45 protein-coding genes (1 of these 45 only partly in view) are annotated in these 43,453 nt (G+C 58.0%); 32 read left to right on the forward strand and 13 right to left on the reverse strand.

The genetic code is table 11. The features are described from left to right. Nucleotides 1-611 carry the 3' portion of a DUF2950 domain-containing protein gene (locus E8E68_RS09080; protein ID WP_266029752.1) on the forward strand. Its footprint begins 283 nt before the window's first position, so 611 of the gene's 894 nt are visible here — the last part of the coding sequence; its start codon lies beyond the left edge, outside the window; its stop codon occupies nucleotides 609-611. Nucleotides 612-817: 206 nt separating this feature from the next. Here the strand turns inward: E8E68_RS09080 and E8E68_RS09085 are convergent, their stop codons facing one another. The 3 genes from E8E68_RS09085 to E8E68_RS09095 form a co-directional block, all read right to left on the reverse strand. Beyond that, nucleotides 818-1,054, reverse strand: a complete 237-nt coding sequence (locus tag E8E68_RS09085) for a transcriptional regulator (RefSeq protein WP_266029753.1) — start codon at nucleotides 1,052-1,054, stop codon at nucleotides 818-820. Between the two features lie 24 nt (nucleotides 1,055-1,078). After that, nucleotides 1,079-2,497 carry an amino acid permease gene (locus E8E68_RS09090; protein WP_266029754.1) on the reverse strand — a complete coding sequence of 473 codons (1,419 nt, stop codon included), beginning with the start codon at nucleotides 2,495-2,497 and terminating at the stop codon, nucleotides 1,079-1,081. A 321-nt stretch (nucleotides 2,498-2,818) separates the two neighbouring features. Further along, on the reverse strand, nucleotides 2,819-3,241 hold the full coding sequence (locus tag E8E68_RS09095; RefSeq protein ID WP_266029755.1) for an Lrp/AsnC family transcriptional regulator: 423 nt from the start codon (nucleotides 3,239-3,241) through the stop codon (nucleotides 2,819-2,821). A 184-nt stretch (nucleotides 3,242-3,425) separates the two neighbouring features. Here E8E68_RS09095 and E8E68_RS09100 point away from each other — a divergent pair, with 184 nt between their 5' ends. Further along, complete coding sequence (locus E8E68_RS09100) at nucleotides 3,426-4,478, forward strand: ornithine cyclodeaminase (protein WP_266029756.1); 1,053 nt, start codon at nucleotides 3,426-3,428, stop codon at nucleotides 4,476-4,478. 36 nt (nucleotides 4,479-4,514) lie between these two features. After that, nucleotides 4,515-5,450, forward strand: a complete 936-nt coding sequence (locus E8E68_RS09105; protein WP_266029758.1) for an arginine deiminase-related protein — start codon at nucleotides 4,515-4,517, stop codon at nucleotides 5,448-5,450. Nucleotides 5,451-5,881: 431 nt separating this feature from the next. On the opposite strand, the gene E8E68_RS09110 is transcribed toward E8E68_RS09105, so the two are convergent. From E8E68_RS09110 to E8E68_RS09120, 3 genes are read right to left on the reverse strand one after another with little or no spacing between them, the layout of a single operon-like run. Continuing rightward, on the reverse strand, nucleotides 5,882-6,466 hold the full coding sequence (locus tag E8E68_RS09110) for an isochorismatase family protein (RefSeq protein ID WP_266029760.1): 585 nt from the start codon (nucleotides 6,464-6,466) through the stop codon (nucleotides 5,882-5,884). 36 nt (nucleotides 6,467-6,502) lie between these two features. Next, the gene (locus tag E8E68_RS09115) at nucleotides 6,503-7,339 is read right to left on the reverse strand and encodes a pirin family protein (RefSeq protein ID WP_266029762.1); all 837 of its coding nucleotides are present in this window, start codon (nucleotides 7,337-7,339) and stop codon (nucleotides 6,503-6,505) included. Between the two features lie 11 nt (nucleotides 7,340-7,350). Beyond that, nucleotides 7,351-8,412, reverse strand: coding sequence for an alkene reductase (locus E8E68_RS09120; protein WP_266029764.1), 1,062 nt, complete (start codon nucleotides 8,410-8,412; stop codon nucleotides 7,351-7,353). A gap of 99 nt (nucleotides 8,413-8,511) precedes the next feature. On the opposite strand from E8E68_RS09120, the gene E8E68_RS09125 reads away from it, so the two are divergent. Continuing rightward, the gene (locus E8E68_RS09125) at nucleotides 8,512-9,393 is read left to right on the forward strand and encodes a LysR family transcriptional regulator (protein ID WP_266029766.1); all 882 of its coding nucleotides are present in this window, start codon (nucleotides 8,512-8,514) and stop codon (nucleotides 9,391-9,393) included. Between the two features lie 58 nt (nucleotides 9,394-9,451). Here E8E68_RS09125 and E8E68_RS09130 read toward each other — a convergent pair whose 3' ends face one another. The 4 genes from E8E68_RS09130 to araD1 all read right to left on the reverse strand — a co-directional run bounded on the left by E8E68_RS09130 (nucleotide 9,452) and on the right by araD1 (nucleotide 15,037). Continuing rightward, nucleotides 9,452-11,038 carry an aldehyde dehydrogenase (NADP(+)) gene (locus tag E8E68_RS09130; protein ID WP_266029768.1) on the reverse strand — a complete coding sequence of 529 codons (1,587 nt, stop codon included), beginning with the start codon at nucleotides 11,036-11,038 and terminating at the stop codon, nucleotides 9,452-9,454. A 30-nt stretch (nucleotides 11,039-11,068) separates the two neighbouring features. Continuing rightward, nucleotides 11,069-12,622 carry an altronate dehydratase family protein gene (locus E8E68_RS09135; RefSeq protein WP_280340792.1) on the reverse strand — a complete coding sequence of 518 codons (1,554 nt, stop codon included), beginning with the start codon at nucleotides 12,620-12,622 and terminating at the stop codon, nucleotides 11,069-11,071. A gap of 27 nt (nucleotides 12,623-12,649) precedes the next feature. Then, nucleotides 12,650-13,969 (reverse strand): MFS transporter, encoded by a 1,320-nt coding sequence (locus E8E68_RS09140; protein WP_266029772.1) that lies wholly within the window; start codon nucleotides 13,967-13,969, stop codon nucleotides 12,650-12,652. A gap of 69 nt (nucleotides 13,970-14,038) precedes the next feature. Then, nucleotides 14,039-15,037, reverse strand: coding sequence for an AraD1 family protein (gene araD1, locus E8E68_RS09145; RefSeq protein ID WP_280340794.1), 999 nt, complete (start codon nucleotides 15,035-15,037; stop codon nucleotides 14,039-14,041). A 108-nt stretch (nucleotides 15,038-15,145) separates the two neighbouring features. Between araD1 and E8E68_RS09150 the strand changes: the two genes are divergently transcribed. From E8E68_RS09150 to E8E68_RS09245, 20 genes are all read left to right on the forward strand, one after another. After that, nucleotides 15,146-16,063 (forward strand): LysR family transcriptional regulator, encoded by a 918-nt coding sequence (locus tag E8E68_RS09150; protein WP_266029776.1) that lies wholly within the window; start codon nucleotides 15,146-15,148, stop codon nucleotides 16,061-16,063. A gap of 199 nt (nucleotides 16,064-16,262) precedes the next feature. After that, entirely contained in the window at nucleotides 16,263-17,168 is a 906-nt protein-coding gene (locus E8E68_RS09155; RefSeq protein ID WP_266029777.1) for an NAD(P)-dependent oxidoreductase, read from the forward strand. Next, nucleotides 17,162-17,476 (forward strand): NIPSNAP family protein, encoded by a 315-nt coding sequence (locus E8E68_RS09160; protein WP_060545516.1) that lies wholly within the window; start codon nucleotides 17,162-17,164, stop codon nucleotides 17,474-17,476. Before E8E68_RS09155 ends, E8E68_RS09160 begins: the two co-directional genes overlap by 7 nt. A gap of 14 nt (nucleotides 17,477-17,490) precedes the next feature. Beyond that, a complete protein-coding gene (locus E8E68_RS09165; RefSeq protein ID WP_266029780.1) occupies nucleotides 17,491-18,423 on the forward strand; it encodes a VOC family protein in 933 nt (310 codons plus the stop codon). Further along, nucleotides 18,416-18,790 (forward strand): YciI family protein, encoded by a 375-nt coding sequence (locus E8E68_RS09170; RefSeq protein ID WP_026034390.1) that lies wholly within the window; start codon nucleotides 18,416-18,418, stop codon nucleotides 18,788-18,790. Before E8E68_RS09165 ends, E8E68_RS09170 begins: the two co-directional genes overlap by 8 nt. A gap of 10 nt (nucleotides 18,791-18,800) precedes the next feature. Continuing rightward, nucleotides 18,801-19,754 carry a fumarylacetoacetate hydrolase family protein gene (locus E8E68_RS09175; RefSeq protein WP_280340802.1) on the forward strand — a complete coding sequence of 318 codons (954 nt, stop codon included), beginning with the start codon at nucleotides 18,801-18,803 and terminating at the stop codon, nucleotides 19,752-19,754. 211 nt (nucleotides 19,755-19,965) lie between these two features. Next, complete coding sequence (locus E8E68_RS09180) at nucleotides 19,966-20,850, forward strand: transporter (RefSeq protein ID WP_323054377.1); 885 nt, start codon at nucleotides 19,966-19,968, stop codon at nucleotides 20,848-20,850. Nucleotides 20,851-20,936: 86 nt separating this feature from the next. Then, the gene (locus E8E68_RS09185) at nucleotides 20,937-22,172 is read left to right on the forward strand and encodes an MFS transporter (protein ID WP_280340827.1); all 1,236 of its coding nucleotides are present in this window, start codon (nucleotides 20,937-20,939) and stop codon (nucleotides 22,170-22,172) included. A gap of 182 nt (nucleotides 22,173-22,354) precedes the next feature. Next, nucleotides 22,355-23,218, forward strand: a complete 864-nt coding sequence (locus tag E8E68_RS09190; protein WP_266029788.1) for a VOC family protein — start codon at nucleotides 22,355-22,357, stop codon at nucleotides 23,216-23,218. 44 nt (nucleotides 23,219-23,262) lie between these two features. Next, nucleotides 23,263-23,919, forward strand: coding sequence for a class II aldolase/adducin family protein (locus tag E8E68_RS09195; protein ID WP_280340829.1), 657 nt, complete (start codon nucleotides 23,263-23,265; stop codon nucleotides 23,917-23,919). An 18-nt stretch (nucleotides 23,920-23,937) separates the two neighbouring features. Next, nucleotides 23,938-25,398, forward strand: a complete 1,461-nt coding sequence (locus E8E68_RS09200) for a 2-hydroxymuconic semialdehyde dehydrogenase (RefSeq protein ID WP_266029790.1) — start codon at nucleotides 23,938-23,940, stop codon at nucleotides 25,396-25,398. Between the two features lie 9 nt (nucleotides 25,399-25,407). Further along, on the forward strand, nucleotides 25,408-26,190 hold the full coding sequence (dmpE, locus tag E8E68_RS09205) for a 2-oxopent-4-enoate hydratase (RefSeq protein WP_060545506.1): 783 nt from the start codon (nucleotides 25,408-25,410) through the stop codon (nucleotides 26,188-26,190). Between the two features lie 10 nt (nucleotides 26,191-26,200). Continuing rightward, entirely contained in the window at nucleotides 26,201-27,004 is an 804-nt protein-coding gene (gene dmpH, locus E8E68_RS09210) for a 2-oxo-3-hexenedioate decarboxylase (RefSeq protein WP_280340806.1), read from the forward strand. A 13-nt stretch (nucleotides 27,005-27,017) separates the two neighbouring features. Continuing rightward, nucleotides 27,018-27,218, forward strand: coding sequence for a 2-hydroxymuconate tautomerase family protein (locus E8E68_RS09215; protein WP_019470811.1), 201 nt, complete (start codon nucleotides 27,018-27,020; stop codon nucleotides 27,216-27,218). A gap of 32 nt (nucleotides 27,219-27,250) precedes the next feature. Continuing rightward, nucleotides 27,251-28,189: an acetaldehyde dehydrogenase (acetylating) gene (locus E8E68_RS09220; RefSeq protein WP_280340809.1), complete on the forward strand. Its 939-nt coding sequence runs from the start codon at nucleotides 27,251-27,253 to the stop codon at nucleotides 28,187-28,189. A gap of 3 nt (nucleotides 28,190-28,192) precedes the next feature. Next, complete coding sequence (dmpG, locus tag E8E68_RS09225; protein ID WP_280340811.1) at nucleotides 28,193-29,206, forward strand: 4-hydroxy-2-oxovalerate aldolase; 1,014 nt, start codon at nucleotides 28,193-28,195, stop codon at nucleotides 29,204-29,206. Nucleotides 29,207-29,303: 97 nt separating this feature from the next. Then, nucleotides 29,304-30,068 carry an SDR family oxidoreductase gene (locus E8E68_RS09230; protein ID WP_266029800.1) on the forward strand — a complete coding sequence of 255 codons (765 nt, stop codon included), beginning with the start codon at nucleotides 29,304-29,306 and terminating at the stop codon, nucleotides 30,066-30,068. Between the two features lie 117 nt (nucleotides 30,069-30,185). Continuing rightward, a complete protein-coding gene (locus E8E68_RS09235) occupies nucleotides 30,186-30,650 on the forward strand; it encodes an SRPBCC family protein (protein ID WP_266029802.1) in 465 nt (154 codons plus the stop codon). Nucleotides 30,651-30,708: 58 nt separating this feature from the next. Next, entirely contained in the window at nucleotides 30,709-31,104 is a 396-nt protein-coding gene (locus tag E8E68_RS09240; RefSeq protein ID WP_019470806.1) for a nuclear transport factor 2 family protein, read from the forward strand. A gap of 97 nt (nucleotides 31,105-31,201) precedes the next feature. Continuing rightward, entirely contained in the window at nucleotides 31,202-32,110 is a 909-nt protein-coding gene (locus E8E68_RS09245; protein ID WP_280340814.1) for a LysR family transcriptional regulator, read from the forward strand. A 38-nt stretch (nucleotides 32,111-32,148) separates the two neighbouring features. Here E8E68_RS09245 and E8E68_RS09250 read toward each other — a convergent pair whose 3' ends face one another. Both E8E68_RS09250 and E8E68_RS09255 read right to left on the reverse strand, forming a co-directional pair. Next, on the reverse strand, nucleotides 32,149-33,102 hold the full coding sequence (locus tag E8E68_RS09250) for a LysR family transcriptional regulator (protein WP_266029807.1): 954 nt from the start codon (nucleotides 33,100-33,102) through the stop codon (nucleotides 32,149-32,151). 188 nt (nucleotides 33,103-33,290) lie between these two features. After that, the gene (locus E8E68_RS09255; protein WP_280340816.1) at nucleotides 33,291-34,652 is read right to left on the reverse strand and encodes an MFS transporter; all 1,362 of its coding nucleotides are present in this window, start codon (nucleotides 34,650-34,652) and stop codon (nucleotides 33,291-33,293) included. Between the two features lie 107 nt (nucleotides 34,653-34,759). Here E8E68_RS09255 and E8E68_RS09260 point away from each other — a divergent pair, with 107 nt between their 5' ends. The 4 genes from E8E68_RS09260 to E8E68_RS09275 all read left to right on the forward strand — a co-directional run bounded on the left by E8E68_RS09260 (nucleotide 34,760) and on the right by E8E68_RS09275 (nucleotide 38,123). Further along, nucleotides 34,760-35,656, forward strand: coding sequence for a LysR family transcriptional regulator (locus tag E8E68_RS09260; RefSeq protein ID WP_266029811.1), 897 nt, complete (start codon nucleotides 34,760-34,762; stop codon nucleotides 35,654-35,656). A 125-nt stretch (nucleotides 35,657-35,781) separates the two neighbouring features. Beyond that, a complete protein-coding gene (locus E8E68_RS09265; protein ID WP_280340820.1) occupies nucleotides 35,782-36,735 on the forward strand; it encodes an alpha/beta hydrolase in 954 nt (317 codons plus the stop codon). A 23-nt stretch (nucleotides 36,736-36,758) separates the two neighbouring features. Continuing rightward, nucleotides 36,759-37,493: a pirin family protein gene (locus E8E68_RS09270; RefSeq protein ID WP_266029815.1), complete on the forward strand. Its 735-nt coding sequence runs from the start codon at nucleotides 36,759-36,761 to the stop codon at nucleotides 37,491-37,493. Nucleotides 37,494-37,517: 24 nt separating this feature from the next. Next, complete coding sequence (locus E8E68_RS09275) at nucleotides 37,518-38,123, forward strand: isochorismatase family protein (protein WP_266029817.1); 606 nt, start codon at nucleotides 37,518-37,520, stop codon at nucleotides 38,121-38,123. A gap of 80 nt (nucleotides 38,124-38,203) precedes the next feature. On the opposite strand, the gene E8E68_RS09280 is transcribed toward E8E68_RS09275, so the two are convergent. Continuing rightward, the gene (locus tag E8E68_RS09280; RefSeq protein ID WP_266029819.1) at nucleotides 38,204-39,127 is read right to left on the reverse strand and encodes a LysR family transcriptional regulator; all 924 of its coding nucleotides are present in this window, start codon (nucleotides 39,125-39,127) and stop codon (nucleotides 38,204-38,206) included. A 172-nt stretch (nucleotides 39,128-39,299) separates the two neighbouring features. Here E8E68_RS09280 and salA point away from each other — a divergent pair, with 172 nt between their 5' ends. The 4 genes from salA to E8E68_RS09300 all read left to right on the forward strand — a co-directional run. Continuing rightward, nucleotides 39,300-40,586 (forward strand): salicylate 1-monooxygenase, encoded by a 1,287-nt coding sequence (gene salA, locus E8E68_RS09285; protein ID WP_266029821.1) that lies wholly within the window; start codon nucleotides 39,300-39,302, stop codon nucleotides 40,584-40,586. A 208-nt stretch (nucleotides 40,587-40,794) separates the two neighbouring features. Further along, on the forward strand, nucleotides 40,795-41,559 hold the full coding sequence (locus E8E68_RS09290) for an SDR family NAD(P)-dependent oxidoreductase (RefSeq protein ID WP_280340823.1): 765 nt from the start codon (nucleotides 40,795-40,797) through the stop codon (nucleotides 41,557-41,559). Nucleotides 41,560-41,737: 178 nt separating this feature from the next. After that, nucleotides 41,738-42,685, forward strand: a complete 948-nt coding sequence (locus E8E68_RS09295; protein WP_280340824.1) for a transporter — start codon at nucleotides 41,738-41,740, stop codon at nucleotides 42,683-42,685. A gap of 84 nt (nucleotides 42,686-42,769) precedes the next feature. After that, the coding region (locus E8E68_RS09300; protein ID WP_280340825.1) for a thiamine pyrophosphate-binding protein at nucleotides 42,770-43,453 on the forward strand (684 nt) is incomplete at its 3' end.

Below are 43,453 nucleotides of genomic sequence, written 5' to 3' on the forward strand. Positions count from 1 at the left end.
TCCTGGCGGTGGGCAGTGATCACTGGACTTTGCCCATACCGTTGACCAGAAGCAGCCAGGGCTGGCGCTTCGACCTCAAGGCCGGCAGCACCGAAATCCGCGCCCGGCGCATCGGCCGCAACGAACTGGCTGCCATGCAGGCGTTGTTGGCTTACCACGACGCGCAGATGGACTATGCCAGCCAGGACCGCAACGGCAACGGTGCGCTGGAGTACGCGCAGAAAATTTTCAGCGAGCCCGGCAAGCATGACGGGCTGTATTGGGATGACGACGGCGATGGCCAGGTCAGCCCGCTGGGGCCGCTGTTTGGCCAGGATGTGGTGGGTGATGACTGGTATGGCTACCACTTCCGCATCTTGGACGCACAAGGCCCGTCCGCCCCCGGTGGCGCCTACAGCTACCTGATCGGCAACCAAATGAGCCGTGGCTTCGCCATGGTCGCCTGGCCGGCCAGCTACGACGACACCGGGGTGATGAGCTTCATGATCAGCCATGACGGCCAGGTGTTCGAAAAAGACCTCGGGCCGCACGGCGACAGGCTGGCCAAGGCGATGAAGCGCTTCGACCCGGATGACAGCTGGAAGGTGGTGGATGTGGCAGCGGGGGATTGAGCCCGCAAATCACTGCAACCCCGCAGCCTTGTCGCTGCTGATGGCGATGGCGATAGGTTCTGATGGGAAGGCGAGAAATATGTCCTGCTCGGAAGTCTGATCGCTGTGAATCGCCGCTGGTTTGCCAGACACCTTCAAGCCTCATCATGAGCCTTGAAGGTGCCTGGCAAACCAGCGGCGATTTACTTGCTCACAGTCGATTATCTCTAGTCGCTGCTCAAGAGTTTCAGTCGATTGAGGACGCTGTTAAGTCGTTCATCGGCTTCTATGTCCCCATCAATCAGCATCTCGGTAGCGGGTGAGCCTTGCTCGACGCGCTGCAGCCAATAAAGTACCGCCATCTTCATGAACCAATGCGGTGTCCGGTCAAGGGTGGCTGCTGCCTGCTTGATCCTTGCCTTGGTTGAATGATCCAGCTTGATACCTGATGTCGATGAGCTCATGCGCGCCTCCTTTCGATGACGGGTTCAGGGTACTGCTGCCACGACGTGGCGTGAGCTGCGTTGCACCTTACGGTGATAGGCAATCAGCAAGCCGATGTACCAGATTGGCATCACATACAGGGCGGTGCGGGTGTCCGTTTCAAGCGCCAGCACGCACAGGACAAACACCAGGAACACCAGAGACATACCCGCCGTGAACCGGCCGCCGGGGAGCTTGAAGGTCGAGCGTGAGTGGGCTGGGTGGTTATTTCGTCGATAAGCGAAATACGACAGCAGGATCAACGACCAGGTCACGATGACCATGACGGCTGAGATCGTCGAGACCAACGTGAAAATTGCCATCACATCGGGGATCACGAACAGTAGAGTCAGTGCGATGACCATGCAAACCCCTGAGAACATCAGTGCGCGTGTGGGTGTGCCAGAGCCTGACAAACGCCCGAAGGCTTGGGGTGCCTGCTTGTTATGAGACAAGCCGAAGAGCATCCGCGACCCGGAATAGATGCCACTGTTGGCAGAGGATGCGGCAGACGTCATGACCACGAAGTTGATCATGCCTGCAGCAGCAGGCAGGCCGCCAAGCAGGAAAAGCTCAACGAAGGGGCTACGATTTGCCGGCACGTTTGCCCAGGAGATCACGCTGATAATGCAAGCGAGGGCGGTGACGTAGAACAGCAGAATCCGCACTGGAATGGTGTTGATGGCTTTGGGCAGTGTTTTTTCTGGGTTGTGGGCTTCCGCCGCCGCAGTGCCAATCAGCTCGGTGCCGACAAACGAAAAGATTGCAATCTGGAACCCGGCGAGAAACCCGAGGATGCCATGCGGCATCATCACGCCGGGCGCTACCAGATTGCTGAAGGACGCGGTGACTCCGCCCGCGGAGGTGTAAGACGTGGCCACCATCACAAGACCGGTGACGACGAGCGCGACGATGGCGATGATCTTGATCAGGCCGAACCAGAATTCCACCTCACCGAACGCTTTCACGGCCAGCATGTTGAGCGCCAAGAGCAGGAACATGGTACCGAAAGCAGGAATCCACGTGGGTAGGTTCGGGTACCAGTACTGCAGAAACCCAGCGACCACTACAACATCACCGACGGCCACGACCACCCAACTTAGCCAGTAAGACCAGGCGAGGATGAAGCCGGCCCTGGGTCCCAGATAATGGTGGACGAGCTCAGCGAATGAGCCCATTTCAAGGTCGGCGAGCAACATTTCTCCCATCGCCCGCATGATGCAGAAAACGAAGAAGCCGATGATTGCGTAGACCAGGATAATCGACGAGCCCGACAGCGCAATCATCTTCCCTGAACCCATGAACAGGCCAGTACCAATGGCGCCGCTAATGGCAATCAGTTGAATGTGACGATTCTCCAGGCGTCGTTTAAGTGTTCGTTCTTCATCGTGGGATGTCGCTTGCGAGTTGCACGTTTGATGCATGAATAACCTCTTATTCTTTTTTTAAGAAAACCGCTACCAGTCTCGTTGCAGGAGAGGGTGCATGGGGGCATCGATAGCCGCCGCATTGTGGGAGGCCGATAGTTCCTGACTAAACTGTCAGATAAATGAAGTTCCTGATAGGCCTGCGCGTTCGCTACGTGTCACGGCTACCGGGCTCTGGAAAATTGGAAGTGCCCATTTTGCCAGCCACAGTTGTCAACCGGAACACTACAAACTGCCAGCGCCCCGTCTGACTTTGAGCAATTTGTATAGGCGAGTCTGCAGTGTGCCAGGTCGCCTGAGCGGCGTATCGAAGAGCCATTACATCTTGAAGGAAGACAGCAAGATGCTGGTTTCAGTGTTGTCGATGTGCTTGATGGAACGGATGGTGTTGAGCGCCTTATCGAAGGCCTCCAGCGTTTCGGCATGCAGCTCCGCCATCAGGTCCCACCTGCCGTTGGTGGTGTGGATGGCAACCACATTGGGGTGCCCGCGTAGTGCATGCTTGACCTCGGCGGCGTGGTGGCCGCTGATGCCGATGCTGGTGATCGCCCTGACGCCGCGCACCATGGCATCGGTTTGCAAGCGCACGGTATACCCGAGAATGACGCCACTCTCTTCAAGCTTGTTCAGCCGGTTCTGAACAGTGGCCCGAGCGACCTTTAGTTTCTTGGCCAATGTCATGACCGGGGTGCGCGCATTGCTTCGTAATAGTGCGATGAGTTCTTGATCGATGTTGTCCATGATGATGCACACTGCCCACATTGCTATTTCTGGTGAGCAAAGTGTCTAGATTCCTGCGGAATTTGGCAACCTGTAAGCTTCATTTTGTATCGAAGGTGCATCAGAATTTCTTCGTCGGCCACATTCATACTTGGCGCTCCCCGCTCAATGCCGAGCAGAGAGTGCACTCATTAGGTGTATAACAATGACGCATTTCATCGATGTACCCACCATGTCTGACCTGGTGCAGGATATTGGCGTAGTTGAATTTCTAGGTGAGCTTTCGAAAGTTATTCACGACGATTTCAAACGCTGGCCGGAGTTCGACAAATCGGCACGCGTGGCCAGCCACTCTGCAGTAGGGGTGATCGAATTGATGCCAGTGGCCGATGCCAGTCGGTATGCGTTCAAGTATGTAAACGGCCATCCATCCAACACATTCAAAGATCTGCATACCGTGATGGCGTTCGGGGTGCTGGCCGATGTCGATACCGGCTATCCAGTGTTGCTTTCCGAACTGACCATTGCAACGGCCCTGCGCACTGCTGCGACCTCCCTGATGGCCGCCAAAGCGCTTGCGCGACCGAACTGCAAGAGAATGGCCCTGATCGGAAATGGGGCGCAGAGCGAATTTCAGGCACTGGCATTCCACAAACATCTGGGGATCCAAGAAATTGCTGCCTTCGACACCGACCCTCAGGCGACAGCCAAGCTGATCAGGAATCTGCAGGAATACCCAGAACTCAAGATCACGCGTGCCCGCAGCGTGGCAGAAGCTGTACATGGTGCAGACATCGTTACGACCGTTACCGCCGATAAGGCCTACGCGACCATCATCACGCCCGATATGCTCGAACCCGGCATGCATCTGAACGCGGTGGGTGGTGACTGCCCAGGCAAAACAGAGTTGCACGCTGATGTCCTGCGCCAGGCCAGGGTTTTTGTCGAGTACGAGCCTCAGACCCGTATTGAAGGTGACATCCAGCAGCTTGAGGCTGATTCACCTGTTGTTGACCTGTGGCGGGTACTGACAGGCGAGGAAGAGGGGCGTCAGAGCGATGACCAGGTCACTGTATTCGATTCTGTCGGCTTCGCCCTCGAGGATTATTCGGTACTGCGCTACGTGCTCCAGCAGGCCCAGCAGCGTGGGGCTGGTACAAAAATTGACCTGGTCCCGTGGGTGGAGGACGACCCGAAGGATCTGTTCAGCCACACCCGTGGCCGCGCCGCAAAAAAACGCATCCGACGCGTTGCATAACCCCCACGATCAGCTCATTACCTTTGGTATTTCTTGATGGCATTCCCAACGCGTTCAATCCAGGCACCTGCGGCTGTGGTGATGATCAGGCCCCATGCGTTTACCCCCAATCCTGAAACCGCTGCTGACAACTCATTCCAGCGTTCGAGTGCTGAGCTCGCTGCACATACCCTTGCCGAAATTGCCCATGGAGAGGTCACCCAGGCGGCCAGTCGGCTGGAAGCCGAGGGAGTTCGGGTGCATCTTTTCGATGATTTGGGCGAGAGAAACACGCCGGACTCGGTGTTCCCGAACAATTGGTTTTCCACGCACCCTGGTGGGCACATCGCAATCTACTCCATGTATTCGCCCAACCGACGGCGTGAGCGACGCACCGATGTTATCGAGATGCTCAAGCAGGAGTATCGGGTCCAGGATGTAATCGACTACTCGGGCCTCGAACAGGATGAACTGTTCCTTGAGGGCACCGGCGCCATGGTGTTCGACCACATGTCCAGGGTGGCCTACACAGCACGCTCCAATCGCGCCGACCCGATAGCCCTCGAACGGTTCAGCACACACTTCAACTTCGAGCCCATGGTGTTCGACACCGCTGACGAGCAGGGGGCACCGATCTACCATACGAATGTTCTTATGTGCGTGGCGACGGAGTTTGCGCTGGTAGGGTTTGGTACTTTCACCAACAAAGTGAGAGCTGAGCAGGTGCGTATGCGTTTGATGGAGTCAGGTCGCGATGTTATCGACCTGACCAATCAGCAGATCGCGGAATTTGCCGGTAATGCGATCGAGCTGTCTGGTCGAGACGGTCGTATCCTTGCGCTTTCCCGCCGAGCGTTCAACAGCCTGACCGATATTCAGCGTCAACGCATCGAACGTTCGGCCCGACTGGTACCGCTTGACGTGCCCACGATTGAAATGGCGGGTGGTTCTGTTCGCTGCATGATCGCCGGCATCCACCTGTCCCCTCGCTAATTGCGATTGCGCAGCAGCATCCATGCACTTTCCGCTTTGCCAGGCTGGAAAGTGCATGTCGATGACAGTGCGCTCAGCGCGCAACACTTCCGTGTGTTGTTGGGCATAGTCGACTTGCGATTGATGTTGCGCGAAGGCTGCACGGGCTCGTGTCCAGGTAGCTCTTGACTGGTCGAAGTCTTACTGACCTTCGCACTCGCGGCTGCGCTACTAAGCCTTGGATGAAGGGCATACGAGATGCTTCATATCTCGCGAACACGCTACCCATCGGCTCATCGGGCTGGTTTTTTTCGAGCAGCCGGGCCAACCATTACAGCCTCTTGCCAGAGTCCTGGCCAAACGCGCGGCACGGGATCGAGCAAGTTATTCTTGAGTGCTTGGCTGGCTTCAAGACGATGAATGTCTCGCGGGCTCACTGTGACTGGGGGCACTTAGCCGCCGAACGACTCCATGAGCACCTGTACCAACTCTCCGCCTTCAGGCGTTGCCCAGCTGCCAGCCAGTTCGGCAATCAACTGGTTGGTGGTGGTCAGCGTTACACCTGCCTTGTCCATCCGACGGAGCGCTATGTCATCGGCCATCGCGGTTGGCGACGCGCCTGCGTCGGCGACAACCTGTACCTCAAAGCCGTCACGGACCAGCGACAGTGCCGGGTAGACGGTGCAGACATCATTGGTTACGCCGGCAATGATGAGCTTCTTGCGACCAGTTGCTTTGACGGCTGCGGCAAAATGTTCGTCGTCCATTGCGTTGACGATGCCCAAGCGCTTGATGCGCTCCGCGAACTCGACCGGGAGGATTTCTTGCAGTTCACTCAGCAACGGCCCTTGCGCATGCTCCTCCATGCTGGAGGTGAGCACGACTGGCAGCTTGAGAATGCGCGCCGCCTTGGCGAGCATCAGCGCATTGCGTTTGAGCTCATCGAAGGGCATGGATTTGGCCCACCCCATGGTGCCAACCTGATGATCGATCAGCAGCAGGGCAGCGTTGTCAGCATTGAAATTTTCGTAAGTCATGATGATCTTCTCGCTTAGTTGGGGATCGTTGTTGGCTTATCGGGTTTGCAGGCTGCCGAACAGCCCGCGTTGATAGCGCTGCACGGCTTCGCCCAGTGCAGCTGGTGACGCCAGCGCCATTGGGCCTTGCCAGTGAACGGGCTGATTCAGCGGTGTCCCTGAAAAAACCACTGCCTTTGCGGCGCCGTTTTTTGCTTGCAGCATGACAACCCGCTTTGGCCCTTGGGGCAGATTCACGGGGGCCTTTGGATCAAGCAGACTGAACGGCTGGCCATCCACGCTCACCTCCCCATCAATCGGCACGACGAACGCTACATGCCCGACCGGGATTGGAATTTCTACCTCACCGCCCGCTTCCAGCAGGATGTCCAGCAACCGGACATCGGTGGGCAACGAGAGGGGGGAGGCGATCTCGCCGAAGGCCCCGAGGGGCACACGAATCTTCACCCCCGGCAGGCGTACAACGGGTACATCGCGTGCTTCCAGGCTGAAGGCATGAGGAGCCTGCGCCTGTTTGTCCTCGGGCAGATTGATGAAGATTTGCAGCATGTGCACAGTCTTGCCGGGCTCCGCTGGTACTTCTTCATGTACCACGCCGCTACCCGCCGCCGTCCAGTGCAGGCCACCGGGATGAATCACATTGCGATTGCCCAGTGAGTCCCGGTTATCGATCCCCGTTTCTGAATCCAGAAACAGGTATGACACTGCGGAGAAACCCGCATGCGGATGCGGTGGGAAGGTCGGTCCGCTGATCCAGGCATGATCCACGCCCAGAAACGGATCAATTGGTTTCGCAAACTGATCGCCACGAAGGCTGAACGCTCGGAACTGGCTTCCATGATTCATACGCTGCAGGCGTGCGGTGGGTAGCATGGCGGCGCTCCTCAGGCCCCCTGGGTCAGGGATGGGTAATCGATGTAGCCCTCTGCGCCAGGCGCATAGAAGGTGTTTTTATCCGGGGCGTTGAGCTCGGCACCGACGCGCAGACGCTCTGGCAAGTCCGGGTTGGCGAGGAACGCGCCACCAAATACAGCTGCATCCGCTTTGCCGCCGGAAATAAGCGCCTCGGCGCTTTCTTTGTTCAGGCCACTGCCGATCAGGTAGCTGCCATTGAACAGCGGACGCAGTGCACTGTGGTAGTCGAACTCGGCCCCAAACAGGGCGACGTGCAGGTAGGCGAGGTTGAACGGCCGCAGGTGCTTTACCAGGTAGGTGTAAGTCTCTTGCGGATTGGCGTCGACGATATCGTTGAAGTTCATTTCCGGAGATATCTTGATACCCACGCGATCGCCGCCCACTTCCTCGACTATCGCGGCAAGCACTTCGAGAACGAAGCGAACGCGGTTTTCAACTGAGCCACCGTATTCGTCGTCGCGCTGGTTGCTGCCGCTGGAGAGGAACTGTTCCGGCAAATAACCCGATGCTGCATGCAACTCCACACCGTCGAAGCCAGCCTCGATAGCCCGACGAGCAGCCTGGCGGTAACCTTCAACGACGCCAGCGATTTCGACGATGCTCAGTGCATGCGGGATGACGAAGTCCTGCAGGCCGGTAGCGGTATAGGTTTGGCCCGCGGCCTTGATGGCTGATGGTGCCTGTGGCTGGGCGCCGTCGATCAATGACGGGTGAGAAACACGGCCGCAGTGCATCAGTTGCATGAAGATACGGCCGCCACGGGCGTGAACGGATTCAGCGACCTTTTTCCACGCTGCTACCTGCTCATCGGTTTCAATACCCGGGGTCCGTACATAACCCTTGCCAAGCGCCACCGGGAAAACACCTTCCGAGATGATCAGACCAGCACTGGCGCGTTGCTCATAGTAGGTGGTGACGAGATCGGAAGGAACGCCAGCATCGTTTGCACGTGAACGTGTCATGGGGGCCATGACCATGCGGTTGGACAGCGTGTAACGGCCTACTTGGACTTCGGAAAAAAGAGAGTTCATTACAGTGCTCCTTTGCGGTGATGGGGTTATCATCATTCAATCCGTTGTCGGGATAAATCCGGCAAAACTGAAATGACTAATCCATTTTTGGAGCAATGCTTGGAATACCTGAACGACATGGCCCTGTTCGTCGAGGTCGTGAAGATGCGCAGCTTTCGGGGCGCAGCGGAGTCCATGAACATGCCAAGCTCGACGCTTTCAAGGCGTATCACCAGCCTGGAGAAGCAGATAGGGTTGCGCCTGCTTCATCGCACCACGCGCAAGATTGAGCTGACAGAGGCCGGCCAGCTTTACTTTGATCGGTGCAAGCGCATTGTCGACGAAGCGAGGCTGGCGCATGAGCAGCTGGGTGAGTTGCTCGCCAGGCCCAGCGGCCTGTTGCGCGCCTCGTTGCCAGTGGACTTCGCCAACATCTACCTGGCGCCGTTGATTGCGGATTTCGCAAGACTGTATCCAGGCATCACCTTTGACTTCGATCTCACACCACGGCAGGTCGATTTGGTCAGTGACCCCGTGGATGTCGTCATTCGGATGGGCGAGCCGGCCAATTCCAACTTGATTGCGCGGAAACTGGCTACCCTGCAACGCGGCCTGTACGCCTCACCTCACTATCTACGGGTTTCCGGCGAGCCCCGTGATCCAGCGGAGCTTGTGCATCACGAATGCCTGCGGATGTCAGGAGCAAGCGCGGACAAGTGGACCCTGACCAGCCAGGGTGCTGTCGAACAGGTTCAAGTGGGTGGCCGCTTTGAGCTGAACAGTGTGGGGATGTTGCGTCGACTTGCCTCGCTAGACCTTGGCATCGCACTCCTGCCTGCCGGTATCGCTGCGCCAGATGTCAATGCAGGTGCTTTGCAACGGGTGCTGCCGCAGTGGCAAGCGACACCGGTACCCGTGTACGCATTGACAGAAACCCGATTGCTTCCTGCCAAAACCCAGCGGTTTATCGAGTATCTGCGAGATCAGTTGGAGCAGCCTTAGTCACAGAGAATGGGGCGCCCGCTCAGCGAGTGCCCCGATGGTTGCGAGTGGTACCAGATCAATCCGCCAAGGTTGCATGCTGCATCTCACCGTCGACCAAACGGCTGATACCCAGCGGATTGGCGTTTTGCAGCGCCGGGGGCAATAGCGCATCCGGGTAGTTCTGGAAGCATACCGGACGCAGGAAACGGTCGATCGCCAGGGTACCGACGGAGGTTCCTCGAGCATCCGAGGTCGCCGGGTAGGGCCCGCCATGCACCATGGCGTCGCACACCTCGACACCGGTTGGATAACCGTTGAGCAGCACCCGACCGACCTTTTCCTGTAACAGCTCACCCAGCCAGCCCCAGTTCGGCAGCTCGTGCGCTTCACCGATCAGGGTGGCGGTCAGTTGCCCACGCAGCGCCTGGATGGCAGCCGCCAGCTGTTGCGCATCCGCCACTTCGATCAGCACAGTGGCCGGGCCGAACACCTCCTCCTGCAACAACTCGTCACCGCCCAGCAGCAGGCTGATGTCGGCCTGGAACAGTTGCGGTTGCGCCTGATGGTCGCCCTGGGCGCTGCCGGCCAGATGACGAACGCCCGGATAGGTGCGCAGGTGCTCCAGCCCCTTGCGGTAGCTGGCCAGCGTGCCGCGATTGAGCATGGTTTGCGCCTGCTGGTCGGCCATGTGCGCTTTGAATTGCTCGACGAAGGCGCTGAAGGCTGGCGAGCGCAGGCCGAGGATCAGACCTGGGTTGGTGCAGAACTGGCCGCAGCCCATCACCACTGACGCGCTGAGGTCACGGGCGATGTTGTCGCCACGGGCCCGCAGGGCCTCGGGCAGGAGGATCACCGGGTTGATGCTCGACATCTCGGCGAACACCGGGATCGGTTGCGCACGCTCGGCGGCGAGCCGGCTGAGGGCGTTGCCGCCCTTGAGCGAGCCGGTGAAGCCCACCGCCTGGATCGCCGGGTGCTTGACCAGCCATTCACCCACGCCGCCGCCATAGATCATGTTGAACACGCCGGCCGGCATGCCGGTGCGCTCGGCGGCGCGGATGATGGCATCGGCCACCCATTCGGCCGTGGCCATGTGGCCACTGTGGGCCTTGACCACCACCGGGCAGCCAGCAGCCAGCGCCGAGGCGGTGTCGCCGCCGGCCGTGGAGAAGGCCAGCGGGAAGTTGCTGGCGCCAAACACCGCCACCGGGCCCACGCCAATGCGGTACTGGCGCAGGTCCGGGCGCGGCAGCGGCTGGCGATCCGGCAGGGCGCGGTCGATCCGTGCGCCATAAAAGTCGCCCCGGCGCAGCACCTTGGCGAACAGGCGCATCTGGCCGCTCGTGCGACTGCGCTCACCCTGGATACGCCCGGCAGGCAGGGCGGTTTCACGGCAGACGGTGGCGACGAAGTCGTCACCCAGGTCGTCGAGTTCGTCGGCGATGGCGTCGAGAAACTCGGCACGCCGGCTGGCCGGCACATTGCGGTACAGCGGGAAGGCGCTCGCAGCGGCTTTTGCAGCAGCATCGACCTCCGCTTCGGTGGCCTGGCTGAACACCCCGGGCAGCGCTTCGCCGGTCGCGGCGTCGAGGCTTTCAAGGCGGATCTCGCCGTGCGCGGAACGTTGGCCGCCGATGTAGTTGTGACCGAGGATGCGGGTCATGGAGGGCTCCGTAATCGAGTGGGTCGGGAATCAGGTGATGGCGCCGATCTGCCACGGCACGAATTCGTTCTGGCCGTAGCCGTGCTGCTCGCTCTTGCTGCGCTCGCCCGAGGCGATGGCGAGCATCAGGCGATAGATGTGCTCGCCGCGTTCTTCGATGGTCATGCTGCCGTCGGCGATGCCGCCGCAGTTCACGTCCATGTCTTCTTCCTGGGTTTGCCACAGGCGGGTGTTGGTGGCGAGCTTGATCGAGGGCGACGGCGCGCAACCGTAGGCTGAGCCACGCCCGGTGGTGAAGGCGATCAGGTTGGCCCCGCCAGCGACCTGGCCGGTGGCCGAGATCGGGTCGTAGCCGGGGGTGTCCATGAACACCAGGCCGTGGGCGCGCACGGGTTGAGCGTATTCGTACACGTCCACCAGGTCGCTGGAGCCAGCCTTGGCCACGGCGCCGAGGGATTTCTCGAGGATGGTGGTCAGGCCGCCTGCCTTGTTGCCGGCCGAGGGGTTGTTGTTCAGTTCGGCGCCCATGCGCGCGCAGTAGGCTTCCCACCACTGGATGCGGGCGATGAGTTTTTCGCCCACCTGCTGGCTTACCGCGCGGCGGGTCAGCAGGTGTTCGGCGCCATAGATTTCCGGGGTTTCCGAGAGGATGGCGGTGCCGCCTGCGGCCACCAGCCGGTCCACGGCATTGCCCAGTGCCGGGTTGGCGGTGATGCCGGAATAGCCATCCGAGCCGCCGCATTGCAGGCCGACGGTGAGATGGCGAACGCTGACCGGCTCGCGTTGCACGTCGTTGGCTTCGGGCAGCAGGGTCTTGATCTGGGCGATGCCGCTGGCGATGGTCTTGGAGGTGCCGCCGGTGCCCTGGATGGTGAAGGTGCGCAGGGTGTTGCAGCTTTCCAGGCCCTGGGCCGCGAGCAGGTCGGGGATCTGGTTGGTCTCGCAGCCGAGGCCGATCATCAGCACCGAATGGAAGTTGGCGTGCACCGCGTAGCCGCCGAGGGTGCGTTGCAGCATGGCCAGGGCTTCGCCACCGGGATCGACCGCGCAGCCGACGCCGTGTGTGAGGGCGACCACGCCGTCGACGTTGGGGTAGGCGGCCAGTGCCTCGGGGTGGATATCACGGCGGAAATGGTCGGCGATGGCCCGGGCCACGGTGGCCGAGCAGTTCACCGAGGTGAGGATGCCGATGTAGTTGCGCGTGGCAACCCGGCCATCGGCGCGCACGATGCCCATGAAGCGGTCTTCGACTGGCGCTTTCACGCCCTTGGCGTCGACGCCGAAAGCGTAGTCGCGGCTGAAGTCGCCCATGGCCACGTTGTGCACGTGGACATGCTGGCCGGCTTCGATGTCGCGGCTGGCGAAGCCGATGATCTGCCCGTAGCGACGCAGCGGCTGGCCCGCCGCGATAGCGCGGGCGGCGACCTTGTGCCCGGCCGGGATCGGCTCGCGCACGCGGATGCCTTCCGGCAGTTCCAGCCCTTCGGTCAGCGGCTGGCGGGCAATCAGCACATCGTCCAGCGGGTTGAGTCGGATCACGGCGTTGGCAGCGCTTGCACTGCCTGTTGTTGTAATGAGTTGCATGACAGTCACCTCAATGGGGCGAGTGGCTTAGGCCAGCCCACGCTCGCGATAGTCGATCAGGCCGGAGAACAGCATCAGGCCGAAGGCCATGACCACGAAGAAGATCAGGGCCAGGAAGTAGGAACCGGTGAACTGCACGATCAGGCCGATCAGGATCGGTACGATGACGCCGACCATGTTGCCGCAGAAGTTCATGCTGCCACCCAGTACGCCGGCCTTGGATTTACCGCCGAGGATGGCCGGCAGGCACCAGTACATGCCGCACCAGCGGATGAAGAACAGCGCGACGCAGAGCAGGGCGATGACGCGGGCCGCATCCGGGGTGTAGGCCACCAGCAGGATGCACAGCGCGGCCACGGCGGCGGAGCCTGCGAACATGCTGCGCATCACGGTGTTTGGCTGGCCACCGTTGGTGCGCCATTTATCGGCGATCCAGCCGCCGATCAGTTCGCCGACGAAGCCGCACATGAAGATCAGGAAGGTGGCGCCGCCCATGGCCTTGATGTCGAGGTTATGGGCCTGGTGCAGGTAGCTCGGCATCCAGGTCAGCAGGCCGTAGAACACGCTGTTGTAGCAGGCGTAGCCGGCGAACATGCACAGCACCGAACGGCTTTTCAGCAGCTCCTTGAGCACGGCCTTGCGGTTGCCGTTGCTGTTGGCCGCGGCGTCGTTGGCGCCGGTGATGTAGTCCAGCTCGGCCTTGTTGACCAGCGGGTGCTCGCTCGGGTGGTTGCGGATGTACCACCAGGCCCAGATGCCGACGACCACGGTGCCGACACCGGCAATGATGAAGGCGATGCGCCAGGAGTCGAACCAGGTGATGAGGCCGGCGATGATGATCGCGCCGAAGGCCGTGCCCAGCGGTGCGCCGCCGTCTACCAGGGTGGCACCACGGCCGCGCTCGTTGGGGGTCAGCCAGGCGCCGTTGAGCTTGGCGCCGGCGGGCATGATCGGCGATTCGGCAACGCCCAGGCCGATGCGGGTGACCAGCAGGGTGATCCAGTTGTGGGCGAAGCCGCCCAGAGCCTGGAACGCGCCCCAGCCGACGGTGGCGACGCCGACGATGTTGCGCACCTGGAAGCGGTCCAGGAGCATGCCGCTGGGGATCTGCATCAGCGCGTACGACCAGAAGAAGGCGCTGAGGATCAGGCCTTCCAGGGCCGGGGTCAGTTCGAACTCGGCGGAAATCAGCGGCAGGGCCACCGACAGCGAAGCGCGGTCGATGTAGTTGATCGCCGCGAGCAACAGCAGGATCAGGAAGATGCGCCAGCGCACGTTGGTCGGACGGGTGCTGTCGGCGGTCGCGAGGGCGGGCGAGGGGGCCGCCGGGTAAGGGCTGTTCTTCATGCTCATCTCACTCTTATGTTTGTTATGAAATGCCGGGGCGGCGCCTCCCTGCGCCTGATGCGGTTCAGGTCAAAGGGGCTTCACGGCTCCCGGTTCCAGGGGCGCGGCAGCCTGGCCGACGGTATTGCGCAGCGGCGCGCCGAACTCGGCCAGGCTGATCTCGAAGACGTCGCCCGGGATGGTCTTGACCTGATCGGCGAACGACAGGGTCGCGGTGCCGAAGAAGTGGATATGCACATCGCCAGGGCGCAGGAATTGCGGGTACTTGAAGTGGTGGTACTCCAGATTCTCCAGGGAGTGGCACATGTTGTCTTCGCCACTGAGGAACGGTTTTTCCCACAATACGGTGTCACCACGGCGAATCCGGCTGGTGCCTTCGAGGTGGCGGGGCAGGTCGCCCACCCGAAGTTCGGGGCCGTAGGCGCAATTGCGCAGCTTGGAGTGGGCCAGGTAGAGGTAGCTGCGGCGCTCCATCACATGGTCGGAAAATTCGTTGCCGATGGCGAAGCCAAGCCGGTAGGGCTGGCCATCATCGCCGATCACGTAGAGGCCAGCCAGTTCCGGCTCCTCGCCGGCGTCTTCGGCGAACGCGGGGCTCTGGAACGCCTGTCCCGGACGGACCACGGCAGAACCGTCGCCCTTGTAGAACCACTCCGGCTGGGCGCCCACCTGGCCTGCGGCCGGGCGGCCGCCGTCGATGCCCCACTGGAACATCCTGGCGGTGTCGGTCAGGGCGGCGGTGTCGGCGGCTTTTTGCTGGTGCATCTTGTCGCGGGTCGAGGCGCTGCCCAGGTGGGTCAGGCCGGTGCCAGTTACCAGGCAGTGGGCCGGGTCTTCGTGGTCCAGCGGCGGCAGCACGCGGCACTCGGCCAGGGCCAGGGAATAACTTTCAGTACTGCTGTCCAGTCCGCGCTCCAGCACTTCGGCGCTGAGGCTGCGCTGGTTGCGGATGGCGGCAAGGGCCAGTTCACGCATGTGGGTGGTGTGGCGGACGAGCTGGATCAGGTCGCCTTCGACCACGCCGACGTGGCGCTGGGCGGTTGCGGTTTCAAATTGGATCAGGCGCATGCTGGCTCCGTGTTGTTCTTGTGGGATCGATGGCAACCACTTTAATTTTCCCGGCCGATGCTGCCTAATGAGAGCTGTTTGCCCCGTGATAACTTTTAGTGATCCCCTATGCTCCCACCCTTGAGTTCCATGGCCTCGCGCCTGCGCCTGCGCCAACTGCGCCTGCTCATCAACCTCGATGAGCTGGGCTCGATCCACAAGGCCGCCGAGGCCATGTCGATTACCCAGCCCGGGGCGACTAAGGCGCTCAACGAGATCGAGTCGACGCTGGGCGCGGTGCTGTTCGAACGGACCAGCAAAGGCCTTGAAGCCAATGACCTGGGCCGTTGCGTAGTGCGCTATGCACGCTTGATCGGTAACGATCTCGCGCATCTGCGTGAGGAGATGCTGGGCATTCTCCAAGGCCACGGCGGACGTCTGTCTGTGGGCACCATCATGGGCGCTGTGCCGATCATGGTCGAGGGTTTGGCGCGCTTGCGCGAGAACCAGCCGGACCTGTCTGTATCGGTGGTGGAGGACACCAGTGACCGCTTGCTCAACCTGCTCGACCAAGGGCGCTTGGATGTGGTGATTTGCCGGACGAGCGTCAGTCCAAGACCTAAAGCCTATGAGAGCCGGGTTAAACATCAGGAACAGTTGGTGCTGGTGGCAAACCCGGCGCATCCGCTGGCGGCCTGCTCAGCGTTGACCCTTGAGCAATTGGCGCAATCGCGCTGGGTGGTGTTCCCGGTAAACATGCCCATGCGCCTGACCCTTGAGCGTGAGTTTCGCGAGGCCGGCTTGAGCTTCCCGCAATACCCCATCGAAACCTCGTCGACTTTCACGACGTTGTCCATGCTCATGCAAGATCGGGATCTGCTCGCGGTGATGCCATGGGATGTCGCCAGGATGGCCCTGGACCACGGCATGCTGGTCCGTCTGCCGCTGCAACTCAAGTCGCGGAGCGAGCCCTACGAGGTCGTGACTCGGGTTGGCGTCGAGCTGAGTAAACCTGCACAGATGCTGGTAGACATTCTGATGGCCTAACCCGTTCAAGTGGCCGCGAAGACACGGCCCTTCGGGCTCCCAGCATGTTCTTCGGGCGGCTGCATGCCCCTCCTATAAGTCTCGATTCTATTTATTCATAAGCAGGGCTGTTTGCTCCGGAACATGGCTGCGCCTAGGTTAGCGCTAAGCCGAGCGACACGCTCCGGACAGAACAAAAACAATAGAAGAGAGGCTTCAAATGCCTGAAATAACCATCGGTATGGTGGGAATCGGTCAGCTTGGCCTTCCTATCGCAACCAACCTGCTTGCTGCCGGGTTTCGTGTCGTCGGATACCGGCGCCGAGACCGCGAGGCTTTCATCAGCCAAGGGGGAGTTGCCCTCGACAGTCCGGCGGCCGTGGCCCAGCGGGCAGATATCATCCTTACCTGCCTGCCAAGTGAGGTCGCCCATGTTGGCATCATGGAAGGCCCTGAAGGTCTGCTTGATTCCATCGGGCCGCAGCACACCCTGATTGAAATTGGCACCTACTGCAAAACGTTCAAGCAACGTATCGCCCAGCGTATCGAGCAACGCGGCGCGCGTGTGCTCGAGGCCGAAGTCAGTGGTACCCCTTCCATGGTGTTGCAGCGCAAGGCCTCATTGTTCCTGGGGGGTGATCCGGACTTGGTTGCGCACTGTAAGCCTGTGCTCAATGCCATCGCCGACATCCAGTTCCACATCGGTGAATTCGGTAGCGCAGTGGCGATGAAGCTGATCGCCAATTATCTGGTAGCTATCCATACCCTGGCTGCTGCAGAGGCGCTGAACCTTGGCGTGAAGGCAGGTTTCGATCCCCAGCAAGTGGTTGATGTGATACGCCAAAGCGCGGGCGGCTCGACGATGTTCAACGCGCGCGCGCCCATGATGGCCGAGCGTCATTTCGTGCCTGCACCCGGGCCGTTCGTAACCCTCGAAAAGTACATTGATATGGCCAGCGAGCTTTCTGATGGGCTCGATTGTGCTGCGCCCTTGTTCAACGCCGCGAAGCCTTATTTTGTGCGTGCGATCGAGGAGGGCATCGGTGAAGAAGATATTTCGGCAGTGATCAAGCTGATCGAGGCCGATTCCATGGCCAATTCCAAAAAAGAGAAAACATCATGCTGATTGAACAACGTACCTACCAACTAAAGCCTGGCGCGATGCACGAGTTCCTGCGCGCGTATCAAGAGGAAGGTCTGCCGATCCAAGGCGAAGCTTTGGGCAACCTGATCGGGTACTTCAAGCCCGAGACCGGAGACATTAACCGGGTCATCCAGCTGTGGGGCTACGCCAGCTTTGAGGACCGCGCCCAGCGGCGCGCGGCATTGTCCAACGACCCTAAATGGCGCGCTTTCCTCGGCAAGAACGCACACATGGTAGAAGCGCAACAGGTCGAGCTGCTCAGCGCCGCACCGTTCTCTCCCATTCGCTAAGAGGAGCCTCACCGATGATTCGCTCTCTTCAACACGTAGGTATGACCATTCCGGACCTGGAAGTGGGTCGTTCGTTCTACGAGGCAGTCGGCCTCGAAGCGCGTATCTCTGGGCAACACGTCGTGATGCGCTGCAAAGGACGCGCCCAAGACCAGGTGCGGCTGATGCCCGGCATCCAGAAGCATTTAAGCTACATCTCATTTGGCACCGACGCTGAGGGCCTGCAGGCAATTCGCGAGAACTTGAGTTTTCATGGGGTAGTAATTCACCCGGCGCCTTTTGACATTGGTCAGGACGGGATCTGGTTCCGTGATCCATCCGGTGACTGGGTACATGTCAACGAAGCCGATTCGATGCCTGCACAACCGCTGGAAACCCCGGAGCTGAATACCCCGGGCCGCTATCGCCGTATTGGTGAGCGCGGCTGTACTCCGACCTCAAAACTGCGTCGGGTAACCCCGCTGCGCCTCGGTCACCTGATCAAGTTCACCGCCGACGTTAATCGTTCCATTGAGTTTTACACCCGCGTGCTGGGGATGAAAGTCTCTGACCGTGCAGGGGACAAGATCGCATTCCTGCGCTGTGGCTGTGGTGGCGACCATCACGTCCTGGGTCTGGCCAAGAGCAGCCATAGTGGCCTGCACCACCTAAGTTTCGAAGTGACCGATCTCGACGAGATCCAGCTCGGGGCCAAACACCTGATGAGTCTTGGCTACGAGAGTGCTTTCGGCTTGGGACGTCATGTGGCCGGCTCCAATTACTTCCACTACATTCGCGACCCTTGGAGCAGCATGGTCGAGTACTTCTGGGACATCGACGTCATCCCGGAAGACGACAGTGAATGGGAAGCTTTCGACGGCGATCCTCAGGATGTGATTGCGGTATGGGCGACCAACCCTCCGCCTGAAGCATTCATCAAGAACTTCGAGGCGGCACGCGATGAGTAACTCATCGGCTCAGGAACTTCTGGCTGGCATGCTGAAAAAACCATTGTTCGTGGTGCTTCGTAAGCCCCGCGATCTGAGTAGGCTGGCGGAGTTGCTGGAAGCTCACTTGATGTGGGCGATTGTCGCCGAGAAACGTGGCGAGCTGTTCGCATCTGGCCCTTTCGTTTCGGCGCACGCGTCGCCAGGCGAACTGGGAGGCATGAGCATCCTGCGCGCGGCTGATGAAGCCGAAGCCCTGCGCATCGTCCAAGCAGATCCGTTCATTGCCAACGGACTGTATGACGTGGAAATCCGCAAATGGCTGCTGATGGAAGGTGGTTTGACCGTCCACGTCAGTTTCTCCGATCAACGCTATTCGCTTTTGTGATGGTGGTCCCATGAAGTATCAGCTTTTTGCTTATTACAACGATTTCCAAGCCCAAGCAACCGGCCTGTTGGTGGGTGAGTACGCTTATGATCTGGGGCACCTTGCTGCCAATGCCGGTGTAAAGGTGCCGTTGGTTTCGCTGGATGCGCTGCTCGACGACTGGGCTGCAACCAATACTCAGCTGCAAGCACTGGCAGATAGAGTCTTCGGCGCTCCAGCGCTCCATGAGGGCTACCGCCTGGACCTTGAGGCGGTGGAGTTTGCGCCGTTTCTGGCTCGGCCGGGCACCATTTATGCTGCGGGCGCTAACTACCGCGACCATGTGGAAGCCATGGCGCGTGCGTTCAACATGAAGTTATCGCTGGACCCACGCAGCGAAGGCATCGCGCCTTGGCACTTCATCAAGCCTGGCCGTGGTTGTCTGGTTGCACACAAGCAGTCGGTCGAGTTCCCGGCAGGTGTGCGGATGCTGGATTGGGAGGCTGAACTGGCAGTCGTGATCGGCAAACGTGCGTCGCGAGTTTCCGTTGAAGAGGCCCTTGAGTATGTAGCCGGGTACACCTGCGCCAATGACCTTTCGGCGCGCGATCGCCTTCGCCGCGAACAGGTCGATGCTAGCTCGCCGTTTCGTTTCGACTGGATCGGGCACAAGTGCTTCACCGGGTCATGCCCATTGGGGCCATACCTGACACCGGCACAGTTCGTGAAAGACCCTGAGAACCTGGATATCAAGCTGGCACGCAACGGCGCTTGGGTGCAGGACTCCAACACGCGGAATCACATGTATGGCGTCGCTGAGCAGATCTCTTATCTCAGCCAGACCATCGACCTGTTCCCAGGTGACGTACTGCTCACCGGCACGCCCGCCGGGGTGGGCATGGAAAGCCATACCTTCCTCGAGCGCGGCGATGTGTTGAAAGTGTGTATCGAAGGGTTGGGCGAGTTGGTAACTACTATCCGCTGAAACCTCCAGAACGAACTGCCTGAGTCCTGACTTACTGAAAATTGCAACTTGCTGAATGATCGGCGTGCGACGAAGCACCCGATCGTTTGGCCACGGCAGAGGAAAACTCGGCCTGGAACTTGAAGATCTCCTCCGCAATACAACAATAAAAGTGGACTATGAGATGAGCAAACCAAACCTCACGGCCAGCCGTGCAGCGTGCCTATGCGTCATGCTACCTTTCACCTCAATGACTTACGCCACTGAAGGTGGTGGTACTTCATATCCTCTCGGTGTTAACACGGTGGGCGCCGGCAAGATGCCACCTCCCGGATTTACCGAGTTCTTCTATCTTTCGGATTATCGTGCAGGTCAAACACTCGATGGGGACGGCGATAGAAAAGCAGGTATTCATGACTTCGATCTAAATATCCAGGCACTTTCGATTCGCGTCGATTATGTCTATCAGGACGTTTCATTTCTCGGCGGCAAATTTGCCAGTCGCGTCGCCTTGCCACTGGTCAAAGGCGATATCAGTTTCAATGTCGATACCCCGGCAGGTCGCGTGAGGCGCAGTGACCATCAGGAAGGCATCGGCGACCTAACCGTCGTGCCATTCGTGCTGGGCTGGAGCTCCCCCCGTTACCATCAGTTGTTCGGGCTGGACGTATTTGTGCCGGTGGGAGCCTACGACAAAGACCGCTTGTTCAACCCGGGTAGGAACACTTGGGCCTATGGGCCATGGTATTCATTTACGGCATATCCGCTGGAAAATCTCGAAGTCAGCGCAAAGCTGATTTATATGATCAACGGCGAGAACAAAGATACCGATTATCGCTCCGGCCATGAGTTCAATGCCGATTACAACATTGGCTACAACATTACCCGCGAATGGCAGCTTGGGTTGAACGGCTACCTCTACAAACAGGTCAGCGATGACGAGAAAGACGGACATACCTACCTAGATGGCAATCGGGGCCAAGTGGCCGCAATCGGTCCCGCTCTGAAGTACCAGGCGCCGGAGTTCGGTTTCGTCATGAAATGGCAACATGAAACGCATGTGGAGAATCGGGCCTCGGGTGACCGTATTTGGTTGCAAGCCGTTTACCGATTCTGAGTGTCGTTTGTTGCAAGGATCGCGCAAAGCAAAGCGACAGTCATTCCATGAATATCACTGCACTAAAATTACAATCAGGTGAAATCATGACTGGTATATCCAAGTGGCATGTATTGATCGGCGGTTTCATTGCCTATCTGTTCGATGCAATGGAAATCATTCTGCTGACCGTGGCGCTCCCGGTCATCCGTCAGGATTTAGGTTTCAGCCTCAATGAGGCAGGCGCTATGGCCAGCGCGACGCTGTTGGGCATTGGCGTCAGCGGGGTTGCGACTGGCTGGTACTCCGACAATTTTGGGCGCCGGAATGCGTTGCTCGCATCGTTGGCAATTTTTGGCGTGCTGACGTGCTTCTTTGCACAGGCTCACGAACTCTACCTACTCATGGCACTGAGATTTGTATCCGGGTTAGGACTCGGTGGCGTCTGGACCATTCTCTCAGCTTATATCGTCGAGACCTGGCCGCCTAAGCAACGGGCGCGCGCGATTTCATTCGTGATCAGCGCATTTCCGATAGGGGCAATCGTGGCCGCATTGGCTGCGAAGTTCATGTTACCCGAATGGCGTTCTATGTTCTTGTTGTCTGGGATTTCGGTGCTCTTGCCCATTCTGTATGTGTACTTCCTTATACCCGAATCGCCCGCCTGGCAAGCACAACGGCATTCGGTTGCTGAAGCCACTTCCCGTATTTCAGTGCGCGAAATTTTTGCACCGGCACTGCTTCGTTATACGCTGTTTGGCTCATGTGCAGCGAGCTTCGCTTTATTGGGGTCGTGGGGCGTAAGTACATGGCTGCCCACTTACCTCATGCAAGACAGGGGGCTGGGCTTGGCAGCCATGACCAGCTTCATGGCGGTCCTTCATTTGGGTAATTTTGTCGGGCTGAACATCTTCGGCTTCATTGCGGATCGCATCGGCAAGCGGCTGACCATTGTCATATCGCTGTTGCTCACATCGCTGATGGCTGTTGTGTACGTCTACACGCCGGAGGCGCAATGGCTCATCTGGATTGGTGCGGGCTATGCCTTCTTCATGGTGTTCGCTGGGTTGTTTGGCTCTTACTTCAGCGAAATGTATCCGATACGCGTGCGAACACTGGGTGCGGGATTCTGTTTCAATGCGGGCAGGGGACTGGCGGCATTCGCCCCGGTACTCCTCAGTGGCATTGCTAGTTTCTACAGCCTTGCCGCTGGATTGATGGTGTGTGCAGGGTTTTACGTTATCTCTGCGATCTTCGTCATCGCTATGCCCCAAAACCCTGTAACGGCAGATGATGGCGATAGCGCCGAAGGCGTTCTGCCAGGGCAAGAAGCGATCAATTAAGTTTCATCTCGCGCATTGCGCCCCGGGTCCCAGGACTCGGGGCTTTTTTTTGCCTGAGTGAAAGCCAATTATGGGAAGGTCATAATAAAATCGGATAGTGGGAATAATGAATATTTGCTTCATTTATTGATCGTCGCGCCTGAAGATCTTGGTCAGACAACATCAATAAGAGGACAACCCTCATGATCAACTTGCACGATATTCGTTACGTCAGGCTGGGTACGGCCAACCTGGATGATGCAAGGCGCTACGCCACTCAGATTCTGGGCCTGCAGGTCGTGCGTGAAGCGCATGGCGCCATCTACTTCCGTTCCGACAATCGCGATCACACGCTCTGCTATTACGAGGGCGATCCCCACGAGACCACCACAGCCTTCGAGGTGAGGACCGCGCAGGATCTGGAAGACGCAGCCATCCTGCTTGAGCGTAACGAATTCAAAGTCCAGCACGGCTCGCGTGAGGACGCTGAAGTGCGCTATGTCGACGACTTCATTCGTTTCAAAGACCCTAGCGGCAACAACATCGAGCTGGTGCTGCGCCCTCATGCCAGTGGTCGCAACTATTTCCCGAGCCGAGATGCCGGCATCACCGGCTTCAGTCATATTGGCTTGCGCACCATGAATCCTCGGCGCGACGAGTTGTTCTGGACACAGCTCGCAAACGCCCGGGTAAGCGATCGCATCGGCGAGGCGCCGCTGCTACGCATCGATGAAGTTCACCACAAGATTGCGCTTTTCCCGTCGTCCCACGCTGGGGTACAGCACATCAACCATCAGGTCGAGTCGGTGGATGATCTGATGCGTGCCTATTACTTCCTGGTTGACCGGGGGATTCGCATCCTGTTCGGCCCAGGGCGCCATCCGACCTCAGGCGCGATGTTTCTGTATTTCGAAGGGCCGGACGGCATGACCTACGAATACTCGACCGGCGTCAGCCTCATCCCTGCGGAGAAAGATGCTAGCCACCAGCCACGGCAGTTCTCGGCGACGAACGAATCCTTCTGCGCATGGGGCGCAAAACCTGACATTCCAGAGTTCAAATCGTGAATCAATTTCCGATACCCAGCGGCGATGCGCAGCGACAGGTGCGCATGGCAGCGCGAGCGCTGGCGCGTGCTGGCCTGGTCCATGCTTATGGGCACTGCAGCCTTCGCCTGGACGATGAGCATTTCCTGGTATGCGCGGCACGCCCCATGGGGCTTATCAGAGCAGGCGAACCCGGGGTCGTGGTGCCAATTCACGGGGAGCTGCCCGAAGGTGTGTTGGGTGAAGTTCGTATCCACCAGCAGATTTACAGCCGTCGCCCCGATGTCCGCGCAGTGATACGGAGCATGCCAGCCCAAGTCATGGCGCTATCCTGCGCCCGGCTGACGCCGCAAGCCCGGCACGGGATGGGCAGCTATTTCAGCGCACCGATTCCCTTGTGGGATGACCCTCAGTTGCTGCGCAACGAAGCACAAGCCAGCGCGCTGGCTGACCAGTTCGGGAACGGGAACGCATTGGTAATGCGTGGTAACGGCGCCATCGTTGCTGGCGTATCGCTAGTCGAAGCGTTGACGTTGACCTGGTACTTGGAAGACGCCGCGCGCATCGAGTTGCAGTTGCACAGTGCCGGCCTTGCCGCTGAAGGACCGGTGCTCGATGCACAGGCATGTGCCCAGCGGGCTGTCACCACCGGCCGGATCTACGAGCGCATGTGGGACTACCTCACCGCCGCTGACCCCGAATACCGCATCCCCTCTCTCTAAAACAAGAAGGAATACCGTATGCCTGCGAAAGAATTCCGCCATTTCATCAATGGTGAGTGGGTGTCCAGCACCCGCACATTTGAAAATCGTAACCCTGCAGACAATAGCCTTGTCGGGTTGGTGCACGAGGCAAACCAGGAGCAAGTCGATGCTGCCGTACGCGCTGCGCGCAATGCCTTGAAAGGCCCTTGGGGCAGCATGACGGTGGCGCAGAGGACTGCGCTGCTACACAAAGTTGCAGAAGGTATTGAGCGTCGTCATGACGAGTTCGTCGCGGCTGAAGTTGCCGATACAGGCAAACCACGTGCGCTTGCTGGCCACCTGGACATCCCACGCGGGGCGGCGAACTTCAAAGTGTTCGCTGACCTGATCAAAAATGTGCCCACTGAAAGCTTCGTGATGGACACACCGGATGGCGGCAAGGCAGTCAACTACGCCGTGCGCGCTCCACGAGGCGTGATCGCCGTGGTCTGCCCATGGAACCTGCCGCTGTTGCTCATGACCTGGAAGGTCGGCCCGGCCCTGGCCTGCGGCAATACCGTGGTGGTGAAACCTTCCGAAGAAACACCCGCTACAGCCACGTTGCTTGCCGAAGTGATGAACGAGGCAGGTGTGCCACCTGGCGTGTACAACGTTGTGCATGGTTTTGGTGGCGATTCTGCCGGTGCCTTCCTGACAGCCCATCCCGAGGTTAACGGCGTGACGTTTACCGGCGAGACCGGCACCGGTGAGATCATCATGAAAGCGGCCGCCAATGGTATCCGCCCGGTATCGCTGGAACTGGGCGGCAAGAACGCCGGCATCGTCTTCGCCGACGCAGATCTTGAAAAAGCCGTCAAAGGTTTGGGCCGTGCCGTGTTCGAGAACAGTGGCCAGGTCTGTCTGGGTACCGAACGTATCTACGTGCAGCGCCCGTTGTTCGAGCGCTTTGTCGCTGCATTCAAGGCGCATGCAGAGGGCATCAAAGTTGGCGACCCCAACCAGGCCGACACCAACATGGGGCCAGTCATTTCGCTGGGCCACCGCGAGAAGATTCTCTCCTACTGCCGCCAGGCCGTTGCCGATGGTGCAACAGTGGTCCACGGCGGCGGTATTGCGCAGGTGCCGCCGCATCTAGCCGAAGGCGCTTGGTTTGAGCCGACCATTTGGACTGGCCTTGCAGAAACCTCTGCCGTGGTCCGCGAGGAAATCTTCGGCCCAGTGTGTCATATCGCCCCATTCGATACCGAAGAAGAAGTGGTCCGCATGGCAAACGACACCCCCTATGGCCTGGCTGCCAGTGTGTGGACGCGCGACTTGCAGGTAGCCCACCGCTTGGGCAGTGCGCTCGATGTGGGCATTTGCTGGATCAACTCGTGGTTCCTGCGCGACTTGCGTACCGCCTTCGGCGGCGCCAAGCAGTCCGGTATCGGGCGTGAGGGGGGCGTTCACTCGCTTGAGTTCTACACCGAACTGCGCAATGTCTGCGTGCGGCTGTAAGGAGCCATCATGAACAAGCAAGAAATCGAAAAGCTTGGCCTGCAGCTGCATCAGGCGTTGACTGACCGCCAGGCAGTCGCGCCGTTGACCGAGCGTAATCCCGACATGACGCTTGAGCAGGCTTATCAGGTCCAACTGGCAATGATCCAGCATCGTCTCGAAGGAGGCCAGAAGGTCATCGGCAAGAAGATCGGCGTCACCAGCCAAGTGGTCATGGACATGCTCGGTGTCGATCAACCGGACTTCGGCCACCTGCTTTCGGACATGCTCTATGTCGATGGTGCTGCGATCTCTCTGGACGGTTTGATCGCGCCTAAGGCTGAAGGTGAAATTGCCTTCGTACTTAAAGAGGACCTGCGCGGTCCAGGCGTCACCGTAGCCGATGTGCTGCGGGCCACCGCCTATGTGATGCCCTGTTTTGAAATCGTCGATTCGCGCATTCGCGACTGGAAGATTCGTATCCAGGACACCGTTGCGGATAACGCTTCCGCAGGTGCGTTCGTGCTGGGGGGGCAGGGTGCCGCACCGCGCGACGTCGATCTGGCCTGTGTCGGCATGACCTTGGAAAAGAATGGTGAAGTTGTCGCAACCGGCGCTGGCGCTGCTGCGCTGGGGCACCCGGCGAACGCTGTTGCTTGGCTAGCCAACAAATTGGGGCAGCTGGGTATCGGGCTCAACAAGGGCGAGGTGATTCTCTCCGGCTCACTCGCCGCCATGGTCCCAGTTCAACCTGGCGATCAATTGCGTGTATCGCTCGGCGGCATCGGCTCCGCCTCTGTCCGTTTCGTTTGAAGGAACTCTTATGAATCTCTCTCCAAGCACCATTGCCCAACTCGCCGAACACCTGGAAAACGCTGAACTCAATCGAGAGGCGGTAGCGAAGATCACCGATGCTCACCCAGACATGGATTGGGAAGATGCCTACGCGATCCAGGATGCGATCCGTCAGCGCAAGGAGGCACGCGGCGTGCGCATTCCAGGCCTGAAGATGGGCCTGACTTCCTTTGCGAAAATGAAACAAATGGGCGTGACTGACCCTATTCACGGCTTCCTGACTGACTACGGTTCATGCCTTGATGGCGCGGCCATCGATGTCGATAGCCTCATCCACCCCAAAGTGGAAGCCGAGATCGCCTTTGTGCTCAAGCATCCGCTGAAAGGCCCGGGCGTGCACGTTGGCGATGTACTGGCTGCCACTGATTTCATTCTGCCTGCCGTTGAGGTCATCGACTCGCGCTACGAGAACTTCCGCTTCGATCTCAAGAGCGTCATTGCGGATAACACTTCCTCGGCGCGATTCGTCACAGGCGGCCAGATGAGCGGTGTACAAGGCATCGACCTGAAATGCCTGGGTGTCGTCCTGGAGAAGAATGGCGAAGTCGTCGCGACTGGCGCTGGCGCCGCCGTACTGGGTCACCCGGCGCAGAGCGTAGCGATGCTGGCCAACATGCTGGGCGCCAAGGGGCGTGAGCTGCCGGCCGGCTGCTTCATCATGACCGGAGGCATTACCGAGGCGATCGCTGTTGCAGCTGGGGACAACATCACCGTCCGCTACCAGCACTTGGGCAGCGTCTCCATGCGTTTCACCTCTTCCAGCCAACGTTGATTCGGAGTCGTCCATGCCTATCGCCATGATCCACCTCGCCGAAGGGCGTAGTGAAGAGAAAAAGCACGCATTGTTGGTCAGCGTCACTCAGGCCATCGCGCACAGCCTCGAAGTGCCAGTCGACAGCGTACGCGTGTTGTTGCAGGAAATCCCAGATACGCAGTGGGCCGCAGGTGGCAAGACCCTGGCCGAGCGGCGGCGCGGTAATGCCTGACCCAAGACTGTGTCACTAGAGGAAAAACAACAATGAGTAATCCAATCAGCGTCGCAATTATTGGTTCCGGCAATATCGGCACCGACCTGATGATCAAGATCCTGCGCAATGGCAAACACTTGAAAATGGCCGCCATGGTCGGCATCGACCCGGCCTCCGACGGCCTGGCCCGTGCTGAACGACTGGGGGTAGCCACCACGGCTGGCGGTATCGACGGCTTGCTGGCGATGCCTAACTTCAAAGATATTCGTATCGTCTTTGATGCCACCAGCGCAGGTGCGCATGCACACCATAACGAAGTCTTGCAGCAACATGGTGTGAAGGTGATCGACCTGACGCCTGCGGCAATCGGCCCCTATACCATCCCCGCGATCAACCTGGACGCCGAGCTGGATGCGCCGAACATCAATATGGTGACCTGCGGTGGGCAAGCCACTATCCCGATGGTGGCAGCGGTGTCGCGTGTGGCCAAGGTGCACTACGCAGAAATCATTGCCTCGATCAGCAGCAAATCTGCCGGTCCAGGCACCCGGGCCAACATTGACGAGTTCACCGAAACCACGTCGCAGGCGATTGAAAAACTCGGTGGTGCACAGCGCGGTAAAGCCATCATTGTGCTCAACCCCGCCGAACCACCCCTGATCATGCGCGACACGGTGTTCGTGTTGTCCGAGCTTGGAAGTCAGGACGAGATTGAACGTTCGATCGAAGATATGGTTGCCAGCGTACAGAGCTATGTACCGGGCTATCGACTCAAGCAAAAGGTTCAGTTCGAGGTCATGCCCGAAGATGCCCCGGTCAATGTTCCGGGCCTGGGCAAGCTCAGCGGTCTGAAAACCTCGGTATTCCTTGAGGTAGAGGGCGCCGCCCACTACCTGCCAGCTTACGCAGGCAACCTCGACATCATGACCTCGGCCGCCATGGCATGCGCCGAGCGCATTGCAAGTACTCGCATGAACGCAGAGGGCTGAACCATGACAACGCAGAAAAAAATCTACATCTCGGACGTGACTCTGCGCGACGGTAGCCACGCCATTCGCCATCAGTACAGCCTTGAACACGCACGGACAATCGCCCAAGCCCTGGATGATGCTCGGGTAGATTCCATCGAAGTAGCCCATGGCGACGGTTTGCAGGGTTCTAGTTTTAACTACGGGTTTGCTGCCCACAGCGACCTGGAGCTAATCGAAACAGTGGCGAGTGTGACCCGCCACGCGATGATCACCACGCTGCTGTTGCCCGGGATCGGGACCATTCACGATCTCAAGGACGCCTATTCAGCGGGGGCCCGCGGGGCGCGTATTGCGACCCATTGCACTGAAGCCGATGTTTCTCGTCAACATATCGAATACGCTAGAAAGCTGGGCATGGATGTTGTCGGTTTCTTGATGATGAGCCACATGCAGACACCGCAAGGGCTGGCGCAGCAAGGCAAGTTGATGGAGAGCTACGGAGCAAACTGCATTTATGTGGTCGACTCAGGCGGCGCATTGAACATGAGCGATGTGCGCGATCGCTTCAAAGCGCTGAAAGACGTGCTTGATCCGCACACGCAAACCGGGATCCATGCCCACCACAATCTGAGCCTCGGCGTGGCCAACTCCATTGTCGCGGTGGAGGAGGGATGTGATCGCGTTGATGCAAGTTTGTCGGGAATGGGCGCTGGGGCCGGCAACGCACCTTTGGAGGTTTTCATCGCCGCCGCCGAGCGGTTGGGCTGGAATCACGGCACCGATCTCTACACCCTGATGGACGCTGCCGATGACATCGTCCGACCCCTTCAAGATCGACCGGTGCGAGTTGACCGCGAGACCTTGGCGCTTGGCTATGCGGGCGTTTACTCAAGCTTCCTTCGCCATGCTGAAGCAGCGGCCAAACGGTATGGCCTGAGTACTGTGGACATTTTGGTCGAGTTGGGCCGTCGGAAAATGGTTGGAGGCCAAGAAGACATGATTGTCGATGTTGCCTTGGATCTGACTCGACGTTGATTGGTGGATCATTGCAACAGTCTTTGGTGTTTTTACGGGATTGTCCGTCTTGGTCACTCAAAATAGAGTGAAAAAAACAACGAGGATGTGTTCCATCATGGCTGATCTAAAAGACCGAAACATCATGCTAACTGGGGCGTCAGGCGGTATTGGACGTGCCTCTGCACTGGCCTTTGCCGAAGCTGGCGCAAGGGTTGTATTGATAGATCGCGATGTTTCGGGTCTTGAAGAGGTCTACAGCGCTATTACTTCGACGGGCGGCAAAGCTTACTCAATCGTATGTGATATCACGAATGAAGAGGCTGTTGCCGCTGCAGTTGAGGAGGTCGTGGTTCGGTTTGGCAAGCTCCATGGTGCGTTTAACAATGCCGGCGTCGAGCAAAGTAACTTGCCGCTTCATGAGATCTCGTCTGCCGCATGGGAACGCATTGTTCGCATTGACCTGACGGGTGTTTTCTACTGCATGAAGTATCAGGTTCGCGCCATGCTGAACAGTGGGGGTGGCTCAATCGTGAATACCGCGTCTGCATTAGGCGCGGTAGCAATTGCGGCCGCTGCTGATTATGTAGCAGCCAAGCACGGCGTGATTGGTTTAACCAAGGCGGCTGCGGTTGACTATGGCACGCAAGGCATCCGCGTTAACGCGATCATGCCGGGTGTCATCGAAACGCCGATGATCGTACGTGCCTCACAAGACCCGAACTTCGCCAAGCAGTTTTCGGCATTGCGGGAGCGCCACCCGATTGGCCGTCTAGGCCAACCAGAGGAAATTGCCAAGGCGGCACTATGGTTGCTGTCGGACGACGCGAGTTTCGTAACCGGTACATCGCTGGCCGTCGACGGCGGTTACCTCACCACTTGATGGAGCTGCTCGCGGCCTTTGTATTTTCAATGTCATCGACTGGGAACGGTCGCCTAAGGTTGCCTTGCTGATTTAGCAACGGCAGCAGAGCTAATTCAGAAGTAAACGGAGTCTGTCATGATTAATGTAGGTCGTCGTATTCAAGTAAACGCTGAACCGGACGCAGGCGGCGTGCGCCTTGACCGTAGCCAGGTGTGGGAAGGCCTGGTCAGTAAAGCGCGCAATGCCGTTCCTTTTGTATCGGCCATCACCGAATGCAACATCGTCGAGGACAAGGGCGATCGCTTTATTCGTGAGGTGTTGTTGCACGGCGAACGCCTGCAAGAGCTGGTCATCCTCACCGAAGAGCAGCAAGTCGAGTTTGTGCGCCTGTCTGGCAACGCACGCGGGATCATCAAGAACGTCATCGAAGAAGAAAACGGCGAACTGTACCTGCGGTTCACCTTCGATTTTTCCTTGTCGGGCGCGAAGCCTGGCAGCGAGCAGGAAACTGCATTTGCAGAAGGGATGCAGAAGTCTTATCTGGGCGCTGTGAAGAGTACCTTGGATACCATTCGTAACAAGGTCAAAAAGGCCGCCTGAGTAGCGGCAACCTGATGCACGCTCAAAAACAACAACAAAAAATGAGGATTGCCTTGCGATGAAGCATGAACTGACTGGTATGTTTGAAGATGTAGACCGGATGTCTGTCGATGGTTTTTTGAGCTATCTGACGGATGATGTTGTATTTCGTTTCGGGAATGCCCCAGAGCTCCGCGGGAAGCAGGCTGTCAGGGAGGCAATCGAGCTGTTTTTCAGTGGTATTGCCGGCCTCAAACACGATCCCCAAGGTGTTTGGAGTGAAGGAGATACCACTGTCTTACGTTTCGATACGCACTATACCAAGCTCGACGGTGTCATCCTGTCCGTGCCGTGTTGCGTCGTTGTACAGTTTGATGCATCACGTTTGATCCACGACTATCGAATTCACATCGATATTTCATCACTGTTCAGTAAAGCCTCTGTCGACGCGGTGTTATTGCAGGCGACTGCGTAATTCACCGAGTGGTTGCACCGCGCTTGTCGGCTAGAGTCCACGAATGCTTTGCCGGCTCGCGCGGTGTTTTGGTTTTGGCGCACCAGAAGGCGTTGTGATGAAAGACTTGAACCTTCTCTATACCTTCGAAGCGTTATGGCGGGACCATTCGGCTTCCATAGCGGCCCAGAATCTAGGGGTCACCCAGGCGGCGGTGAGCGGTTCGCTCAAACGCTTGCGCAGCGAGTATGGCGATAGGCTCTTTACGCTGGTAGGTCGGCGTATGGAGCCGACGCCGTTCTGCATTCACATAGCACCCAGATTACTGACCTCACTGGCCATGGTAAGAGAAGCTGCCTGCCAGATGCCCATGTTTGATCCGCAAAGCTGCGATAAAGCGTTCACGGTACGCATGCGTGATGTCGGTGAGGTGGTCTGCTTGCCTGCCATTGTCAGCGAACTCGCGCGTGTAGCGCCTAAGGCGCGCATCCACACTGTGGCGGCGGGGATGGACGAAACCCTGAACGGCCTATCCACCGGAAGGATTGATCTGGCGCTGGGGTTCATGCCAACGCTTCAAACCGATATTCATCGAACGGCCGTCTTCTCGCAGCATTATGTTTGCGCCATGCGCAAGGATCATCCATTGGCGCAGGGGGGCTTAACGCCAGAGGCTTTTGCTATAAGTGAGCATTTGCTGGTCGAGTCTGGGGGCAGTGGCCATCTGGCGCTTGAGCGCGCCATGATCGATGCCGGAGGGAGGGACTGCATCAAAATGAGAATTCCCCAGTATCTGTCAGGTCCTCACCTGCTGCTGGACTCTGACATGATATGGACACTACCCAATGCACTGGGTAAAACCTTGGCGCAATTCTATCCGCTCGTAATATGGCCTCTGCCCCTGCAGGTGCCATCATTCGAGATCGATCTGTATTGGCATGATCGGTTTCACCGCGACCCACAGAGCCGATGGTTCAGAGAAATGGTGGGCGGCGTACTGCGCAGCCAGCAATCGGTCTGGCAATGACAGGATTTTTCCAGGGCATATTGACACTGCCCTCCAACCTACGTGGACTTGACCCCGTCGCTGTGTAGGCTCAAAGGAGAGTCCTCGGCCGTGAAAATGTGGGGCAGATGCAGGCTCAGGTAGTCGATCAGGCTACGGACAGAGGGCAGCATGCCTTTGGGCTTGGGATAGAGTAAATGGATGATGTGCGTTGCACCGGTCCAGGACGGGATGACCTCCAGATCCTTTGAGTTGACAGATGCCGCAGCAATGGGTTCGGGCAGCAGAGCTACTCCGATGCCATTGACCGCAGCTTCCAGTTGCATGCGTAGGTCGTCAGTGATCAATCGCGGTTGATGACTGATCAGCACGTCTTCACCCTCGTGATCTTGTAATAGCCATCGTCCCACGCCATCGTGGATGTCACCCGGGCGAGAGAGCGTCTCCAGGCCAGACAGGCCGTGTGCAGTTGCAGGCCGTCCCACACGATCAAGGTATCGAGGGCTTGCGACTAAAATCTTCCGAGAGGTTCCCAGACTTTTCGCAACAAGGCCTGCGGTTTCCTCTATTTTTGCCCGCGACCGTAGCGCCAAATCAAAGCGCTCTTCGAACAAGTCGACCTCCCGGTCCACCGCGCTCATCTCCAAGCGGACCTTGGGATACTTTTCCATATAGCCTGGGAGCAGAGGGGCCAAGTAGGTCTGCGCCATTACTTGCGGGCAGCTCAGCCTCACCAGCCCGACGGGTTCACGCCGCAGGTGCTCGACACTTTCATAAGCAGTGTGTGCCCCCTCAACGACAGGTTGGCTGAGGGCATAAAAATGATGACCTGCCTCGGTCAGCGAGACCTGACGGGTCGTCCGGTGCAGCAGCCGTGCGCCCATTCGTAACTCCAGGTGGGCCACATGCCGGCTGAGAAGCGTTTTTTCGATCCCGGTTGCGCGAGACGCTGCAGAAAAACCGCCGTGCTTGACCACCAACACAAAGTAATACAGGTCGTTCAGATCTTTCATGCATCACCTTTTCCTGCAATCGAACGCCCCGTTAGAGAGTGAGGCCGATCGCTGGAGTGAGAGGAGTCGTGGCGCCTGTGACGGCTACGCGGACTGATGGCGTAATGATCAGTCACCCAAGGAAGGGGATAAAGGCGTCTGGGTTGAAATGACTGTTCCATCAGTGGAGCAGTCATGGCCCTAATGGCTTACTGAGCTTCGGAATGTGCCGTCACTGTTGAAGGCGCTGGATCGCGTTCTCGCCTATCTAACCAGTAGAGGGTGCAGAGCGTGATTGCAGCCGCGGCCACTGGAGCAGCCAAGCAATGGAAGAAGGCCTGGGCATTACCGGCTGCGGCGATGACCCACGCGCCCATCATGGAACCCACAATCGAACCGGAACGGCCTACCGCCATTGCCCAACTGACGCCAGTGACGCGAGCGGTGGTGGGATACAACGTTGCTGCCACGAGATTCAGACCATTCTGTGCACCGGCGATACCAAAGCCGATGACAAACACCATCGCGGCCAACTGATAGGCATCCCCCATCATGTAGCCAGTAATCGCAACGACGACTGCTGTCACCGAATACGCAACTGCTAGCACTGGGTAAGGCCCTGTACGGTCCATCAGCATGGCCATGAGGAGGGCGCCAGCTGTTCCGCCCAGGGGCACCATGGCACCGATGCGTGATGCATGAGCAATATCGTAACCTGCATCTTTGAGCAGCGTTGGCAGCCAACTGCTGAGCAGGTAAAAGACAAACAGTGAGCAGAAGAACGAGAGCCACAGCAGCAGCGTGCGAATGGCACGGCCCTCGATAAAGAGATATTTGACCGGCGATCTTGCCTGGTCATGATCCTGGTCACCGCTGATCGTGATGTCGCGCCAGCTAGTGCGAGTGATCCGCTCGACCACTCTACGCAGGCGTTCTGCATGCTTGGCTGATGAGGCCATGAACTGGACAGATTCTGGCATCAGCCACGCCAGCAGCGGTAATAGCAGCAAGGGTAAAATACCGCCCAGGATTAACACTGAACGCCAGCTGTATGCAGGTATCAGGTAGGCGGCCAGCACGCCGCCCAAAGCGAGTCCAGCGGTGAAACCACTCCAACTCAATGTCACGAGGATCATTCGGCGTCGCTTTGGCGAATATTCGGCACTCAAGGCTATGCAGGCGGGCATCGCTCCGCCCAAGCCGACGCCTGTGACGAAGCGCAAAATTGTCAACGATTCGATGGTCTGGGTGTATGCGCTGGCGAACGTCGCCAGCCCGAACACCAATATGGAAATCAGCAAAACACGCTTACGCCCGACAGCATCGGCTATTGGGCCCAACATCAGGCTGCCGACCATGAGCCCGAACAGTCCGGCGCCGAAGACGGGTGACAACTGGCGGGGCCCTAACCCCCATTCTTCCCGCAGAGAAGGCGCGATATAACCAATGGCCGCGGTATCAAAACCGTCGATAAGAACAATGATGAAGCACATGGACAGGGTTGCGATCTGGTAGGGCGAAATCTTGGCACGATCGATGATTTCGCCAATTCGGATGGGCGTAGCATTCATGGGTACGATCCATATTTTTATTTTTTGAGTAGACGGGATCGTCGCTAACCGTTTTAAATAAAGGAAGCTAATTCTATTTATGTAAACTATCCGTTTTGGTTATACCCATGCGAACCGATCTGAATCTGCTGCGCGTTTTGCTTGCCGTATACGAAACCGGCAACGTAACAACAGCCGCCAAGCGGCTTGGCATGAGTCAACCAGCGGCAAGCGCTGCGCTGGCGCGTTTGCGTCATTCCTTGGGTGACCCATTGTTCATTCGCGCCGGCAATGCGATGGAGGCCACCCCCCGTGCACAAGGCATCATTGAGCACACACGTGAAGTCATCGAGATTATTGATCGTGACATCCTCATCGGACCCAGCTTCGACCCCGCTACCAGCGAACAGGAATTCGTTTTCTGCCTGAGTGAGGTAGGGGAGGTAGTGTTCCTGCCGGCGTTATTCCAGAGCCTGCGACGGCTTGCACCCAGTGCCCGGATACGCACCATCAGCCTCGCACCTGATGAGCTTGTGGAAAGTCTTCATGAAGGGCGGGTCGATGCGTTGTTGGGTTATTTCCCCGATTTGATTACGTCAAACATTTACCAGCAACGGCTGTTTTCACACGATTTGGTCTGCCTGGTACGACTCGACCACCCCTTGGTGGGCGAACACCTGACGCTTGACACTTTCAGCAAGTTGGAGCATTTGCAGGTTCGAGATGGCAGTCGTCGCCAGGAAATGTACGAAGCCCACTTGGGCAAGAGCGGCGTTCATCGCAACATCGTGCTGCAGACATCTCATTACATGAGCGTGCCCTCGATCATCGAGCAATCGGACCTGATCGTCGTTCTACCACGCACAGTTGCCAACATGTACATTCATCACCCGAATGTACGAACGGTGGAGCCCCCACTGGCGTTTCCGCGCTACGACCTCAAGCAGTACTGGCACGCCCGCTATCATGAGGCACCACGGAGTGTGTGGTTGCGGCGATTGATCTCGACAGTGTTCAGCGAGTAATGAGTCACTTTTGACCGTCTACAGCGACTGGTGCATAGTCGCAACAGCCTTTGGTGTTTTCGCCCCTAGTCATCCCCGCTCATCACTTCTAACGTCATTCGATTAAATGAATCGGATGAATTCGGATGTTGCAAACGGAGCACTTAAAAACACTGTCGGGACTTGGATCCGTACACGATGCCCCCGGTTTGTCTGAGGGTTTTACCGAGGTGTTTGAAAGTTATCAGGTGCCTGCCAACGGAGTGGACTTGCACGCCGTCATAGGCGGCGAAGGCAAGCCATTGCTGCTACTGGGTGGTTGGCCGCAGAGCTGGTTTGCCTGGCGCTACCTCATGCTGCCCTTGGCTCGCCACTACACGGTGATCGCTGTCGATCCCCGCGGTGTAGGGCTTTCAGAAAAACCTTCAGAGGGCTATGACTCCATAACCCTTGCCCAAGACATGTTTGCACTCATGGATGCGTTGGGTTACGCCTCTTTCGCCATGGCAGGCCACGATATCGGCATGTGGACAGGCTATGCCATGGCCCACGACCAACCCGGGCGAATCGAGCGCATTGCGTTGGGTGAGGCGCTAATCCCAGGGGTTTCACCTTCACCGCCTTTACTGCCAGATCAACGATGGCTAAGTGACTTCCTTTGGCATTTCAATTTCAATCGGGCTTTCAGCGTCAACGAGCTGCTTGTCAGAGGGCGTGAAGAAATCTATTTCGGCCATCAGTTCGCTACCAAGGCCGGTTCGCCTGACGCCGTGCCCCGTTACGCCGTTGACCATTACATAGCGTTGCTCAAGCGTGATCCAGAAGCGCTGCGAGCGAGCTTTGACTATTACCGCGCCATTGATCAGTCGATCCCGCAAAACCGGGAGCGCATGGCAACGCGTTTGACTCTACCGGTGCTTGCGTTTTCCGGCGCGCTTGCATGCGGCGACAGTGTTGACGCAGAGCTGCGCACAGTGGCGGCCAATGTCGAGTCCGTCGTCATCCCGGCGTGTGGTCATTACCCTGCAGAGGAGCAACCGGATGCGCTGCTTGGCGCTTTGCAGCGCTTTTTCGCACCTTATGCAGATGCCCCTGCCTGAGACCCGATCCAGAGGTTGCATACATGTCTAAAGTCATTGTCCCAGTCCATCGCGCCAAGGTGGGTGATCACTTCCATGGTTACGGGCTGCGAACAGATCAGCATCTGATCTCACCCTTCATCGGGGTTGATCATTACTGGATGACCGCCCCCACTTTTGCTCCGCACCACCACGCCGGTATTTCGGCCCTCTCGTACCTGCTTGGCGATTCAGAAACGGGAATGGCAAACCGGGATTCAATCGGTACTCAAAACATTATCAGCCCCGGCGGGCTGCATTGGACTACTGCCGGGCGCGGTGTGACCCATGAGGAAGTACCGGCGCAATCCGGGAAAACCGTTCATGGTTTACAAATTTTCGTAGCTCTTGCGCAGTCGAGGCAAGGTATCGCTCCTTTCCCGTTGATACTCGAATCACAGGCTGTACCAGTGGTGAACAAGCCGGGGGCGATTATCAGGATACCGCTAGGGCAATATGAGGGCGTGCGCTCTCCCGTGGATCCTCCCACCGAAGTAACGATGCTCGATATCAACCTCGACGCAGGTGCGGAGTTACGTGTGCCCGTGACAGAGGGGCATTGCATGTTCGTTTTACCGATAGCCGGTACGGCGGAAATCGATGGACAGCTTTTCGACCGTGAAGACCTCCAGGTCCCGGTTTTCACGGCACAAGACAAAACCCAGACAATAATCTTCAAGGCGCCGCATGGTAGTGCCCAGGCCGTGCTTTTCAGCGGCCCTCCGCTACCCTTTGTGTGACTCCACCCAGCGAGGATCTGAACTATGGCTGTCGTACGATTTACCGCAGACAACGCCGCATTGCTGCTCATCGACCACCAGGTCGGTACGATGCAATTGATCAAGAACATCGACAGTGATCTTGCCGCCAAACAGTCGGTTGCATTGGCAAAAATGGCAAAAATTCTCAATATGCCAGTAGTCATTACTTCGAGTCAGGAAGATCAAGCTCAGGGCCCGATACTGCCGGAAATCGCTCAGGTGCTTCCAGATGCGTACGCAGCGAGGGTCAAACGGCCAGGCGTGGTAAATGCCTGGGAATATCCAGACTTCCACAAAGCGGTACTGGCTACTGGCCGCAAGAACCTGATCATGGCGGGGGTAACTACTGATGTCTGCCTTATCTTCCCTGCGATCGACGCTGCTCAGGAAGGCTTCGCAGTGCAAGCGGTGATGGATGCGTCAGGATCGCCCAGCTTGCTATCTGAGGAATTCGCCCGGCAGAGAATGCATGATGCTGGCGTGGTACTCACCGCCACCAATACGTTGATGGCAGAAATCGGCAAAGACTGGTCAACACCAAACGGACAGCAGTTGATTGGCCTGTTGTTCAGTGATGTGTTCCCTGCATTAGGGGCTGGCATCAAATAACGTTTGGCATCCATCCATCGGAACTCGGGGGAGGCTAACTGCTCCCCCCTAGGCGCGCATCGAGCTGCAGTCAAACCACATCACGAAATCGCCACCCTCTGCTGGTCTGAAAACAGGTCAAACATCGTTTGGCGCAACCACCGATTCGCCGGATCCTTGTTGAAACGTTCATGCCAGAACAGGTTGATCTCGATATTTGGCAATTCAACCGGGGGTGGCAACATACAGAGGCCGAACGGTTCCTGACAACTGATCGCAAAGCGTTCCGGAACTGTTGCGAGGAGGTCCGTTCGCTGAAGTATGTGTCCCACCGCCACAAAATGCGGGACTTCAAGGCGGACATTGCGCGCAACGCCAGCACGCGCGTAGAAGGTGTCCACCTCACCATGCCCTGTGTTGGCAGCTACCACCTTTACGTGACCGTAACTGGAGAACGCTTCAAGTGTCAGTGGCTGTAGCGTGGCAGGGTGACCAGCACGGCAGAGGCATACGTAGCGGTGATGGAACAGCCTGCGCTGAAAAAAACCTGCTTGCAGATGAGGAAGCAAACCAACCGCCAGGTCGACAGTACCATTTTGCAGCCCCTCGGCGACGGAATCAGAAGTGTTTCTCAGTGTGCTGATGGTGCACCCTGGGGCTAGCTCAGCCAAGGCATCCATCAACGCAGGCATGAAATAGATTTCGCCGATGTCCGTCATGGCCATGGTGAAGCGCCGGTTGCAGGTCAAAGGATCGAATGTATTTTGTCGGACAAGCGCATCGCGCAGCGTTTGTATGGCATTAGTTACCGGCCCAGCCAGATGCAACGCATATGGGGTCGGCGCCATGCCTTTGGAGGTCCGTACGAACAGTTCATCATTGAGCGCTGTGCGCAGGCGCTTGAGTGCGTTGCTCATTGCGGGCTGGGTCAGTGCGAGATTTTCTGCGGCGGTCGAAACCTTGCGATCTATGAGCAATTGGTTAAAAACCAGCAGCAGGTTCAGGTCCAGGTCGCGTAGTTCCATGATGCCGTTACTTTCCTAACCGTCGATGGTTGAAGGCAATGCCGGGTAATCGGGCTGCCAGGTACATTCACAAGCGTGATGGGCATTATACCGGTCACGGCATTTATAAATAACATCACAGCAGCAATCATCTGGGAGCTCCAATAACAATCATTCCCAGGGGTATTTAGCTATGCATGACTCATCTTCTGCCTTGCGTGTCTCGATTATCGGTGGCGGTATTGCCGGCATCGCCCTCGCTCTCAATCTTTGCCGACATACCCACCTAAGCGTTCAATTATTTGAAGCCGCCCCCGCATTTGGCGAAGTGGGCGCTGGCGTTTCGTTTGGCGCTAACGCGGTCAGAGCAATCGCGGGCTTAGGTATTGCAGGGCATTACCGAAAGATCGCTGATTGCACACCCGCTCCATGGCAAGACATCTGGTTTGAGTGGCGCCTTGGCAGCAATGCCCACTATTTGGGTAACAGCGTTGCGGAGGGGGTCGGCCAGTCTTCGGTCCATCGCGCTGATTTTCTGGATGCGCTGGCCCGGCAGTTGCCATCGGGTATTGCTCAGTTTGGGAAGCGTGCGCAACAGGTGATTCAGAATGAGGAGGGGGTTCGCGTAACGTTTTCTGATGGTAGTAAGCATCACTGTGATTTGTTGATCGGCGCCGACGGCATCAAGTCATCGATTCGTGACCATGTACTGCAGGGCTTGCAGCAACCCTTGGTTTCACCCCGGTTCAGTGGTACTTGCGCCTACCGCGGCCTTATTGACAGCCAGCAGTTACGCCGCACCTACCGGGCGCGCGGGGTCGATGAACACCTACTGAATGTGCCGCAGATGTATCTCGGCCTGGATGGTCATATCCTTACCTTCCCTGTCAAACAGGGGAGGCTGATCAATGTGGTCGCATTCACCTCCAATCGTACCCATTCCGAACCAACCTGGCCGAGTGATGAGCCTTGGGTCAGGACTGCAAGTCAAACAGAAATGCTGCAGGCGTTTGCGGGCTGGGGCGATGCAGCACGCATCCTGTTGGAGGCTATTGCGAGCCCATCGTTATGGGCACTGCACGACCTCCCAGAGCTTCCAGGTTACACGCATGGGCGCGTGGCCGTGATCGGCGACGCGGCCCATGCAATGCTGCCGCATCAAGGTGCGGGCGCTGGTCAAGGCCTAGAAGACGCCTGGCTACTCGCGCGCCTACTTGCCTACCCACAAGTGGTCAACAAGAATCCTGAAGCTGTGCTGGAAGCGTATGACGCCGTACGCCGTCCACGCGCCTGCCGTGCCCAAAGAACGTCGTGGGAGGCGGGCGAGCTTTATGAGTTTCGTAACCCTGATGTATTAGATAACCAGCAAATGTTGGGCAAAGCGCTGAGCGAGCGATTCGACTGGCTATGGCAGCACGATATGCACGTCGATCTACTTGAGGCTATGAAAATCCTGGGGTTGCATGTCCAGGCAGCGTGATATCTGAAGGGAGCGGACCAATGTATAAGTCCACTCAATACCGGCTCAGCCCTGATGATTATTGGTGCTCACACGCAACAGTGTTTAGTGATTTGCTCGACTAGTCATCCAAGTGGGCAAGTCCCTAAAGTTTACTCAAATATCGACTCCATAGTCTTTTTTTAGATGTTGCGCCTGAAAATATTCAAATAACAACAAGGAACACGTCATGAGCGATCGTTTGAAAGGCAAGGTCTGCATTATTACGGGTACCGGTGGCTCAATGGGCCGAGCTGCTGCGCTTATGTTTGCTCGGCAGGGCGCCAAGGTTGTTGGCTGCGATGTGTATCCGGAATCTGCCGAAGAGACAGTGGAGATGGTCAGAGGAGAGGGCGGCGATATGGTCTCCCTCAGTCGTTGCGACCTGACCGACCCAGCCAGTTGTGCCAAGCTGGTTGATCTCGCTGTATCAACCTATGGCCGTGTGGACGTGCTGTTTAACAACGCTGCAATGGCCTATTTTGGATGGATTGATCAGATCTCCGATGACGACTGGCACCGCACCATCGATCAGGAAGTGAACCTGGTCTTTCACATGGTGCGGGCCGCATGGCCTGAACTGATCAAGTCGCCGGGTGCGTCGATCATCAATACGGCGTCTGTGTCAGCGTGGTCCACATACAAACTGCTGCCCGGGATTGCCCACTCGGCGGCGAAAGGCGCCGTGCTGTCCATGACTCGCCAGTTGGCGCTGGAGGGGCGAGTCCATGGACTGCGGGCCAACAGCATTTCCCCCGGCCTGATCGAGTCCAAGCAAACCATTCCGCTGCTCCAAGATCCCGTATGGGCCGAGACCATGGTAGGCAAGGTCATGCTGGGGCGCATGGGGAAACCGGAAGAAGTCGCTGCCACGGCGCTATTTCTGGCCTCGGATGAGAGCTCCTTCATCACCGGTACGGATATCCGCGTGGACGGCGGTACTACTGCCTGGTAGCGCTCAAGCATGATGGCTGCGGCATTCTCATTAAGCCGAGAGTGCCGCGCCCAACTGAAGTATTTCCCCCGAATCCGAGCAAGTTACCTGGCACCAGGAGGAACACTGCTGCCTGAAATGAAGCATCCACTACATGAATCTTCGTAATTAAAACAACAATCCATACGAGATCATCTTTATGCTGCGTGCCCCTGCGTTGCTGACCGGCAACCGTTTCCCTGTTTTTTGTGCAGCCGCCACCCTGCTGTTGAATGCCCCCGCACACGCGACTGAATATAACGGTACTGCTTACCCTTTAGGCCTGGACACGGTACTGGCTGGCCGAATGCCACCGCCAGGGCTGACGATCTTTCTCTACAGTTCTGCGTATAAGGCAACAGAGCTAAAAGACGCAAATGGTCATGAACAGTCGGGTATTGAGGACTTCAGCATCAGCTACGAGGCTCTTGCCGTCTGCCTTGATTACGTTTACAGCGACTACACCCTATTCGGTGCAACAATCGCCAGCCGAGCTGCGCAGCCTTACATCAGCGGCCAAGTGAGTTGGTACACGAACACGCCTCAGGGCCGCGTGCGCTATAGCGGCAAAAGCGCGGGACTTGCCAATCTTGCATTTACCCCATTGTTCATGGGCTGGAGTTCGCCACGCGTTCACCAGATGCTGGGTGTGGATGTCTACGCCCCCACAGGTTCGTATGACAAAGACCGCCTGTTCAACGCCGGGACGAATGTGTGGTCGTATTCGCCTTGGTATTCGATCACAGCCAACCCAATCGATGAACTCGAGATCAGTGCAAAGATGCTGTACATGATCAATGAGAACAACCGTGAGACCGATTATCGATCGGGACGGGAGGTCAACGTCGACTACCACTTGGGCTACAGCGTAAATGAGCACTGGCAAGTGGGCTTGAGCGGCTATCTGTACAAACAGGTCAGCGATGACGAGCACCAGGGTGAGTCGGTGGGAGAGAACGGCAACCGTGGGCAGGTCGCTGCATTTGGCCCGGTGGTGAAATACCAGACGCCAGAATTTGGAGTCGTCCTGAAGTGGCAACATGAAGCGCTGGTGGAAAACAGGGCACAGGGGGAGCGCATCTGGTTGCAGGCCGTTTTATTGTTCTGAGGCGCCACACGCCTGGGTCAATCAAGGGGGAGCACCCAGTCCCCATTCGTTTATTTCCACAACAATCTCAGAGAGTGAACTGATATGACCAAGGCCGCCGATGTCGTTGTGCAATGCCTGGAAAACGAAGGTGTCGAGTATGTGTTCGGCATTCCCGGTGAAGAAAACCTGGACCTGTTGGAATCCCTGCGCAAGTCGAAGATCAAGCTGGTACTGACCCGTCACGAGCAGTCCGCCGGCTTCATGGCTGCCACTTATGGCCGCCTCACCGGCAAAACCGGCGTTAGTCTGTCGACCCTTGGCCCTGGCGCGACCAACTTGGTGACCGCCAGTGCCTACGCGTACTTGGGTGGCATGCCGATGATGATGATCACCGGCCAAAAACCGATCAAGAAGTCCAAGCAAGGCCGTTTCCAGATCATCGACGTGTGCGGCATGATGGACCCCATCACCAAGTACACCCACCAGTTCGCCTCCGCCGACAACATCCCGGCGCGTATGCGCGAAGCGTTCCGCCTGGCTGAAGAAGAAAAACCGGGCGCCGTGCACCTGGAGTTGCCTGAGGACATCGCGGCGGAACAGACCGACAGTTTGCCGATTCCCCCGAGCCTCCACCGTCGCCCCCTGGCGGAACACAAGGCCGTCGAAGCCGCTGTAGAAAAACTGCAGAAGGCTCGCAGCCCGATCCTGGTGATCGGTGCCGGTGCCAACCGCAAGATGACCGCCAAGGTCCTCAAGCAGCTGATCGACAAGACCGGCATCCCGTTC

The sequence above is a fragment of the Pseudomonas sp. BN607 genome, from assembly GCF_029871175.1.
In the GTDB taxonomy this organism is placed as follows: Bacteria; Pseudomonadota; Gammaproteobacteria; order Pseudomonadales; family Pseudomonadaceae; genus Aquipseudomonas.

Excerpts from the sequence above, each read along its gene's own strand:
- E8E68_RS09085 (WP_266029753.1), bottom strand. The coding sequence starts at position 1,054 with ATGAGCTCATCGACATCAGGTATCAAGCTGGATCATTCAACCAAGGCA.
- E8E68_RS09090 (WP_266029754.1), bottom strand. The coding sequence starts at position 2,497 with ATGCATCAAACGTGCAACTCGCAAGCGACATCCCACGATGAAGAACGA.
- E8E68_RS09095 (WP_266029755.1), bottom strand. The coding sequence starts at position 3,241 with ATGGACAACATCGATCAAGAACTCATCGCACTATTACGAAGCAATGCG.
- E8E68_RS09100 (WP_266029756.1), top strand. The coding sequence starts at position 3,426 with ATGACGCATTTCATCGATGTACCCACCATGTCTGACCTGGTGCAGGAT.
- E8E68_RS09105 (WP_266029758.1), top strand. The coding sequence starts at position 4,515 with ATGGCATTCCCAACGCGTTCAATCCAGGCACCTGCGGCTGTGGTGATG.
- E8E68_RS09110 (WP_266029760.1), bottom strand. The coding sequence starts at position 6,466 with ATGACTTACGAAAATTTCAATGCTGACAACGCTGCCCTGCTGCTGATC.
- E8E68_RS09115 (WP_266029762.1), bottom strand. The coding sequence starts at position 7,339 with ATGCTACCCACCGCACGCCTGCAGCGTATGAATCATGGAAGCCAGTTC.
- E8E68_RS09120 (WP_266029764.1), bottom strand. The coding sequence starts at position 8,412 with ATGAACTCTCTTTTTTCCGAAGTCCAAGTAGGCCGTTACACGCTGTCC.
- E8E68_RS09130 (WP_266029768.1), bottom strand. The coding sequence starts at position 11,038 with ATGACCCGCATCCTCGGTCACAACTACATCGGCGGCCAACGTTCCGCG.
- E8E68_RS09135 (WP_280340792.1), bottom strand. The coding sequence starts at position 12,622 with ATGCAACTCATTACAACAACAGGCAGTGCAAGCGCTGCCAACGCCGTG.
- E8E68_RS09140 (WP_266029772.1), bottom strand. The coding sequence starts at position 13,969 with ATGAAGAACAGCCCTTACCCGGCGGCCCCCTCGCCCGCCCTCGCGACC.
- araD1 (WP_280340794.1), bottom strand. The coding sequence starts at position 15,037 with ATGCGCCTGATCCAATTTGAAACCGCAACCGCCCAGCGCCACGTCGGC.
- E8E68_RS09150 (WP_266029776.1), top strand. The coding sequence starts at position 15,146 with ATGCTCCCACCCTTGAGTTCCATGGCCTCGCGCCTGCGCCTGCGCCAA.
- E8E68_RS09155 (WP_266029777.1), top strand. The coding sequence starts at position 16,263 with ATGCCTGAAATAACCATCGGTATGGTGGGAATCGGTCAGCTTGGCCTT.
- E8E68_RS09160 (WP_060545516.1), top strand. The coding sequence starts at position 17,162 with ATGCTGATTGAACAACGTACCTACCAACTAAAGCCTGGCGCGATGCAC.
- E8E68_RS09165 (WP_266029780.1), top strand. The coding sequence starts at position 17,491 with ATGATTCGCTCTCTTCAACACGTAGGTATGACCATTCCGGACCTGGAA.
- E8E68_RS09170 (WP_026034390.1), top strand. The coding sequence starts at position 18,416 with ATGAGTAACTCATCGGCTCAGGAACTTCTGGCTGGCATGCTGAAAAAA.
- E8E68_RS09175 (WP_280340802.1), top strand. The coding sequence starts at position 18,801 with ATGAAGTATCAGCTTTTTGCTTATTACAACGATTTCCAAGCCCAAGCA.
- E8E68_RS09180 (WP_323054377.1), top strand. The coding sequence starts at position 19,966 with ATGCTACCTTTCACCTCAATGACTTACGCCACTGAAGGTGGTGGTACT.
- E8E68_RS09185 (WP_280340827.1), top strand. The coding sequence starts at position 20,937 with ATGACTGGTATATCCAAGTGGCATGTATTGATCGGCGGTTTCATTGCC.
- E8E68_RS09190 (WP_266029788.1), top strand. The coding sequence starts at position 22,355 with ATGATCAACTTGCACGATATTCGTTACGTCAGGCTGGGTACGGCCAAC.
- E8E68_RS09195 (WP_280340829.1), top strand. The coding sequence starts at position 23,263 with ATGGCAGCGCGAGCGCTGGCGCGTGCTGGCCTGGTCCATGCTTATGGG.
- E8E68_RS09200 (WP_266029790.1), top strand. The coding sequence starts at position 23,938 with ATGCCTGCGAAAGAATTCCGCCATTTCATCAATGGTGAGTGGGTGTCC.
- dmpE (WP_060545506.1), top strand. The coding sequence starts at position 25,408 with ATGAACAAGCAAGAAATCGAAAAGCTTGGCCTGCAGCTGCATCAGGCG.
- dmpH (WP_280340806.1), top strand. The coding sequence starts at position 26,201 with ATGAATCTCTCTCCAAGCACCATTGCCCAACTCGCCGAACACCTGGAA.
- E8E68_RS09215 (WP_019470811.1), top strand. The coding sequence starts at position 27,018 with ATGCCTATCGCCATGATCCACCTCGCCGAAGGGCGTAGTGAAGAGAAA.
- E8E68_RS09220 (WP_280340809.1), top strand. The coding sequence starts at position 27,251 with ATGAGTAATCCAATCAGCGTCGCAATTATTGGTTCCGGCAATATCGGC.
- dmpG (WP_280340811.1), top strand. The coding sequence starts at position 28,193 with ATGACAACGCAGAAAAAAATCTACATCTCGGACGTGACTCTGCGCGAC.
- E8E68_RS09230 (WP_266029800.1), top strand. The coding sequence starts at position 29,304 with ATGGCTGATCTAAAAGACCGAAACATCATGCTAACTGGGGCGTCAGGC.
- E8E68_RS09235 (WP_266029802.1), top strand. The coding sequence starts at position 30,186 with ATGATTAATGTAGGTCGTCGTATTCAAGTAAACGCTGAACCGGACGCA.
- E8E68_RS09240 (WP_019470806.1), top strand. The coding sequence starts at position 30,709 with ATGAAGCATGAACTGACTGGTATGTTTGAAGATGTAGACCGGATGTCT.
- E8E68_RS09245 (WP_280340814.1), top strand. The coding sequence starts at position 31,202 with ATGAAAGACTTGAACCTTCTCTATACCTTCGAAGCGTTATGGCGGGAC.
- E8E68_RS09250 (WP_266029807.1), bottom strand. The coding sequence starts at position 33,102 with ATGAAAGATCTGAACGACCTGTATTACTTTGTGTTGGTGGTCAAGCAC.
- E8E68_RS09255 (WP_280340816.1), bottom strand. The coding sequence starts at position 34,652 with ATGAATGCTACGCCCATCCGAATTGGCGAAATCATCGATCGTGCCAAG.
- E8E68_RS09260 (WP_266029811.1), top strand. The coding sequence starts at position 34,760 with ATGCGAACCGATCTGAATCTGCTGCGCGTTTTGCTTGCCGTATACGAA.
- E8E68_RS09265 (WP_280340820.1), top strand. The coding sequence starts at position 35,782 with ATGTTGCAAACGGAGCACTTAAAAACACTGTCGGGACTTGGATCCGTA.
- E8E68_RS09270 (WP_266029815.1), top strand. The coding sequence starts at position 36,759 with ATGTCTAAAGTCATTGTCCCAGTCCATCGCGCCAAGGTGGGTGATCAC.
- E8E68_RS09275 (WP_266029817.1), top strand. The coding sequence starts at position 37,518 with ATGGCTGTCGTACGATTTACCGCAGACAACGCCGCATTGCTGCTCATC.
- E8E68_RS09280 (WP_266029819.1), bottom strand. The coding sequence starts at position 39,127 with ATGGAACTACGCGACCTGGACCTGAACCTGCTGCTGGTTTTTAACCAA.
- salA (WP_266029821.1), top strand. The coding sequence starts at position 39,300 with ATGCATGACTCATCTTCTGCCTTGCGTGTCTCGATTATCGGTGGCGGT.
- E8E68_RS09290 (WP_280340823.1), top strand. The coding sequence starts at position 40,795 with ATGAGCGATCGTTTGAAAGGCAAGGTCTGCATTATTACGGGTACCGGT.
- E8E68_RS09295 (WP_280340824.1), top strand. The coding sequence starts at position 41,738 with ATGCTGCGTGCCCCTGCGTTGCTGACCGGCAACCGTTTCCCTGTTTTT.